56 protein-coding genes and 1 tRNA gene are annotated in these 55,989 nt (G+C 62.3%); 24 read left to right on the top strand and 33 right to left on the bottom strand.

Annotation, left to right across the window (positions count from 1 at the left end):
- The 3 genes from FKB36_RS12275 to FKB36_RS12285 all read right to left on the bottom strand — a co-directional run.
- A partial coding sequence (locus tag FKB36_RS12275) for a CARDB domain-containing protein (protein WP_315901840.1) occupies positions 1-681 on the bottom strand: 681 nt, incomplete at its 3' end.
- Between the two features lie 480 nt (positions 682-1,161).
- On the bottom strand, positions 1,162-2,316 hold the full coding sequence (locus tag FKB36_RS12280) for a cofactor-independent phosphoglycerate mutase (RefSeq protein ID WP_261598385.1): 1,155 nt from the start codon (positions 2,314-2,316) through the stop codon (positions 1,162-1,164).
- Between the two features lie 30 nt (positions 2,317-2,346).
- Positions 2,347-3,279 carry an NAD-dependent epimerase/dehydratase family protein gene (locus FKB36_RS12285; protein WP_390895717.1) on the bottom strand — a complete coding sequence of 311 codons (933 nt, stop codon included), beginning with the start codon at positions 3,277-3,279 and terminating at the stop codon, positions 2,347-2,349.
- Positions 3,280-3,598: 319 nt separating this feature from the next.
- Between FKB36_RS12285 and FKB36_RS12290 the strand changes: the two genes are divergently transcribed.
- The 7 genes from FKB36_RS12290 to FKB36_RS12320 all read left to right on the top strand — a co-directional run bounded on the left by FKB36_RS12290 (position 3,599) and on the right by FKB36_RS12320 (position 9,139).
- Positions 3,599-4,471, top strand: a complete 873-nt coding sequence (locus FKB36_RS12290) for a DUF368 domain-containing protein (protein ID WP_261598386.1) — start codon at positions 3,599-3,601, stop codon at positions 4,469-4,471.
- Between the two features lie 67 nt (positions 4,472-4,538).
- Positions 4,539-5,411: a methanogenesis marker 12 protein gene (locus FKB36_RS12295; RefSeq protein ID WP_261598387.1), complete on the top strand. Its 873-nt coding sequence runs from the start codon at positions 4,539-4,541 to the stop codon at positions 5,409-5,411.
- A 98-nt stretch (positions 5,412-5,509) separates the two neighbouring features.
- Positions 5,510-6,127 (top strand): 6-phospho-3-hexuloisomerase, encoded by a 618-nt coding sequence (gene hxlB / locus FKB36_RS12300; protein ID WP_261598388.1) that lies wholly within the window; start codon positions 5,510-5,512, stop codon positions 6,125-6,127.
- A gap of 143 nt (positions 6,128-6,270) precedes the next feature.
- Complete coding sequence (locus tag FKB36_RS12305; RefSeq protein ID WP_261598389.1) at positions 6,271-6,816, top strand: pyruvate ferredoxin oxidoreductase subunit gamma; 546 nt, start codon at positions 6,271-6,273, stop codon at positions 6,814-6,816.
- Positions 6,816-7,076: a 4Fe-4S binding protein gene (locus FKB36_RS12310; RefSeq protein ID WP_261598390.1), complete on the top strand. Its 261-nt coding sequence runs from the start codon at positions 6,816-6,818 to the stop codon at positions 7,074-7,076. Before FKB36_RS12305 ends, FKB36_RS12310 begins: the two co-directional genes overlap by 1 nt.
- Positions 7,076-8,230: a transketolase C-terminal domain-containing protein gene (locus FKB36_RS12315; RefSeq protein WP_261598391.1), complete on the top strand. Its 1,155-nt coding sequence runs from the start codon at positions 7,076-7,078 to the stop codon at positions 8,228-8,230. Before FKB36_RS12310 ends, FKB36_RS12315 begins: the two co-directional genes overlap by 1 nt.
- Entirely contained in the window at positions 8,231-9,139 is a 909-nt protein-coding gene (locus FKB36_RS12320; RefSeq protein WP_261598392.1) for a thiamine pyrophosphate-dependent enzyme, read from the top strand.
- Here the strand turns inward: FKB36_RS12320 and FKB36_RS12325 are convergent.
- The 15 genes from FKB36_RS12325 to FKB36_RS12395 all read right to left on the bottom strand — a co-directional run bounded on the left by FKB36_RS12325 (position 9,114) and on the right by FKB36_RS12395 (position 20,940).
- Positions 9,114-9,689, bottom strand: a complete 576-nt coding sequence (locus FKB36_RS12325) for a LysE family translocator (RefSeq protein ID WP_261598393.1) — start codon at positions 9,687-9,689, stop codon at positions 9,114-9,116. The genes FKB36_RS12320 and FKB36_RS12325 overlap by 26 nt on opposite strands.
- Positions 9,686-10,297 (bottom strand): DUF5803 family protein, encoded by a 612-nt coding sequence (locus tag FKB36_RS12330; protein ID WP_261598394.1) that lies wholly within the window; start codon positions 10,295-10,297, stop codon positions 9,686-9,688. The genes FKB36_RS12325 and FKB36_RS12330 overlap by 4 nt, the downstream gene beginning before the upstream one ends.
- Positions 10,237-11,442: a threonine synthase gene (gene thrC, locus FKB36_RS12335; protein WP_261598395.1), complete on the bottom strand. Its 1,206-nt coding sequence runs from the start codon at positions 11,440-11,442 to the stop codon at positions 10,237-10,239. The genes FKB36_RS12330 and thrC overlap by 61 nt, the downstream gene beginning before the upstream one ends.
- Positions 11,443-11,503: 61 nt before the next feature.
- Entirely contained in the window at positions 11,504-12,247 is a 744-nt protein-coding gene (locus FKB36_RS12340) for a metal-dependent hydrolase (RefSeq protein WP_261598396.1), read from the bottom strand.
- Between the two features lie 9 nt (positions 12,248-12,256).
- Entirely contained in the window at positions 12,257-13,054 is a 798-nt protein-coding gene (locus tag FKB36_RS12345; protein ID WP_261598397.1) for a nitrilase-related carbon-nitrogen hydrolase, read from the bottom strand.
- Positions 13,051-13,257 (bottom strand): hypothetical protein, encoded by a 207-nt coding sequence (locus FKB36_RS12350; RefSeq protein ID WP_261598398.1) that lies wholly within the window; start codon positions 13,255-13,257, stop codon positions 13,051-13,053. Before FKB36_RS12350 ends, FKB36_RS12345 begins: the two co-directional genes overlap by 4 nt.
- Positions 13,254-13,925 (bottom strand): MarC family protein, encoded by a 672-nt coding sequence (locus FKB36_RS12355; protein WP_261598399.1) that lies wholly within the window; start codon positions 13,923-13,925, stop codon positions 13,254-13,256. The genes FKB36_RS12350 and FKB36_RS12355 overlap by 4 nt, the downstream gene beginning before the upstream one ends.
- A gap of 696 nt (positions 13,926-14,621) precedes the next feature.
- A complete protein-coding gene (gene ndk / locus FKB36_RS12360; protein ID WP_261598400.1) occupies positions 14,622-15,071 on the bottom strand; it encodes a nucleoside-diphosphate kinase in 450 nt (149 codons plus the stop codon).
- Between the two features lie 5 nt (positions 15,072-15,076).
- Positions 15,077-15,268: a 50S ribosomal protein L24e gene (locus FKB36_RS12365; protein WP_261598401.1), complete on the bottom strand. Its 192-nt coding sequence runs from the start codon at positions 15,266-15,268 to the stop codon at positions 15,077-15,079.
- A 2-nt stretch (positions 15,269-15,270) separates the two neighbouring features.
- On the bottom strand, positions 15,271-15,480 hold the full coding sequence (locus FKB36_RS12370) for a 30S ribosomal protein S28e (RefSeq protein WP_011843564.1): 210 nt from the start codon (positions 15,478-15,480) through the stop codon (positions 15,271-15,273).
- A gap of 10 nt (positions 15,481-15,490) precedes the next feature.
- Positions 15,491-15,859, bottom strand: a complete 369-nt coding sequence (gene rpl7ae, locus FKB36_RS12375; RefSeq protein ID WP_261598402.1) for a 50S ribosomal protein L7Ae — start codon at positions 15,857-15,859, stop codon at positions 15,491-15,493.
- Positions 15,860-16,041: 182 nt separating this feature from the next.
- Complete coding sequence (locus FKB36_RS12380; RefSeq protein WP_261598403.1) at positions 16,042-18,042, bottom strand: DUF2298 domain-containing protein; 2,001 nt, start codon at positions 18,040-18,042, stop codon at positions 16,042-16,044.
- A complete protein-coding gene (locus FKB36_RS12385; protein ID WP_261598404.1) occupies positions 18,032-19,012 on the bottom strand; it encodes a lysylphosphatidylglycerol synthase transmembrane domain-containing protein in 981 nt (326 codons plus the stop codon). Before FKB36_RS12385 ends, FKB36_RS12380 begins: the two co-directional genes overlap by 11 nt.
- Positions 18,996-19,715, bottom strand: a complete 720-nt coding sequence (locus FKB36_RS12390; protein ID WP_261598405.1) for a dolichyl-phosphate beta-glucosyltransferase — start codon at positions 19,713-19,715, stop codon at positions 18,996-18,998. The genes FKB36_RS12385 and FKB36_RS12390 overlap by 17 nt, the downstream gene beginning before the upstream one ends.
- The gene (locus FKB36_RS12395; protein ID WP_261598406.1) at positions 19,708-20,940 is read right to left on the bottom strand and encodes an NAD(P)/FAD-dependent oxidoreductase; all 1,233 of its coding nucleotides are present in this window, start codon (positions 20,938-20,940) and stop codon (positions 19,708-19,710) included. The genes FKB36_RS12390 and FKB36_RS12395 overlap by 8 nt, the downstream gene beginning before the upstream one ends.
- 111 nt (positions 20,941-21,051) lie before the next feature.
- Here FKB36_RS12395 and FKB36_RS12400 point away from each other — a divergent pair, with 111 nt between their 5' ends.
- Both FKB36_RS12400 and FKB36_RS12405 read left to right on the top strand, forming a co-directional pair.
- Positions 21,052-22,218 (top strand): tubulin/FtsZ family protein, encoded by a 1,167-nt coding sequence (locus FKB36_RS12400; RefSeq protein WP_261598407.1) that lies wholly within the window; start codon positions 21,052-21,054, stop codon positions 22,216-22,218.
- Between the two features lie 9 nt (positions 22,219-22,227).
- Positions 22,228-23,313 (top strand): hypothetical protein, encoded by a 1,086-nt coding sequence (locus tag FKB36_RS12405; protein ID WP_261598408.1) that lies wholly within the window; start codon positions 22,228-22,230, stop codon positions 23,311-23,313.
- A gap of 950 nt (positions 23,314-24,263) precedes the next feature.
- On the opposite strand, the gene FKB36_RS12410 is transcribed toward FKB36_RS12405, so the two are convergent.
- From FKB36_RS12410 to tuf, 3 genes are read right to left on the bottom strand one after another with little or no spacing between them, the layout of a single operon-like run.
- Positions 24,264-25,946, bottom strand: coding sequence for a flippase activity-associated protein Agl23 (locus FKB36_RS12410; RefSeq protein ID WP_261598409.1), 1,683 nt, complete (start codon positions 25,944-25,946; stop codon positions 24,264-24,266).
- A gap of 12 nt (positions 25,947-25,958) precedes the next feature.
- Positions 25,959-26,267 (bottom strand): 30S ribosomal protein S10, encoded by a 309-nt coding sequence (gene rpsJ / locus FKB36_RS12415; protein WP_011843573.1) that lies wholly within the window; start codon positions 26,265-26,267, stop codon positions 25,959-25,961.
- Positions 26,268-26,297: 30 nt separating this feature from the next.
- Positions 26,298-27,575 carry a translation elongation factor EF-1 subunit alpha gene (gene tuf, locus FKB36_RS12420; protein ID WP_261598410.1) on the bottom strand — a complete coding sequence of 426 codons (1,278 nt, stop codon included), beginning with the start codon at positions 27,573-27,575 and terminating at the stop codon, positions 26,298-26,300.
- A gap of 177 nt (positions 27,576-27,752) precedes the next feature.
- On the opposite strand from tuf, the gene FKB36_RS12425 reads away from it, so the two are divergent.
- Entirely contained in the window at positions 27,753-28,055 is a 303-nt protein-coding gene (locus tag FKB36_RS12425; protein WP_261598411.1) for a hypothetical protein, read from the top strand.
- Between the two features lie 76 nt (positions 28,056-28,131).
- On the opposite strand, the gene FKB36_RS12430 is transcribed toward FKB36_RS12425, so the two are convergent.
- The 3 genes from FKB36_RS12430 to FKB36_RS12440 are packed head-to-tail and all read right to left on the bottom strand — an operon-like array spanning position 28,132 to position 30,201.
- The gene (locus FKB36_RS12430; RefSeq protein WP_261598412.1) at positions 28,132-29,013 is read right to left on the bottom strand and encodes a 4Fe-4S binding protein; all 882 of its coding nucleotides are present in this window, start codon (positions 29,011-29,013) and stop codon (positions 28,132-28,134) included.
- 37 nt (positions 29,014-29,050) lie between these two features.
- Positions 29,051-29,761 carry an adenosylcobinamide-GDP ribazoletransferase gene (cobS, locus tag FKB36_RS12435; RefSeq protein ID WP_261598413.1) on the bottom strand — a complete coding sequence of 237 codons (711 nt, stop codon included), beginning with the start codon at positions 29,759-29,761 and terminating at the stop codon, positions 29,051-29,053.
- Positions 29,758-30,201, bottom strand: coding sequence for a phosphatidylglycerophosphatase A (locus tag FKB36_RS12440; protein WP_261598414.1), 444 nt, complete (start codon positions 30,199-30,201; stop codon positions 29,758-29,760). Before FKB36_RS12440 ends, cobS begins: the two co-directional genes overlap by 4 nt.
- Positions 30,202-30,341: 140 nt before the next feature.
- Here FKB36_RS12440 and cobT point away from each other — a divergent pair, with 140 nt between their 5' ends.
- From cobT to FKB36_RS12475, 7 genes are all read left to right on the top strand, one after another.
- Positions 30,342-31,358 (top strand): nicotinate mononucleotide-dependent phosphoribosyltransferase CobT, encoded by a 1,017-nt coding sequence (cobT, locus tag FKB36_RS12445; protein WP_261598415.1) that lies wholly within the window; start codon positions 30,342-30,344, stop codon positions 31,356-31,358.
- A gap of 39 nt (positions 31,359-31,397) precedes the next feature.
- The gene (locus tag FKB36_RS12450) at positions 31,398-31,952 is read left to right on the top strand and encodes a GMP synthase subunit A (RefSeq protein WP_261598416.1); all 555 of its coding nucleotides are present in this window, start codon (positions 31,398-31,400) and stop codon (positions 31,950-31,952) included.
- Positions 31,940-32,482: a YkgJ family cysteine cluster protein gene (locus FKB36_RS12455; protein ID WP_261598417.1), complete on the top strand. Its 543-nt coding sequence runs from the start codon at positions 31,940-31,942 to the stop codon at positions 32,480-32,482. Before FKB36_RS12450 ends, FKB36_RS12455 begins: the two co-directional genes overlap by 13 nt.
- Complete coding sequence (locus FKB36_RS12460; RefSeq protein ID WP_261598418.1) at positions 32,475-33,674, top strand: TraB/GumN family protein; 1,200 nt, start codon at positions 32,475-32,477, stop codon at positions 33,672-33,674. The genes FKB36_RS12455 and FKB36_RS12460 overlap by 8 nt, the downstream gene beginning before the upstream one ends.
- Before the next feature lie 76 nt (positions 33,675-33,750).
- Positions 33,751-34,278, top strand: a complete 528-nt coding sequence (locus FKB36_RS12465; RefSeq protein ID WP_261598419.1) for a nitroreductase family protein — start codon at positions 33,751-33,753, stop codon at positions 34,276-34,278.
- A 271-nt stretch (positions 34,279-34,549) separates the two neighbouring features.
- Positions 34,550-35,743, top strand: coding sequence for an ammonium transporter (locus tag FKB36_RS12470; RefSeq protein WP_261598420.1), 1,194 nt, complete (start codon positions 34,550-34,552; stop codon positions 35,741-35,743).
- 10 nt (positions 35,744-35,753) lie between these two features.
- A complete protein-coding gene (locus tag FKB36_RS12475; protein WP_261598421.1) occupies positions 35,754-36,092 on the top strand; it encodes a P-II family nitrogen regulator in 339 nt (112 codons plus the stop codon).
- A 510-nt stretch (positions 36,093-36,602) separates the two neighbouring features.
- Here the strand turns inward: FKB36_RS12475 and FKB36_RS12480 are convergent.
- Entirely contained in the window at positions 36,603-37,565 is a 963-nt protein-coding gene (locus FKB36_RS12480; protein WP_261598422.1) for a TIGR03557 family F420-dependent LLM class oxidoreductase, read from the bottom strand.
- A 102-nt stretch (positions 37,566-37,667) separates the two neighbouring features.
- Between FKB36_RS12480 and hxlA the strand changes: the two genes are divergently transcribed.
- Complete coding sequence (gene hxlA / locus FKB36_RS12485) at positions 37,668-38,957, top strand: 3-hexulose-6-phosphate synthase (RefSeq protein WP_261598423.1); 1,290 nt, start codon at positions 37,668-37,670, stop codon at positions 38,955-38,957.
- Positions 38,958-39,007: 50 nt separating this feature from the next.
- Here hxlA and FKB36_RS12490 read toward each other — a convergent pair whose 3' ends face one another.
- From FKB36_RS12490 to FKB36_RS12500, 3 genes are read right to left on the bottom strand one after another with little or no spacing between them, the layout of a single operon-like run.
- Complete coding sequence (locus FKB36_RS12490) at positions 39,008-39,439, bottom strand: ACT domain-containing protein (RefSeq protein ID WP_261598424.1); 432 nt, start codon at positions 39,437-39,439, stop codon at positions 39,008-39,010.
- Positions 39,439-40,740: a phenylacetate--CoA ligase family protein gene (locus tag FKB36_RS12495; protein WP_261598425.1), complete on the bottom strand. Its 1,302-nt coding sequence runs from the start codon at positions 40,738-40,740 to the stop codon at positions 39,439-39,441. The genes FKB36_RS12490 and FKB36_RS12495 overlap by 1 nt, the downstream gene beginning before the upstream one ends.
- Positions 40,740-42,029 carry a phenylacetate--CoA ligase family protein gene (locus FKB36_RS12500; protein ID WP_261598426.1) on the bottom strand — a complete coding sequence of 430 codons (1,290 nt, stop codon included), beginning with the start codon at positions 42,027-42,029 and terminating at the stop codon, positions 40,740-40,742. Before FKB36_RS12500 ends, FKB36_RS12495 begins: the two co-directional genes overlap by 1 nt.
- Positions 42,030-42,381: 352 nt before the next feature.
- On the opposite strand from FKB36_RS12500, the gene cas1 reads away from it, so the two are divergent.
- Positions 42,382-43,317 carry a CRISPR-associated endonuclease Cas1 gene (cas1, locus tag FKB36_RS12505; RefSeq protein ID WP_261598427.1) on the top strand — a complete coding sequence of 312 codons (936 nt, stop codon included), beginning with the start codon at positions 42,382-42,384 and terminating at the stop codon, positions 43,315-43,317.
- Here the strand turns inward: cas1 and FKB36_RS12510 are convergent.
- From FKB36_RS12510 to FKB36_RS12530, 5 genes are all read right to left on the bottom strand, one after another.
- Positions 43,299-43,586, bottom strand: a complete 288-nt coding sequence (locus tag FKB36_RS12510) for an acylphosphatase (protein WP_261598428.1) — start codon at positions 43,584-43,586, stop codon at positions 43,299-43,301. The two genes, cas1 and FKB36_RS12510, sit on opposite strands and share 19 nt — an antisense overlap.
- Positions 43,583-47,149 carry a hypothetical protein gene (locus FKB36_RS12515; protein ID WP_261598429.1) on the bottom strand — a complete coding sequence of 1,189 codons (3,567 nt, stop codon included), beginning with the start codon at positions 47,147-47,149 and terminating at the stop codon, positions 43,583-43,585. The genes FKB36_RS12510 and FKB36_RS12515 overlap by 4 nt, the downstream gene beginning before the upstream one ends.
- A gap of 256 nt (positions 47,150-47,405) precedes the next feature.
- Entirely contained in the window at positions 47,406-48,764 is a 1,359-nt protein-coding gene (glmM, locus tag FKB36_RS12520) for a phosphoglucosamine mutase (RefSeq protein ID WP_261598430.1), read from the bottom strand.
- Between the two features lie 4 nt (positions 48,765-48,768).
- Positions 48,769-49,524, bottom strand: coding sequence for a molybdopterin-guanine dinucleotide biosynthesis protein B (gene mobB / locus FKB36_RS12525; protein ID WP_261598431.1), 756 nt, complete (start codon positions 49,522-49,524; stop codon positions 48,769-48,771).
- Positions 49,521-50,108, bottom strand: a complete 588-nt coding sequence (locus FKB36_RS12530) for a DUF5806 family protein (RefSeq protein WP_261598432.1) — start codon at positions 50,106-50,108, stop codon at positions 49,521-49,523. The genes mobB and FKB36_RS12530 overlap by 4 nt, the downstream gene beginning before the upstream one ends.
- Positions 50,109-51,513: 1,405 nt before the next feature.
- Between FKB36_RS12530 and xerA the strand changes: the two genes are divergently transcribed.
- The 5 genes from xerA (at position 51,514) to FKB36_RS12555 (ending at position 55,817) form a co-directional block, all read left to right on the top strand.
- The gene (xerA, locus tag FKB36_RS12535) at positions 51,514-52,428 is read left to right on the top strand and encodes a site-specific tyrosine recombinase/integron integrase (protein ID WP_261598433.1); all 915 of its coding nucleotides are present in this window, start codon (positions 51,514-51,516) and stop codon (positions 52,426-52,428) included.
- 186 nt (positions 52,429-52,614) lie between these two features.
- Positions 52,615-53,550: an SDR family oxidoreductase gene (locus FKB36_RS12540; RefSeq protein WP_261598434.1), complete on the top strand. Its 936-nt coding sequence runs from the start codon at positions 52,615-52,617 to the stop codon at positions 53,548-53,550.
- A 112-nt stretch (positions 53,551-53,662) separates the two neighbouring features.
- Positions 53,663-54,106, top strand: a complete 444-nt coding sequence (locus FKB36_RS12545) for a tetratricopeptide repeat protein (RefSeq protein WP_261598435.1) — start codon at positions 53,663-53,665, stop codon at positions 54,104-54,106.
- A gap of 160 nt (positions 54,107-54,266) precedes the next feature.
- Positions 54,267-55,619, top strand: a complete 1,353-nt coding sequence (locus FKB36_RS12550; protein ID WP_261598436.1) for a mannose-1-phosphate guanylyltransferase/mannose-6-phosphate isomerase — start codon at positions 54,267-54,269, stop codon at positions 55,617-55,619.
- A gap of 125 nt (positions 55,620-55,744) precedes the next feature.
- Positions 55,745-55,817 (top strand) — tRNA-Gln (locus FKB36_RS12555).
- Positions 55,818-55,989 lie beyond the last annotated feature (172 nt).

A 55,989-nucleotide genomic window follows, 5' to 3' on the forward strand; every position in this document is an offset into this window, starting at 1 on the left:
CACGTTGTTGTTCTCGTTGCTCTCCGCCATGCGGTCAACGTCGTCGACCGTCGCGGTGACGGTATGCGTGCCCGCGGCCGCAGTCCAGGTTGCACCGGCGGCACCGCCGTTCGCGGTCACCGTAACCCATTCACCCGGGCCGATCGGCGCCACGTGATTGTCTGACCATACCGCGGAGCCGAGATTCCCGTCCGTTGTGAAGGCCACGCCGTGGATTACGCCGGCCTGCGTTGCACCGGTGCCCTGGTTCTTGATCGTCGCCTGCATCGTGATTGCGTCACCCGGTGCCGGGCTTGCCGGCGCCCAGGAGATCTCGGTCACGACGAGGTCGGGTGTTCCCGGCGTCGGTGTTGCAGTGGGTGTCGGTGTGGGCGTCGGGGCAGGATTGGATACCCTGATCTCAATGGGGCTCTGCAGGGCATATGTCCCCGCCTGAAGAACTATGATACCATCCCCGACGGCCTTCACTGCGGCCTGGACGACCTCGCCGTCATCGGTCCCCGCGGTTCCGCTGTCGATCACCTGGCCTGTGCTGTCTTCTGCGATGATTGTCGTGCCGTCGGTGTACACGACGATGTCGTAGGTACCCTCCGTTGGCATCTCACTTTGCGCAGCCTGTACCGGTGCAGCAACTGCGAGCACCAGGCAGAGGACTATCGCAAGAAATAGGGGTCTCTTCATACGTAATCTCCTAGAGCCTCCCCGGGAGGACCCCTTTTGGCCTCCCGGCAAGCAGGTGAGGGTGGAACCCTCAAAATTAATTTATTGCAATGACATATATACTAATTGGTTTTTGAAAATCTCGAAATTCTGTTAAATATTGTCATTGATAATTATATTTGCTTGGATTTCCATTAAGTCTGATTAAAATGTTTTTGCATCAATGGGTATAATTATATATATGATAGTTATTTTGAGGCTCAGCCCTTGCTCTAGAGGATGATGACATGGTGCGGTCTCCTGCGGGGATGCAAGCGTGGATGCCGGGGTTAAAAATGTTCCTTGCGGGATCCGTACCTTCTATGCGTGCCATGTTCTCTGGTTGTAACCGGCGGGCAGGCGCAACGCCGCGTGACGCCGCCGACGGCCTGCACCAGGGTGGTGATGGTGACGGAGACTACAAAATGGGAGTGCCAAATGTTCCGGCCCCGTCGGGGGGGCTCACGGCGAAAAGAGCAGGGAGAGGAGTTCCGGGGCCTCTATGAGCCCAAACGACCCTTTCGGCGCCTCGCGCTCGGAGAACGCGGAGACATCATCCCTCCCCTTCCCGAGCACCGCGAACGGCACCGGCTCCGCGGTGTGGGTCTTGATTCGTATCGGCGTCGGGTGGTCGGGGAGGACCGCGACGGTCGTCTCCGGGCGGTCGAGGACGATCCCGATCGCCTCGTCGAGCCGCTCGATCGCCCGCACCTTCTCCTCCACGCTCCCCATGTGTCCGGCCTCGTCGGGGGCCTCGACATGCATGTAGACGAAGTCGAGACGATCGAGGGCTTCCACCGCGTACCGGGCTTTCGCCTCGTAGTCGGTGTCGATGAACCCGGTGGCGCCGGGGACACGGATCACCTCCATCCCGGCGAGGCGGGCGATGCCGGATAGAAGGTCCACCGCGGAGATCACGCCGCCGGCAAGGCCGTACTTCTCGCGGAAAGGTGCGATGGAAGGCTTCTTCCCGCCGCTCCACGGCCAGATATCGGTTGCCGGGGTCTTCCCCTCCCGCTCGCGGCGCCGGTTCACGGGGTGGTCAACAAAGACCTCCCGTGCCCGCTCCATGCAGTCGAGGAGGAGTTCGGCGTCGTCTCCGCGCGGGAGGTATCCAGCCACCGGCTGACCGACGATGTCATGGGGCGGGGTGGTGACGGCGCCGCGCGCCCGGGAAACGACCATCAGGTTCCGGTAGCTGACCCCCGGGTGAACCTGGACGCTGCCGAGCCGGGCGTCAAGGTCGCGGAGGAGCTCGGCGCCTTCGGCGCTCGATATGTGCCCGGCGTTGAAGTCCTCCATCACGCCGTCGCGGATCGCGACCAGGTTGCACCGGTAGGCCATCTCGCCGTCCCGGAGGGAGACCCCCATGCTGGCCGCCTCGAGCGGCCCCCTCCCGGTATAGGAGGTCCGGGGGTCATAGCCAAGGATGGAGAGGTTCGCGACGTCGCTCCCCGGCTCGAACCCTGCGGGCACTGTCCGTAGCATCCCGCACCGGCCCTCGCGGGCGATCCTGTCCATATTCGGTATCTCTGCGTACTCGAGGGGCGTCCTGCCCCCCAGTTCGGCAAGCGGCTCGTCCGCCATGCCGTCCCCGAGAATGATGATGTACTTCATGCGAACCCTGTGCAGTGATCCGGGGCGACGTCACCCGAGCATGGCGCGGACCGCTGTCCGGACGCTTTCTTCCGAAGTTGTCCCGCACCGCCACCCGAGACCCTTGAGTTTCTCGACCGAGAGCTGCATCTTCGGCACGTCGCCGACCCAGCCGCGCGCTCCGCCGGTGAAGCGGTAGCGGACGCCGGAGAGACCCATCTCCTCCGTGACGATATCGGCGATCCGGACAACGTCGATCCAGTCCTCGGAACCGATGTTGAAGGTGTTCACCGGGTCGTGGGAGTGCTCGATCCCGAACTGCACGGCACGGACGCACTCCCCGACCTCCAGGTAGGATTTTGTCTGCCTGCCGTCGCCGAGGATCTCGAGTTCCTGCGGGTTCTCGTGAAGTTTTCGGATGAAGTCGGTGATGACCCCGTGCCCGCTCCGCTCGCCGATGATGTTTGCGAACCGGTAAACCCAGGACGTCATCTCAAACGAGTGGCAGTACGACGATATGAGCGCCTCGCAGGCAAGTTTCGTCGCACCGTAGACGGATATCGGTTCGAGCGGCGTGTAGGTCTCCGGCGTGGGGATGACGGCGGCATCGCCGTAGACGGTCGAGGTCGAGGTGAAGACCAGTTCCGGCACGCCATGCGCCCGCATCGCCTCGAGCACCCGGTGCGTCGCGACGATGTTGTTCCTGATCTGGGAGTCCGGGGTCACGGCGCTCTGCCGGACGTCGGGGTCCGCGGCGAGATGGTAGACCCGGTCTGCGCCGGAAAACTGCTCCTGCCACCCATCGTCGAGCAGGTTCTGCCTGACAAGGGTGACCCGCCCGCCTGCCGCGTGGGGCGCAAGGTTCCTCTCGGTGCCCGCACTGCAGTCATCGATGACCAGCACGTCGTCTCCCGCCGCTACCAGGGCATCGACGACGTGCGAGCCGATGAAACCGGCACCGCCCGTTACGATACAGAACATCATAGATTAGTATCTCTCCGACGCTATAGGGTTACTGGATGGGCACCGCTCCGGGTCTCCTCTAAAGAGGTGGTGATCTCTCACCTCTCCGCGGCCCCGCTCTCTGTGGCGATCTCCTGCGACGGAGGGAAAAGTTAATACCTGCATGGGGGCTATTTTACAGATCGGCACCTGGGATTGAGCCATATTCTTCATGGGTGCTGTTGACGGAGATCGATCAAGGAGCAGTCGAAGTGAGGGCGGTATGCATCTGTTACAGGGCCGGCATCAACGTTCCGGCGTCCTCTGGGTGCCGCGATGAAGTCCGCGGGGGAGCCGGACGATGAGTCCGCGTCCGGATCTCCGGGAATACGCCGGGATCTATCTGCGCGGCCTCGTGATGGGGGCCGTGGACGTCATCCCCGGCGTCTCGGGGGGGACGATCGCTCTCATCACCGGGATCTATGAACGGCTGATCGGAGCCATCGGCAGCATCGACCCCGCCTCGATAAAACACCTCGTACGGGGCGATTTTGCGTCTCTTTGCTCAGACATCGAGAAGATCGATCTTCCGTTCCTCGTCGTCCTTCTCGCCGGTATCGGTACCGCCTTCCTCCTGATGTCCGGGGTGATCCTCACCCTCCTCACCGAGCATACGGTAGCGACCTACTCCTTCTTCCTCGGCCTGATCATCGCCTCTGCGGTCGCTATATTCCTTGAGATCCGCTCCCCGAACGTGGTCACCGTCGCCTACCTCGTCGTTGGGGCCATCGCCGGTTACCTCATCGGGAGCCTCGGGCAGTTCGATCTCGGCCATTCCCTCCCGGTCATCTTCCTCACCGGGATGGTGGCGCTCTGCGCCATGATCCTCCCCGGGATATCGGGAGCCTACATAACCCTCGTCCTCAACCAGTACGAGTTCATGCTCGCGGCGCTCCGGGCCTTCTCCCTTCCCGAGATCGTCGCCTACGCCACCGGAGGTGTTGTGGGCCTCCTCCTCTTCACGAAGGCTCTCAAGTACCTCCTCGCGACCCACCACGCGGCGATGCTCGCCCTGCTCACCGGCCTGATGCTCGGCTCGTCGAGGACGCTCTGGGAGACGGGGTCCGCGGCCGGGGATATGGTTGCAGGCGGCTGGGTCTTCTTCATCATCGGCCTCGCCGTCGTCGGCGCGTTCGAGTACGCGAAGAGGCGTTACCAGGCCGGCACGGCCTGATCCTGGCCTTCTTTTATGGGGCGATCCGAAACCTTACTTCCACCTGGGAGGCAACGAGGTACCTATCATGTTCATCGGCATCGACCACGGCACCACTGCGATGCGCTTCTCAAGCGGAGAGGAGGAGTTCAAGATCTCCCGCGAAGAAGCCAGGCAGTTCTCGGCCGGCGACCTTGCTCGCCTTACTTCTCTCGACGAGATCGAGGGTATCGCCGTCTGCTACTCGATGGGCGACGGCATCTCGGCCGTCACCGATATCAGGAAGGTCCGGGACCGCGGCGTCGTCTCCCGGGAGGGCGCCGGCAAGCACATCGGCGGCGGCACCAGGGTCTACGACGAGATCCTCTCAAGCGGTCTTCCCGCCGTCGTCATCCCCGGGCTGCACCGTGGATCCCCGACCGATCCGCGGTTCAAGGCCTACTCCCACCAGGCGAGCCCCGAGAAGATCGGGATCCTGTATGAGGTCTCACGCGACCTCGGGGACGACGTCGTGGTCTGCGACGCGAGTTCGAACACCGTCACCCTCCTTCTGACCGCCGGAAGGATCGCCGGCGCGTTCGATGCCTGCGTCTTCGCGCCCGGCACCCGGCACGGTGCCCTCGACGTGGACGCCATCCGCCGGATCGACCGGGGCGAGTCGACGGCAAACGACGCTTTCCTCCACGCGGGTGTGGACCATACCATGCCTCCTGATCTCAGGGTGGAGACGATGGCCATGTTTGCCGCGATGGAGTGTGCCTCGATGCTCCTCCTCAATCCCGGCGCGAACGTCGCCCTCGCCGGCTCCATGGCGCCCGCCATCGCGCTGCGGGTGGAGGAACTCCTCTCCCGTGACATAACCGTCTACGACGAGTGGTGTGCGGCCCGGGGACTCGCCCGGATCGCCCGCGACGTCTTCACCGGGGCAACCGATATCCTCGGGCTCGCGGTTGAGCGGTAATCCGTGCCGGGATTGCAAAGATAGAGCCTCCCGTTTCCTACTCTTTTAAGTGACGCGGGGTAGTATACTGGACTGTGAAGAGTGGAGAGGCCGGAACTATGCAGCCAGAATGCCCCAGTATCGCCGAACTCATGCTCCTGATGACGTCGCGCCTCGAAGAGACGGCGCGCATGGTGGATCAGGCGAATTCCGGCCGATTCCTCGAAGAGATCCTCAGTGCAAAACGGATTTACCTCGCCGGGGCCGGCCGCTCCGGCCTTGTCGCACGGGCGTTTGCCCAGCGGCTGATGCATCTCGGGTTCGAGAGTTACGTCATCGGGGAGACGATCACGCCCGCGTTCGGCCCGGAAGATGTGCTCGTCGCGTTCTCGGGTTCGGGAGAGACCCGGTCGGTCGTGGACGCATGCGAGACCGCCCGGGAGATCGGGGGGAAGATCTGTCTCGTCACCTCGACTGCCGACTCGCGTATCGGCCGCATGGCCGATTGCGTCGTCGAGATCGGGAACAACCGGCTCAAAGATGCGGATATCCCGCAGGACTTCGAGATCCGCCAGCTCACCGGACAGTACCGATCGGTCTCCGGGTCGTTCGCCCCGCTCGGGACACTCTTCGAGACCGTAGCGCTGGTCTTTTCGGACGCGATCGTCTCGGCCCTCATGGAAGTGCGGCACTGCACCGCCGAGGATCTCAGAAGCCGCCTCGCAAACGTTCAGTGAGCGAGAGTCTCCGGCTTTCGCACCCTCTCCTCATGGCGCCGGCAAAAATTATCTCCTCTTGGGGGCAACAGGTGTTCCGGCCCGCCCTGTTGAGTGCCGGGTATTTATATTATTAATCATTAAGATTTAAAGGGGGTTTTTGTTTGAGAGAGTTACGCATTCACGGCAGGGGTGGTCAGGGTTCCGTGACCGCCGCCGAACTCATTGCTTACGCTGCATTCGAGGGAGGTGTCTTTTCCCAGGCATTCCCGGCCTTCGGCGTGGAACGCCGGGGCGCCCCGGTTCAGGCGTTCGTCCGGTTCAGTGACGAGAAGATCCGGCTGCGCAGCCAGGTATACGAGCCGGACTACATCATTGTGCAGGACCCGACCCTGATCGGGGATGTGGACGTCTTCAACGGCATGACTGCAGGCGGTATCGCCATCATCAACACCGAGAAGCCCGACTTCGATGCCCTGGTCCCGGAGGGCGTGAAGATCTACGCCGTCGATGCGACTACCATCGCGCTCGAAGAACTGGGCGTGCCCATCACCAATACAACCCTGATGGGTGCGTTCGCGGCAGCCACCGGCGAGATCAAACTTGATGCGCTCGAACATGCACTGCGCAGACGGTTCTCCGGGAGCATGGCCGACAAGAACGTCAGGGCGGCGGAACGTGCGTACAACCTGGTCGGGGGTGCCGTATAATGGCGCTGCGAGTCGGTTGCGTCGCACCGCCGGGGAAGGCGCTTGACAACAAGACGGGCGCCTGGCGGGTCTTCAAACCGGTCTTTGATCCCGAGACGTGCTCGAGGTGTGGCATGTGCGCCACGGTCTGTCCGGAAGGGTGCGTCCGCGAGACGGAGGAGGGCACGTTCGAGCCCGACCTCGACTACTGCAAGGGCTGCGGGATCTGCGCGGAAGTCTGTCCGAAGGACAGTATCCGGATGGAGAAGGAGGAGAAATAATGCTGGAATTTATGGAAGGGTCGCATGCGGTGGCCGAGATCGTGAAACGGTGCCGCCCGCAGGTGATCTCGGCCTACCCGATCACGCCGCAGACGCACATCGTCGAGGATCTTGCCCAGATGGTGGCGAACTGTGAGATCGATGCCGAATACATCACGGTCGAGAGCGAGTTCTCGGCCCTCTCCGCCTGTCTCGGCGCGAGCGCGGCGGGTTCCCGGGTCTACTCGGCAACGACGTCCCAGGGGCTTGCCCTGATGTTCGAGGTCTGCTTCAACGCTGCCGGGATGCGCCAGCCGATCGTGATGACGATCGCGAACCGCTCCCTCGGTGCGCCGCTCTCGATCTGGAACGATCAGCAGGACTCGATATCCCTGCGCGACTCCGGGTGGCTGCAGTTCTACGCGCAGGACAACCAGGAGACTGTCGATCTCCACATGATCGCCTATAAGGTCTGTGAAGACCACGACATCCTCCTCCCCGCATTCGTCTGTTTCGACGGGTTCATCCTCTCGCACACCTACGAGCCGGTCTCCCTCCCCATGCAGGAGGAGGCGGATGCCTATCTGCCGGCTTTTAACCCCTACCAGCGGCTGGACGCGGCAGCGCCGTTGAGTTTCGGGATGTATGCGACGCCCGAGTACTACACCGAGTTCCGCTACGAGATCAATCAGGCGCAGTATCGCGCAAAAGAGGCGTTTGTCAGGGCCGGGCGCGAGTTCGGCGAGCAGTTCGGGAGGGACTACTCCGGGCTCGTCGAAGGCTACCGGCTCGATGACGCCGATATCGCGCTTGTCGCGATGGGCTCCATCTGCGGCACCGCAAAGGACGCCATCGACGAGATGCGCGCGGCCGGACGGAAGGTGGGACTCCTGAACATCCGCGTCTTCCGGCCCTTCCCCGGCCCCGAGATCGCGGATGCCTTGAAGGGTGTCTCGAAGGTGGCGGTGCTCGACAAGAATATATCGCTCGGCAGCGGCGGGGCGGTCGGCACCGAGGTGAAGGCGGCGCTCCAGGGTTCGGGCATATCCGTGTACGACTACATCATCGCCCTCGGCGGGCGTGATGTGAGGAAGAGGGACATCGCCGCGGTCGTCGACCTCGCCGAGAAGGGAGAAGGAGATATGTTTTATGGACTACGGACGGAGGTGCTCTGAATGGCTGAGGTAGAGAAAGGATGCGAACTCTTCTCGGCAGGGCACCGGGCGTGCGGAGGGTGCGGCCCGGCGCTTGCGGCCCGACTCCTCCTCAAGGCGACCGGCGAGAACGTCATCATCTCCGCCGCCACGGGGTGCATGGAGGTCTTCTCCACGCCCTACCCGGAGACCGCGTGGGGGGTCCCCTGGATCCACTCGCTCTTCGAGAACTGTGCAGCGGTTGCATCGGGCATCGAGGCATCGCTGAAGCGGCAGGGGCGAAAGGAGAAGGTCGTCTGCATCGGCGGCGACGGTGCCACGCTCGATATCGGGGTGCTCTGCATCAGCGGCGCCTTCGAGCGCGGCCACGACATCACCTACATCTGCTACGACAACGAGGCCTACATGAACACGGGCATCCAGCGGTCGGGTGCGACGCCGTATGGTGCGAGCACCACGACGAGCCCTGCGGGGAAGTGTTCGCGGGGGAACCCCCTTCCGAAGAAGGACATGCCTCGTATCCTCGCCGCTCACGGCGCGCCCTACGTCGCGACCGCCTCGATCGCCTACCCGAACGACTTCGTCCAGAAGGTCGAGCGGGCGATCAACACCCCCGGCCCCTGCTACATCCAGGTGCATGCTCCCTGCTGCACGGGATGGGGCTTTGAGTCCGGCGAGACGCTTAACATGGCCAAACTCGCCATCGAGACCGGTCTCTGGGTGAACTACGAGATGGTCGACGGCGAGGTTGTGAAGGCAAAGAAGGTACGGCGGAGACCCGTCGAGGAGTACCTCCAGAAGCAGAAGCGTTTCCGGCACCTCTTCAAGCCCGCACGGCAGGACGACGTGATCGCGCAGATTCAGGCGATCGCCGATGCGAACGCCGAGCGGTTCGGCATCGACATCAAGAAAAAAGAATCGTCAGAATAAAGTACAGCCCGAAGAGAATCATGGCGAGTCCGCTCGCCTGCACAACTTTTTTGTAATGGGTTCCGAGGACGTTTGCTCCCCGTGAGACTGCAACGGCGAGGAGCCCGAGGAAGACGATGTCCGCACCGATGTGCCCGACGTAGAACTCGAGAAACGCCGGGTGGAGCGCGAGGAATCCGACGCCGAACGTGAGCCACCAGACCCACCAGTAGGGGTTGCCGAGTGTGCATGCGAGCCCGAGGACAACCGGCGCCCGGGTCTCCTCCTTCACAGCGACGCTCTCTCCCGCCTGGAGGAGCTGCACGGCGCCGAACGCGATCAGGACGCCCGAGCCGAGGAGGGCGACGAGGTTGATCTGCGGGATGTCGCGCACGCCGAAGGCTATGGCCGCAACCATTGCGGCCTCGGGGATGCCGTGCCCCGCGATCAGCCCTGCGACGAACCGCCCGGCCGGCCGCGCTCCGAGGCCGAGAACCGAAGCGGTCATGGGACCGGGCGAGGCGGCTCCGGAGAACCCGATCAGGAACGATGCGGCGACGATCTCGATCATCCGTCCCGTCTCCGCGAGATGAGGATGGGGAGGATCAGGACGAGCGCGACCGCGAGCCATACGGTGCCGAAGGTGGTGAGCAGGATCACCCGCTCCGGTGTGTAGAAGCGGGCCTCGACGACGGCTATCCTCTCCCAGGCGATCTCCGTGGTGCCGTTCGGTCCGGTGGAGATCTCGGCGCCGGGGCTGACCATGCCGATGAGCGGGTTTCTGACGTCAAAGCCCTCAGGCAGGTCGACGGTCACGGCATACGGCGTATCGAAGGCCACGACAAGGTGGTTATCCCTCACGGGCGCCCGGTAGGTGATCGTGTAGTTCCCCTCCGGGAAGGTGATGACGCCCCTTCCCTCTTCCCGGTACTCGACCGGGCCCGCTGGCCCGAGCACCTCGAGTTCCTCGACCTGGAGCGGGACCCGTTCCCCGAGCATCCCCGGCATCCAGAACCTGTGCTCGCTCCCCGTGACCGCGATCGAGGCCTCGTAGGCGGTGCCGTCGGGGAGCACCCGGACGACGGCCTCCTGTGCCGCCGCCGGGGCAGCGATCAGGATCAGCGCAAGGCAGAGAGCAGCGAGGGCAGGTCCGCGTCGATCTCTATGGGGGGCTCGCATTGTCGCACCACTGTTTCGGGATCTTTCAAGAGATGCCCGGTCACCACGCAGACAATCCGCTCATCCCTGTCGATCAGGCCGAGTTCGGCAAGTTTTCGTATTCCGGCGACCGAGGCCGCCGAGGCGGGTTCTACCCCGATCCCCTCTTTGCGCGCGAGATCGCGCTGCATAGAAAGGATCTCCTCGTCGGTCACGGATGCCGCCGTCCCGCCGGTCGCCCGGATGGCGACGAGTGCCTTCTCTGCGTTCACCGGGGCGCCGATCCGTATCGCGGTCGCGATGGTCTCGGGCGCGGCCTCCGGGGCCAGCACCTCGAGGTTCTGCTCTATCGCCTTCACCACCGGCTGGGAGCCGGCAGCCTGGATGCCGGTCATCATCGGCAGCCGGTCGATGAACCCGAGAGATTCGAGTTCCCGGAGCCCCTTGTAAACCGCGGAGATGTTGCCCGCGTTTCCGACGGGAAGGACTATCCGGTCGGGCACCTCTCCACCGAGCTGGTCGATCGCCTCGAACCCGATCGTCTTCTGTCCCTCCAGCCGGTAGGGGTTGACCGAGTTCAGGAGATAGAGGCCGTGGGTGATGCAGAGTTCGTGTACCATCTCGAGCGCTTTATCAAAGTTGCCACGGATGGATATGACCCGGGCGCCGTGCATCAGCGCCTGGGCGACCTTTCCGAGCGCCACCTTTCCTGCGGGCAGGAGAACGACGCAGGGGACGCCGGCCTTCGCCGCGTAGGCGGCAAGGCTCGCGGAGGTGTTCCCGGTGCTTGCACAGGCGACGCTCGTCATCCCGAGTTCGCGGGCCATGCTGACGCCCACGGTCATCCCGCGGTCCTTGAACGAACCGGTCGGGTTCATCCCCTCGTGTTTTGCGTAGAGTTCGGAGAGACCCAGCTCTTTGCCGATCTTCTTCAAGTGGTAGAGGGGGGTGCCTCCTTCCTGGAGGGAGACCGGTTCGCCCCGAACCGGGAGGAGTTCGCGGTAGCGCCAGACCGAGAGGGGGCGCCGGTTCCATTCGTTTCGTGAGACGTCGATGCCGTCCATGTCGTATTCGACGGTCAGCAGGTGTCCGCAGCGGTTGCACGTATAGATGATCTGGTCCGGTGAGTAGGTTGCACCACAATGAACGCAGACAAGACGGTACATAGAAAATCGTTGATCGCGCGGATACGTATAGATATGCTCTATTGGTTCGGGAAGGTTCGTCTCACCCCCGCCGCTCGGGCCGGACGCGGGAGACGAGCATGAAGAGGAGCCAGAGGGCGGGAGCGGCGACGAGCGCGAGGCATCCGAGTTCCTCAGCCGTCATGGCGGTCACGAACGGCGCGACGGCGAACCCTGCCGCTGCTACGACCAGCGCGATGGTGAAGGCTGCAGGGCGCACCTCAAGGAGTCCTTCGGCCCGGACACGGCCGGCCGCTCGCCGCCGGGAGAAGGGGTAGAGCCAGGCGACCCCGGCCGGGGTGCAGGTGTCCTCGACGAGGTGGAGGATGCACCCTGCAAAGAACGCGCACCCAAACGCGGGGAGGAGCGTGAGAGGCCGCCCTAACCAGGTGAGGATGAGGGCCAGATATCCGGAGAGAACGAGGGATGTCAGCGCGACGCCCGAGAACGAGTGGAGCAGCCCGCGGTGCCTGTGCCGGTAACTCTTCCGGAGGAGGAGCATGAAGACGAGGGAGATCGGGTAGTAGATGAGATACCTGATGGTATAGCCGAAGATCGGGAGCACCACGGCAAAACCGTTTACGACCTGTCCTCTCTTCCCTTTCGCGCCGGCAATTCTGCCGTTGAATATCGCTGCATCGACGGCGTCTGCGTCCGGGGCAAGCGATCCGACGAAGACGCCGAAGAAGATGACGGCGATCGCGGCCGGGTCGATGGCGGTGGCCCCGGGAGCGAGAAGGAGCGCTGTCGTGGCGAGACTGAGCGATACATGCTGGTTACCCCGCATCAGAAATCTCTAAAATTTAGAGAGCAGACGGTGATAAAGGTCACTTCTGCGGTCTGAAAGTGAAGGGATGCTGGACCGGGCATCATAAACCGCTACAGGATCGACCTCGACGGTGAGGGCCTCTTCTCCGGCCCCGCACCGGCCGATGATGGTGCCGTCCGGATCGGCGGCGAGCGACCCCCCGCACCAGGGCGCGCCCGGCCGGCCGGCCGTGTTGATCCCGGCCACATAGTAGCGGTTCTCAAGAGCCCGTGCGAGGATCAGGGTCTCCCAGTGAGAGAGCCGGGAGCAGGGCCATGCCGCCGGGACCAGCATGCACTCCGCGCCGGCGAGAGCGTAGATGCGGAAGAGTTCCGGGAACCGCAGATCGTAGCAGACGGCAATCCCGAACTTCGTCCCGTCGACGGTGAACGTGGCGATGCGATCGCCTGCGGTGTAGTGCCGGTCCTCCGCCTCGGGGGAGAAGAGATGGATCTTCGCGTAGGCGGCGAGGAGTTCCCCATCTTCACCGAGCACCACGACGGTGTTTTTCGGACGTCTCTCTCGCCCCGCTTCGACGACCGATCCTGCGACCGCGATGCCGTTCTCCTCTGCTATCCGCGAAAACGCAGCCGTGAGCGGGCCGTCCAGGGGCTCGCCGGAGCCTGAGGGGACTTTTGGGATCCATCCGGTCACGAACTGCTCGGGAAAACAGATGAGCGATGCTCCCGCCGCCGCGGCATCGGCGGCCATCCGGTCGGCCGCCTCAAGCCTCTCAAGAGTGCTGCCACGGCCGCCTCCAACCTGCGCAAGTGTTATCTTCGTCATTCTTGAGACGGGTTAATCTCCCGGCCCTTGTCGGAGAAGATGAGCATGGCGGCGCCGATGACGATGAGAACGGCGAGCGCCACCATGACGTACGGGGCGAACGGGATAACGACAGCGAACATCTGCGCCGCGATCAGGATCCCGCCTGCAATGATGCAGGTGCTGATCAGGGCGGCTCCGGGAAGCGTAAGGTTGTGGGTCATGCAGTACCTCCGGTGAGTATGGGGAAGGCGGTTTTGATGCCGATGAGGATAAACTGGACTGCGATTGCGACGAGGAGCATCCCCATCAGTCGGTTGGCGGCGCGGTACTCCCGCTGGCCGATGCGCCGGACGATGACGTCGGCGTTCCGCATCATGTAATAGGTGAGCCCGATGGCCGTAACGGCCGCGAGCGGCACGATGGCGAGTGCGGCGATGTTCATGTTCATCGCACCGTTTGTGGCCATCGCCTCGTTCATCAGCACGATCACGGAGGTGATGGCACCGGGCCCCGCTATCATCGGGATCGCGAGCGGCATGACGGCGATATCGTCCGCGTCCTGTCCTTCGTACTTCTCGGTAGCCGTCATCTTCGTCCGGGAAGTCTTGGCGTAGATCATGTCCATACCTATGCCGAAGAGGAGGACGCCGCCTGCGATGCGGAACGCCTCGATGGAGATACCGAAGAGTTGCAGGATCCAACCGCCTGCAAAGGTGAAGAGCAGCAGGGTGACCAGGGCGAACCAGGTTGCGTCGCGGGCGACCTTGAGTTTGGCCGCCTGGTCCATCGTGCCGGTGAGGGAGACGAAGATCAGGGTGGCTGCGAGAGGGTTCACTACGATGAGGATCGAAGAGAAACTCAGCAACGCAAAACTCAGGAGATCCACCATTTATAGTCTGATATTCGGGAGGTTTGATATTAGCACTTGTGGTTTGGGGGGAGGAAGGGCGATTCGTTGCTCCGGAAATCCTCTTTTGTGAAGGATTTTTCCAGCGAAGGGGGGCGGTGGTGCTGGGTTATTCCTGTGCGGGCCCTTTTCGTGGTCCGGGATGTTTGCGGCGTGGCTGGGGGGTGGGGTTATACAATGAGGAAAGCCTGGCACAGCAGACTGTGGGGCTATCGCCACGCACTGCCCCCGCCCCCCTTGGGGCGGGGGAGGAGGCCGGAGGCCGGGCGGGGTGGGGGCGAAGGGAATCTCAGGACGACTTTTGTGTGGTAGAGACAGGGGAGGGGGCACGCCCCCTCCCCGCGAGCCGCCACCCCCAATGGCGATACCCCCTTGAAATCCGTGCCAGGTGCAACCGAAGAAAATTGTCAGGTGCGCAGGCCACCACGGTCTACCGCACGGGGTCTTTCCTCACATCGGCTACTTTGTCGCAACCGCATACCCAAAACTCTTCACAGCGTGGTAATTATCGTTGGACGTCCATTTGTGCCGTACACAACTCCAGCAACCCGACACTGTGCGGCCAAAGGCCCGGACTATATCCCGTAAGCCGCGCAAAAGCAAAATCCCCCCACACCGCTACGCAACAAAAGTTCAAGAAAAAGAAACGACTCCGCCGGAATCCGGCGGTTTCCCCGTTCACTCGTAGAGGACGGGCTCGTCGATCCGGGAGTAGCCGATCAGTTCGCCCGGTGCGAAGTGGATGCCGAGTTCGCGGGCGGCGCTCTCGGGGGAGTCGGATGCGTGGATCACGTTCCGCCCGATATCGAGCGCGAAATCGCCGCGGATAGAGCCCGGTGCAGCCTCTGCGGGGTTGGTGGCGCCGACCATCATGCGGACGACCGCGGCGGCACCCTTCCCCTCCCAGGCCATCAGGAAGCAGGGTCCGCTCATGATGTAGGCCTTAAGGCCGGGGAAGAAGGGCTTCTCCTTGTGTTCACGGTACTGCTCGACGACCCGCTCCTCGGGGAGGCGTTCGAGTTTCGCCCCGACGAGTTTGAGGCCCTTCGCCTCGAACCGGGAGACGATCTCCCCGACGAGTCCGCGCTGGACGCCGTCGGGCTTGACCATCACGAAGGTGCGGTCCATCGGGATCACTCTTTACCGCGGGCTTTCCGTCCGGCCGCGGTCCACTCGACGCGGCGCGGCACCCGGCCGAGCCTGTAGTTGTTCTGACACTTGGCGCTGCAGAAGTAGTAGATGGTTCCGTCTTTCTTGACGAACATCTTGCCGGTTCCGGGTTCCAGAGCCTCTCCACAGAAAGTGCAGATGTATCTGTCGACCATGGTTACCGCCTCGAGAGTTTCTTCGCCTCACGCTCGGTCTCGAGCAGCGAAAGGATGTCTCCCTCCCTGATCGGGCCCACCGTGTTGCGGGTGATGATCCGCCCCTTGTTCGGGCCATCGAGAACCCGGCACTTCACCTGCTGGGCTTCGCCATGCATCCCGGTCATGCCGATGATCTCGATAACTTCTGCGGGCGTTCCGTCGTTTGCCATAATTTACCCCTCACGCTCTCAGTGCAGCAATCTGCTTCGCGATCTCATCGACGAGGTCCTTCGCCTTGCCGGACTTGACGATCGCGGCGGCTGCCGAGCCGACCTCGAGGCCGCTCGCAGAGCCGATATCGTTCTGCTTGCTGATATAGACGAACGGGATCTGCTTCTCCTCGCAGAGCAGCGGCAGATGCATCACAATTTCTTCTGGCTCAACGTCTGATCCGATGAGAACCAGCTGGGCAATGTTGCGCTCAACTGCTTTCGTTGCCTCGTTCGACCCCTTCTTCACCTTGCCGGTATCTCTTGCGATCTCAAGGGCTTCAAGGGCCTTATTCTGGATCTCTTCCGGAATCTCGAATTTTACGTATGCCTTTGCCATAACTCACCTCTTTCGGGTGCAGCTCTCTGCTGCTCCGTCATCATTCATCAGTAGCGTAGCTGATCGAATGCGCTGTATTATGTCAATAAGAGGAGGGATAAATGTTTGTCATTCCCCCTCCGGAGAGGGGGTGGAGTTCCGCAGTTTTCGCGCTGGCCCGCATGGACGTGGTCGCAAGCTGATCATGCGGGGATCTGGTAGATCTGGACTCCTTCTCTGTCGTAAATGAGTTCGAGCGCATCTGTGGGGATCGAGACGGTGTAGCGCTCGCGCTCTGCCGCACCTACGTAGAGCAGGGTGGCGTTGTATGCCCGCGCAAGGTCGACGGTCCGGGTGGGCTGCTCGTATATCGCCCGCACATCGGCGCTCCGCTCGCCGATACGCCCCTCGTCGCCCCGCCACATGTACTCGTGGAAGGGCATCCCGACGACGGCCGGGATACCGGTGAATGAGGAGACCCTTGAGTAGTAGGTGTAGTCGCCGCCCTCCGCCTCGATGATGACGTGGTCGCCGGGAAGACCCCGGAGGAACGCGATCGCCGCTGCGTCGCCCGGGTGCGAGCCATAGAGGTATGCCGCGCCGTCGAGGGTGCGGCTCCCGTAGCCGAAATCGACGTTGATCGCGAAGGGCGCGACGAGAAGCAGAACGGCGGCCAGTGCCGGGAGCGCCTTCTCCATCCTCTCCGGGATCCGCCGGTCGATCCCGGTGCCCCGGAGCCACTCCCCGAGGACCACGAGGCTCGCCGTCCCCATCAGGAACCACGCGGGAAGATAGAACTTGAAGACCGTGTTCATCCGGAAGTAGGTCTCCCCCATGTTGTCCACGAGATAGATGAGTTCGGTGACGAGGACGATCGTGAGCCCGAGGATGGCAAGCGTGTCTGTGGCCGAGAACCGGCGGCGGGCGAGGAGGTAGACCAGCGGGACGGCGGCGATGGCCGCCGCCGGGTAGCCGGCGAGCACGAACGGCACCGCGGCGAGGAGGAGGTAGGGGCGCCTCCGGATATCCGGGGCGCAGTAGGCGACCAGCACCGCGAGGAAGAACCCGTGAACCAGCAGAAACTCCACCGGTGCGGAGGGCACGGGGACGGTTCCGACTCCCGCGACGCCGGGGCTGTTGAGCTGCAGGTAGAACGGGAGGTAGGTCAGGATCGCGAGCGGCGGCACTGTTGCAAGCACCATCCAGGAGTTCCGGCTGTCCGGCCGGAGGTTCCCGTAGCGCCACCATATCAGGAGGCCGAAGACCAGCGTGACCGGGGCATAGACCAGCACGTCCCAGGAGTTGAACCCGGGCATCGACCCGAGGGAGAGAGCGGCAAGCCCGCAGAGGATTGCCCTCCCCCGCATGGAGAGTTCTCCCCACCGCAGGTAGGCGAAGACCAGGAGAAAGAGCAGGAATCCCTGGTTGAAGAAACTCATGACGTGTGGGTGCACGTCGCCCCAGAGCATCGAGAAGATGGGGTACTCGTTGATGGTGTTCTCGATCGTCCGGGTACTCCCCCAGAGGACATCGAACCAGGCGTCCCCGATGAGGATGTGATAGAAGGCTGAGGGGTTCGGGAGGAAGAGCGCAACCACCGGGAGCCACCGGTGGCGGTCGAGGAGGAGGTGTCCGAGGGCGTAGAGCGAGACGACGGAGAGGCCGAGCACCGTCGGGAGGATGAGGTTGAACGTGACCGTCGAAGGCACGCCGGATACAAGCCCGAGCGCCCCGCCCGTCCAGTAGCCGAGGTAGTAATAGACGTCCAGCGTCCCCCCCGCGTACCAGGGGTCGAGCGGCGGGACGGCGGGCATCCGCATGATCGAGGCGAGGATCGCGTGGTCCATGAACTTCTCGGCGTAGGAGATGGTCGGGTTGATCCAGCGCACCTCGAGCATGAAGAGGAAGGGGAGCAGGAAGGCGAGATCCCAGGTGAGCGCCGACCGCAGCCGCTCCCTCGTGAAGAACCCCCGTGCACCTGCGTACGCGATCGCGGCTGCGAACGGCAGAAGGGCGAGGACGATCGGAAGGCCCGAGAGGCCCAGGTACCACGTGCCGAGCGTGAAGAGGAGGACCGATGCCGGGTAGGCGGCCGCCGCCGCGAGGCTCCCGAGGGTGCGGTCGAGCGCCGGCCAGACGGCGAGATGGAGCATCTTGACGACCGCGAGCCAGAACAGCACGGGAATGACGAACTCAATCGCCAAACGTATCCTCCGTCTTGATCTCCCTGTTGAACGCTCGCTTCAAGAGGTCCATCGACCAGTCGCCGAAGTAGTAGATCGACCCGACGCCACCGACGAGCGTGACCAGGTTCTTGATCAGGTGGTCGATGACCGCGATCAGCGTCGCCGTGACCGCCGGGGTTCCCGCGAGCCCAAACGTCAGGGCGAGTGCGAGTTCGTAGGTGCCCACTCCACCTGGGGTGATCGGAACGGCCTTGACGAGGTTGCCGATGACGATCGCGAGGACGACGATGCCGAAGGGAACCGGGACCTGGAACATCAGGACGACCGCGTAGCAGACCAGCACGTCGACGAGCCATATCAGGAGCGATGAGCCGCTGAGCACGCCGAGGGCCCGGGGATTGAGGGAGGCCCGCTTCACTTCGTCGAGCATCCGCTGGACGGCGACGACGATCCGGTTCTCGGACTTCATCCGGCCCGACCAGAGGAGCACGGCGAAGAAGACGACTCCTGCAGCGAGGGGGACGATAATGACCGTAAGGAACCAGTCGGGGACGTCGAGAACGGCGAGGACGAACGGGAGTGCGACGGCCCCGAGCACCGCGATCATCAGAATATCGAAGACGCGCTCGACAACGAGTGACGAGAACCCCTGCGAGTAGGTGGCGTCATCCTCGTGCTTTAAGATGAGCATCCGCACGAGATCGCCGAGACGCGCGGGAACGATGAGGTTCGCCGTCTGGGAGATGAAGATGCAGGCGGTCGCAAAGCCGAGACTCTTCCTGATGTCAAGCCCCTGCAGGATGAACCGGTACCGGTACCCCCGGAGAACCCAGGCAACAACGCAGATCCCGACGGCGGCAAAGAGGAAGGGTATTACGGCGTGCTCAAGCGTCAGCAGGAGGTCGTCCCATACGCGGTAGAGCATGTAGGCGACGATCCCGACCGCGATCAGGGTAGGGATGACGACCGCGCTAACTTTTTTCCACATGGAGCCGCCACCAGAGACGAAGTATCGCCGATCCCATATCAACTACGTCGTTCCTCCGTACCGTCGTCCCCTCGCCCTGCCGCCATTGCACGGGGAACTCGCGTATCCGGTAACCGTTCTTCTGCGCCCGAACCAGCACCTCGGTGTCCCAGAACCAGTGATCTGCGGTCACCGACGGGAGCAGGGAGAGAATACGGTCGCGCCGGAACGCCTTGAACCCGCACTGGTGATCGCGGAGCGAACTCCCGAGGATCGTCCGGACAAGCGTGTTGTAACCGCGGCTTGCGATCTCCCGCCCGCCGCTCCGTACGATGGTGCTCTCGGGGAGGAGGCGGGAGCCGGTTGCGATGTCGTGGCCATCGCGGATGGTATCGATCAGCTCGGGGAGATGCCGCATGTCGGTCGCAAGATCCACGTCGTAGTAGCAGACTATCGATCCCGAGGCTGCGGTAAACGCGCGGTTGAGCGCCCGCCCCCGTCCGAGCCGCTCGTCGGAGTGGAGCAGGCGGACCCGGGGGTCTTTTCCCTCACACTCCCTGACGAACTCCGTGCTCCCGTCGGTACTCCCGTCCTCGGCGACGATGAGTTCGAACCCTCCCGGGGCGATCACCTCCAGGGTATCAAGCGACCGTGGTATGGCGGCCCTGAGTGCCTTAAGATCGTTATAGACCGGAAGGACGGCGCTCACCTCGATCTCACGCATCCGGGTACCTCGCGAGAACCCTCTTTGCCACTTCCTGCCCGGCAACGACCGAACCGTTCATGCTCCGCTCCGGGTAATTCGGGGGGCTGAACATCCCGGCGAGGAAGAGTCCGTGCTCTTCGTAGTCGGGCAGGCGCTTCCTGAGCCCTGTTGTGTAGACCGGGCCGGCATACGGGTCGACCGCGAGCCGGTGCCAGTGCACCTCGTCCTCGCCGACAGAGAACCGGCGGCAGAAGTCGGCAAGCATCGACTGCTCGAACCCCTCCGGGAGCCGGCCCGTGAAGTAGGATGCAAGGTAGACGATATGCTCGCCGTACCACTCGAATGGGGCGAAGTTGGTGTGCGAGACCACCGCACCGTAAGGAGCCGCATCCTTCATGTTCAGCCAGTATACCCCGTCGGTCACGTCCCGGTCGAGCGCGAGGGTCATGCAGGCGGCGCCCTGGTAGGGTATTTTGGCGATATCGAGACCGGAAAGGTCGGCGGTCACCTGGGGGGGGAGCGTCGATACGACGGCATCGTATGGTTTCCCGTTGACGATCCAGCCGCTCCCTTCCCGCCGGATCTCCTCGACGGGAGTGTCCGGCACGATCGAGGCCCCCCGTCGCACCGCCTCTTCCTCGAGCCGTGCTATGAAGTGCCGGAATCCCCCTTTCAGGTATCCGAGGCGCTCGCCCCCGGCACCCCGGTCGGATCGGATGGCGATGCGGGATATGAGCCAGGCCGCGGAGACCTCGCCACGGCGCTCCCCGAACTTGCTCTTTAAGAGCGGTTCGAAGAACGAAGCATAGATCCCGGAGCCGAGGTTGTCCAGGATGAACTCCTCCGCGGTGATCTCGTCGAGCGCCGAGACGTCGAGCCGCCGGGAACGCAGGGTCAGCAGGCCGAGACGGGCCTTATCCATGAACGTGAGATGGGGGTAGCGCAGGATCTCGGTCAGGGTGGTGAGCGGGTGGATGGTTCCGTCGACGTAATAGCCGGTGGATCCTCGAAGCCATACCAGCCGATCGGCTACCTGCAGCGTATCGAAGAGATCGAGCAGGGCGGCATCGCCCGCAAAACAATGATGGTAATACTCCTCGATCCAGTAATCGCCGATCCGGTACGAACCGAGGCATCCGCCCGGAACGGGCCTTCGCTCAAAGAGATCTACCTGGTGTCTCCCGGCAAGTTCGAGAGCCGAGACCAGACCGGACAGACCTCCCCCCACAACGCAGATCTTCATCCTTCACCCCTATGTATGAAAATTATAAGAATCCTGGGTTATAATGTATGCATGGTCTTTATACATAAGCGTGGATATAATTAATTAGTCATTATGAGGGTGTGAAGCTGAATGAGGGTCTTCTTCATAGGATTCGGTCAGGCTGGGGGCAAAATTGTCGATATGTTCATTGAACAGGACAAACGAATGCAGACCCAGAATTTCAGGGGGATCGCCGTAAATACGGCGCGTACCGACCTGATGGGACTGAAGAATATCGAACTTAAAGATCGGCTCCTGATCGGCCAGACCGTGGTGAAAGGGCATGGTGTCGGGACCGACAATGTGACCGGTGCGCGGGTGACTGCCGATGAGATCGATGCCATCATCAACGCCATTGATTCGAGGGGGACGCACGATGTCGATGCTTTCGTCATCATCGCCGGCCTCGGCGGCGGAACCGGCTCAGGGGGTTCGCCGGTACTCGCCCGCCACTTGAAGCGCATCTACCGGGAACCGGTCTACGCGATCGGCATCCTGCCCGCCCCCGAAGAAGGCCGACTCTACTCCTACAACGCAGCGCGTTCCCTGAGCACCCTGGTGAACGAGGCGGATAATACCTTCATCTTCGACAACAGTGCCTGGAAGAATGAAGGAGAGAGCGTCAAGGATGCCTACAACCGGCTGAACGACGAGATTGTCCGCCGGTTCGGCGTGCTCTTCCGTGCAGGCGAGGTCGGCAAGGCCGGTATCGGCGAGATGGTCGTGGACTCGAGCGAGGTCATCAACACTCTCCGGGGTGGCGGCATCAGCTCTGTTGGATACGCCATCAGCGAGAAGATCAGCCCCCGTACGAAGCAGAGCCAGGGGCTCCTCTCCGGTCTGGTGCGCAAGAAGGAGAAGACCGAGGAGGTCCTGACCGGGGAGGACAAGTCGGCGAAGATCATCGCTCTTGTTCGGCGTGCCATGCTCGGGCGCCTCACCCTGCCGTGCGACTACTCGACGGCCGAGCGCGGTCTTGTCCTCCTCGCGGGCCCGTCGGATGAGATGGACCGGAAGGGCGTCGAGAAGTCGAAGAGCTGGGTGGAGGAGAACATCGCCGGCGTCGAGGTGCGTGGCGGGGATTACCCGGTGCAGAGCGACTACATCGCCGCGGTGGTGGTTCTTGCGACGATCGGGAACGCTCCCCGGATCACCGAACTCCTCGAGATTGCAAAGGCGACGAAGGAAGATGTCCTCAAGTCCAAGGAAAAACGCTCGACCATGTTCGATGACGGCATAGAACCGCTGTTCGAGTGAGGAGACGTTATGAAGGCAAACATCAGCAGATGGTTCATTCTCCTGCTGGCACTGGTCTGTGTCGCGCAGGCGGTATCGGCGTTCGACGTCAAGACCGAGAAGGTCGATCCCGCAAGCGGTGCGCTTGAGCCCGGTCAGCAGGTGAACGCGCGCTATGTGCTCACCTACGACATGGATGAGCGTAACCAGAACGACGAGTCGTTCGAGTTCAGCACCGGACTATCGAACCCCGTCTGGGACTTCATTATCTACCGCGACGGGGTCGCTATCTACACCACTAAGAAGACCGGGTACTACCCGGTCCTGACGGAGTTTGAGCTCGCCTATGGTGACGGTAATATCGAACTTGATGCCCAGGTGCGCGGCGTTGTCCCCTCAAGCGCGAGCAGCAAGATCCTGATCACCAAGATCGATCACCTGCGGGATAAGGATGTGAAGGACACTCACTCCGTGACCCGCGACGTCGTGAACTCGGCCCAGATCGAGGGTTCTCTTGCCGCCCAGCAGCAGCGCCTCAAAGACCTGAAGGCCGATCTCGATGAGAAATCCGCACAGGGCGTGGATGTCGCCGCTGCCCAGGCCAGGTACAACGCTGCGAGCCAGGCGCTCACCAGCGCTGCATCGGCAGGCCCGTCGCAGGCTGCGAGCTACATCGCCACCGCGAAGAAAGATATAGATGAGGGGATTGCGCTCCTCGATAAGGCATGGGCCGAGAAAGCGGTCGCCGACACCGGTGCGGCAATCGAGTCCCTCGATGGGATGATCACTTACTTCGTCGAGAACCGCTCCATGGGTGCCGACCCGCAGGTGGTCGCCATCATGACCAAGCGCGAGAGCGCCGTCCAGTTCTACTCCCAGTCACAGGACAACCTGAACGGCAAGAACTACCCGCTGGCGCGCTCGAAGGCAACTGACGGTCTGAATAAGGCGAACGAGGCTTTGACCGATGCGACCGCGCTCAAGGAGAGGATCGGCGAAGGGTTCAACATCGGCGGCAATCTCCTCCTCTACATCGGCATTGGGGTCGTCATCGTCCTTATCGTCGCAGGCGTCGTGATATACCGGAAGAAGACTGGATGGGATGAGCTCGGATAACCCTGGCCCCTCACTCTTTTTCGCACCTCCCCCCGGTTTCCCCATTTTTTGATCAGGTTTCTTTGGCCGATGCTTGCACATTCGGGTTGACTTCCGGTGCGCGTTCGATTGTTGCTGGGGAGGTCGCTCGAAAATGCCTCTGCCGGGAGGGGCAGCCACTGAAGACCTTCGGTCTTCTCAAACTCTGTGTCCGGTCACATCTCCCTGGTCTCCACTCGAAACTCTTCGAGTTTCGGCCGGACTGAGGGCGTGTAGATGTCCGGAGTTTGAGCACCGTCAGGTATGAAGGCAGGAACTTGAGAAACTTGGGGCTTGTTGAAAACCTCTCAGGAGAGTCATTGATTGCATTTCAGACACGGATTCCGAGGGGATATCGCCATGACTGCCCCCGCCCCCTTGGGGCGGGGGTTGACGAGGAGTGTTAACACAGTGAGTTTGAGCATCAATGGTATGAGTTGGAGACAGGGGAGGGGGGCACGCCCCCCTCCCCGTCAGCCCCTCCCCCAATGGCGATATCCCCACAGTCCACTGCACCGTGATATTTCTCCTATTTTGACTGCTCTGTTTGTCACAAAGCGAAGGCCTTTGGCCTTCTCTAACTCCTGTCGTTCTGACAGTCGCACCTCGCACCTACGGTGCTCGAACTCCGGCCCTTTGGCCCGTTCCGGCTTGCGCCTAGGGTGCTCCGACGACGCTCCCAGGAGCGTCGTCTTTCGCATGAGTTGACGGTGGAGGCATTAACGAAGTCCCACGCAGACTTCGCATCTTCGTGCCTTCATGTGACCAACCTGTCTACGGATGGCGACGAAATCTCACGCGAACCGCGAAGAAGAGTGGAGGGCATCAGCAGGGTGGGGTACACCCCAAATCTACACCTGTGGTGACTGTTGGGGCCTGCACCATCAGTGATGACGGTGCAACCTCCCGGGCTGCGAACGGCCTTGCGAGTGTCAGGCAGCCGCCCCCGCGGGGACCCTCGAGAAGATCTCAAGGTTTCTGCTCCCCATCTTCCCGTCCCGCAGGAAGTAGTACTCGAGCAGCCTGTCTTTGTTCTCCTCGTAGGAGAACCAGTAGTTCAGCCGGTAGGTCTCTTTCACGTAGCCGTCGAGAGCCGGGTAGGTATCGGCGTCGTGGGTGATCACGACGTCGAAATCTCCTCCGTATATCGTCGACTCGCTCACCTTCTGGCTGTAGTAGGCAAGCTTCGAGGCGTTCTCACCCCGGTAATACCACGGTAGCGGCCAGTAGTTGTCGGTCGCGATCGCCACCTTATCCGCGGCATCGATCTTTGCGAAGACCTCCCGCAGATCTTCGGAGTTCTGCACCTGCACGATGGGTTCGTTGATGTCCGCCGGGGTGAACGCCACGTGAAACGTCATGGCGATCAGGAAGATGCTTGCCGCGACGGCGATGACCGCCTTCTTCGTCGTCATCATATAGACCGCGACGAAGATCATCGGCAGGAGCTGGTGGAGGATCAGCCAGGGCACCTTCTCGCCGATGTAAGCGTAGACCGCCATCGAGAGGAGCATCCAGAAGATGGCGAATCGCATGAACTCCTTCTGTCGGTCGATCGGCCGGATCTCTCCCTCACCCGAGAGGATCTCGCGGAGCCGGTCCTTCCATCCCGGCGTCTGCCGGGCAGGGGGGGCTGTAACCGCTGGAGGCTCCTCGTCTACACTTTCAGCCCCTTCTGTCGTCTCAAGCCTCTCCCCGTGCCCTTCTCTCTTCTCTCTCCACCGGGAGACGGCACCGGGGATGTCGATGAACTGCAGGAACCCGACGATAGCAAGGATCAGGATCGGCAACTCATAGAGGATGAAGAGCAGGATGTAGAAATACGGTGGCCCTCCGAGGCGCTGCATCTGGTGCATTGATGTCCAGTGCTCGATGGCCCGGAGCCACCAGGTTGTGATCAACTCCGGGTGGGCGCCGAACGACGAGTAGAAGGCCGCCATGATCCCGAACGCAACAAGGGCACCGAGCGCGAGATCCCGGATCCAGTGGGCCGGGAGCCGGACCTTCCTGGCCCAGACCGCGTAAAGGAGGTACGCCCCGAAGATCAGGACGATGATCGGCATGTTCTCCATCGTGGATATCCCGAGGCCGATCACCGTCCCGGCGAGGAGTGCATACCGCATCTGCCCTCGCTCGAAGTAATACAGGAGAGCGACGAGGAGCACCATCGTGAAGAAGATGATGAAGGGATCGTCCCGGAGGAACCGCGAGAAGTAGACCATGTTCGGCGATACGGCAAGGAAAAGCGCCGCTACCAGGGTCTGCTTCTTGTCGAGATATCCGAGTTTGTAGATCGGATAGACCAGCAGGACGAGCAGGGTGCCGAGCAACGCCGGGACGAGCCTTCCTACGAGATCCGAGTCGCCGAGGAGCGCAAACATCCCGGCCGTGACGTAATACCGTAGCGGCCCGTGGTACATGGGGTCGTAGATGTAGGCTCCCTCGGTCAGGAGTTTGTATGAGAACCACGCGTGGATGGCCTCGTCGTGGTGATAGAGTTTCAGATCTAGAAAGTAAAAACGAAGAATAATTGTGACCAGAAGTATGAGGAGAAAAAGCCCCTCGAGTGAGAGTAGTCGTTCACGGACTCCTGCCGCGAACACGGCGGCCTTCACGCCGCACCCACCTCAGCTCTCCAGCACAATCTCAATGCCGATGTCTTTTGGAACCTGAATGCGCATCAACTGGCGCAGCGCACGCTCGTCGGCATCGATGTCGATGAGCCTCTTGTGCACCCGCATCTGCCAGCGGTCCCAGGTTGCGGTACCTTCGCCGTCAGGGCTCTTCCTGGTGGGGACCACGAGTTTCTTCGTGGGCAGCGGGATAGGACCTGCCAGATTGACGCCGGTACGCTCTGCTATCTCTTTGATCCTGTCACAGACCATCTCGATTTTCTCGAAATCGGTTCCGGAAAGACGTATTCTGGCCTTCTGCATGTTAACCACCAAAAAATTATAGGTATCGTCTTATCTCATCTGCTTGGGTGTGATGTCCATGCACACGCCTGCCGCAATGGTGGATCCCATATCACGGACAGCGAACCGGCCGAGCTGCGGGATCTCCTTGACCTTCTCGATGACCATGGCCTGGGTCGGCTTGATCTTGACGATCGCGGCATCGCCGGTCTTGAGGAACGTGGGGTTCTCTTCCTTGACCTGGCCGGTGCGGGGGTCGAGTTTCTTCATGAGTTCGATGAAGGTGCACGCGATCTGGGCGGTGTGGCAGTGGAAGACCGGGGTGTAGCCGACGGTCAGGGCGCTGGGGTGGTGGAGCACGACGACCTGTGCGATGAACTCGTCAGCGACGGTCGGCGGCACATCGGCGGGACCGCAGACGTCACCGCGGCGGATGTCACCCTTGCCGATACCGCGGACGTTGAACCCGACGTTGTCGCCGGGGAGTGCCTGCGGGATCTCTTCGTGGTGCATCTCGATGGACTTGATCTCACCCTCTTTGTTCGCGGGCATGAAGCTGACCTTCATTCCCTTCTTCATGATGCCGGTCTCGACACGCCCGACGGGGACGGTTCCGATACCGGAGATGGAGTAGACGTCCTGGATGGGGAGACGCATGGGGAGGGTCGTGGGCTTCTCGGGTTCAGTGAGCGCGTTGAGTGCGTCGAGCACTGCGGGTCCCTTGTACCAGGGGGTGTTTGCGCTGGGCTTCGCGATGTTGTCGCCGACGAACGAGCTCATCGGGATGAAGTTGATGGAATCAGGCTTGTAGCCGACCATCTTGAGCAGCTGGGAGAGCTGTTCCTTGACCTCGTTGAAGCGCTTCTCGTCGTACTTGACGACGTCCATCTTGTTGACGCCGATGATCAGCTGGTTGATGCCGAGCGTACGGGAGAGGAAGACGTGCTCCTTGGTCTGCTCCATCACGCCGTCGGGTGCGGCGACGACCAGCAGCGCGGCGTCTGCCTGGGACGCGCCCGTGATCATGTTCTTGACGAAGTCACGGTGACCGGGGCAGTCCACGACGGTGAAGTAGTACTTATCGGTGTCGAACCGCTTGTGGGCGATATCGATGGTGATACCACGCTCACGCTCTTCCTTGAGGCTGTCCATCACCCAGGCGAACTCGAACGAGCCCTTACCCTTGGTCTCTGCCTCCTTCCTGTACGTCTCGATGATGTGGGGCGGTACGGCTCCGGTCTCAAAGAGCAACCGACCGACGGTGGTAGACTTCCCGTGGTCGATGTGTCCGATAACTGCTAAATTCATGTGGGGCTTCTCAGCTGCCATAGTTTGTATCCTCCACTCAATAGGCGTGTCAGCTCGAACAGCCTGCTTATGCGAGTATCTTATACGTAGGACGTCTTCCATATAAAGCATTTCCATGCGCGCCAGTAGCGCGCACGCCTCAAAAACCCTTGGTAATCGACAGAATCTTATTCTCGGGAAATCTACGTTCCTCTTACCATGAAGATACTTGAGTTTCACCGTGACGGTTCAGGTGACCGGGTAAAGGTGGCGTGCGCAGATCGCGAGGTCTCGGTCCACTCCCACTGCGGCTACTGCAAACACTGTGCGGGTGTCCGTGTGGGCAAACGGACGATCCCGACACCGCAGCGCCAGGCATTTGCCGGTCTTTCGCAGGGTGGAAGTCCGGACGAGAACCTGCTCAACGCAGCCATGATGTTCAACACCCTTGTCCGGGACGGCACCGCTATCGAGTGCGACGACGACGCAGGCGAAGGGTTCGCTTCAATGTACCGCCGGTAGACCCCGGTGCCGGTTCTTCACCGGGGCGACCGTCGGCCTGTAGCCGCCTCCGGCGCCGGCGCGCCGGGCGATCCCTTCACTGCTCAGTTTCCGGGCATTTCGGCCCGAACTCTTTTCGGATCTCTTCTGCGAACTTTTCGTACCCGATCTCGTCCATCTGGTCCGCGAGGAGCCGGCCGCTCCATGCGGTGCGGTAGATCCAGTAGACGATGCGATCAACGACCTCGACGACCTCTTCTTCCGTCTCGACGGTGACGAGTTCTCTTCCCGCAGCGGGGGCGGCCCCGCGCCGGCCGCCGACCATGATCTGGTAGTGGGCGTACTCGGACTTCAGGAGGTGGTAGGGACAGGAGTGGACGCATATGCCGCACTGGACGCATCTGCTATCGTCGAGAACCGACGCGCCGTTCTTCAGCGCTATGGCACACTGCTTGCAGTACTCCACGCAGGTGCCGCATCCCGTACAGAGTCCCGGGACACGCAACGGCCGGATCCTGCCGATGATCCCGATGTCGTTGAGGAGCGGGCTGTTGCACATGTAGGTGCAGCTGGATATGGCGATCCGGAGCCGTATCGGGAGTTCTTTCCCGAAGACCCGCTCATCGATCTTCCGGGCAAGGTCGATCGTCTCGCAGTTGGCGTACTTGCACCGTTCCGTGCCCGGACAGGCCATGATGTTGACGACTTCGTTCTGTTCCGCCCCGATCGGCGTCCCGTTCTCTTTGAGGGCTTTCGCGATCTTTCCAAAATTATCGGGGTCCACATGTGGGATCTCCACCGTCTGGCGCATGGTGAGGTGGAGCGACCCGTCACCGTACTTCTCGCTGATCTTTGCGAGTTGCCTGGTCTGTGCCGCAGAGAGCACTCCTGCCGGAATCCGCAGCCGTACCGTCGCATAGTCTGCGTTCCGCTCGGTGATGATCCCTCCCCGGGCGTGGAGGTTACGGTCCTGTATCATTCTACAGTAGTAGCGGGTGCCGGGATAAAAAAGGTGATTATAGAAGGGCGAGGAGAAGGATGATCCCTGTCCGGACGATCTCGTTCGTCGCGCCGACGACGTCGCCGTTGACGCCGCCAAAGAGCCGCCGGGAGAGGGCGAGCATCAGCGCGGCGATGATCGCCGTGGCCGCGAGCGCGAGCGCGATGTGCATCTTCGGTACCGGCAGCAGGAAGAGCGGCAGCGCGAGCAGCGAGGCCGGGAGAAGGAACCACGGTTTTGCAAACCCATGAAGGTAAGAGTGGATCCCTTCCCGGAACGGCGCGCCGAGCGTGGTGAGCCAGGACATCGCGACCTTTGCCGAGACCTCGGCGATGAGGATGGCCGCCGGGAGGTATATGACTGTTTGTAGTCCGGCGAACGCAAGGAGTGTGACGACGATCCCCGCCGCGACCGCCCCTGCGCCGGTCGTCCGGTCGGTCATGGCCGCGACCCGCTTCTCCCGGCTCCCGTGGGCCATAAGCCCGTCGCCGAAGTCCAGCAGGCCGTCGAAGTGGTTGCACCCGGAGAGGAGGAGCACCACGGCGAGGGCGACGGCCGCACCCACTACGGGGGATGCTATCCAGCAGGTGATGCTGGCCGCTATCCCGCCGATGACATATCCGGCGAGTGGATAGAGGTAGGAACGGCGGGCAAAGTGTTCGAACTCGACAGGTCTCCCGAGGGGGAGGGAGGTGCAGAACTGCAGGAGAGCGAGGACGGACTTCACACCGATCCCATCGACTCGCTGTAGAGGCGCGACGTGCAGCCCGCGATCAGCCCGGCGACGGCGTCGTCGAGGAACGGCCCGAGTTCTTTCAGGATCCCCGGTTTCTTCTGGTCGTACCGGGTGAACTCAAACCGCGCATAGGTCCCACCGATCACCTCGGCGATGGCCATCCCGATGATCTCGTCGGAGAGGAGGAAGACCGGATCGTCGGCGATCTCGGAGTCTCTTCGCTTTACGTAGAGTTCGTCCTCGAGCAGGAGGGCGCCGAGGAGGAGCGATGAAATGTTTGGGTCCTCCAGTGCCTTCCCGATCTTTGCGTCAAGCCTGCGCGCGGCCTCATCCGCACCTATTCCGTGGGGAACGTAGAGTTCCATCGCGGCAGCGACGATATCCCCCCTTTCGATGCCCTTCTCTTCCAGTCTGCGCTCTATCTCGAACATTATTCATGTATTAGGGTAGGGGGGTATTTTGGGGTTTTGGAATTAACGACGCTTCACCACGCCCGGCCACTGGGCGCCCCCTGCCTCCCGCATCCTCCGACGGCAATCTCTTCTATCCTGCGGTGCCTACCCTGTACACAATGTCTACCCCGTTCCTCTCACAAGACCCCGGGATCAGGCCGAAGCGCCCGATGCTGGCGCTCGTCCTGGCGAACACGATGCTCTCCACCGTTCCCGGCATATCGGGTGCAGGGCCGACCCCTGAAAAGACCCTGCTCACGCCGAACCTGGACGCGGAGCTCGTCACGACCGGCGCGATCACGAGTGTCGCGGCCCGGCCGAACACCCCGACGGGGTGCCCGACGCCGGCATCCATAACCCGGTCGATGGTGGAACTGACCGGGCTAGCCCCCGTTATCATCAACGCAGGGCTCGCCCATGCCCCCACCGTCCCCTGCATCGACGTCTACGGGAGCCCCGGCGGCGACCCGAGGACGGAGGACGCGGTGCCGCAGGCGGCCGTCCTCTTCGAGCGGGGCGAGATGGTCGGGAGGCTTCTTTCGCAGTACAGCGATCTCCTGATGCTCGGGGAATGCGTCCCTGGCGGCACCACCACCGCCCTCTGTGTTCTCCGGGCGCTCGGATACGACGCCTCGGTCAGCAGCGCGTTTGCAAAGAACCCTCTTGGGCTGAAAGACGCCGTCTGCCGGGAAGCGCTTGCCCGGATCGACGCGACGGGTGCGCGCGAACCTCTCGATATCCTGCGTGCTGCGGGTGACCCCATGATGCCGGTCGCTGCAGGGATCGCGAGCACCTATGCCGGAGAGATCCTCTTCGCGGGCGGAACCCAGATGCTCTCCGTTGCGGCCGTCCTGAAAGCGCTCGGTAAACGGGTGCCGCACCTCGCGACGACGGTCTACGTCAGGGACGATCCCACGGCCGGATTCGTCCGGTCGGTCGCCGATCTCGGCACCACCGCATACTACGTCGACCCGAACTTCGGCGAGATCGGTCACGTCGGGCTCGCCCGCTACTGCATCGGCGAGGTCAAGGAGGGGATGGGAGCCGGCGGGGCGCTGACGCTCGCCTACCTCATGGGTCACGAGCCCGAAGAGATCTCCCGGAAAGTCTTCGATTTCGTCAGGAAGTACTCCTGAGGGAAGGGCTATTTACCCTTTTACATCCATCTATAAGCAATGCTTCCACTCTATGTGGTCAACAATCATGGGCAGTTCAATCACCTGATCCTCCGGACGCTCCGTGACATGGAGATCGAAGCCACGATGATCTCGAATGAGGCGCCGCCGGCCGAGGTCGCCCGGGGCTGCCGGGGAATCATCCTCGGCGGCGGCCCGACCCTTGCGCGTGCCGGCGTCGCCTCTGCCTACCTTGATCTCGGTCTCCCCGTCCTCGGGATCTGTCTTGGGCTGCACATCATGGCGACGGCCCGCGGCGGTGCGATCCGCCGGGGTGCGAGCGGCGGATTCGGTGCGGTCGAGGTCGAGAACCTCGCACAGAATCCCCTCCTCCAGGGCTACCCTGACCGGATGCAGGTATGGGCATCGCACGCGGACGAGGTCTCGGTCGTGCCGGAAGGGTTTGTCCGGCTCGCAGAATCGTCCATCTGCAGCGTGGAAGCGATCGCATCCCTCGATGAACACCTCTACGGCATCCAGTGGCACCCTGAGGTCAGCCATACCGTCAACGGGCGGCTTCTCTTTGAGAATTTTGACAGGATATGCTCGGAATAGATGACGTTGCGGCTCAACTCGGGTCGATTGGATTTTGCTGCCGGGGGTGCGGCGGCTGCTGCCGACGGGTCGCGGAGGACTCGAACCTCGTGCTGGTGAGTCCTGCCGAGGTCCGGGCAATCATGGCAGCGACCGGCATGGCCTGGAACGAGGTTGCCGAGCCCTATCCCGACTTCATCGGTGCCGATGGCGGCGCCGAGTACACTCTCGCATGGTGCCTCAGGCGAACGGCCGATGCCTGTCTCTTCCTCCGGGACGGGCGGTGCTCAATCTATGCTCACCGTCCCTGGATCTGCCGCACCTATCCGTTCATGCTGGTGGACGACGACCTCGTGGCATCGGAGTGCCCCGGTCTCGGTGCGCCGCTCTCCCCCTGCGATGCGCGCGATGCGGCGGCCGACCTCTGCAGGCGGCAGGCTGCCGAGGCGATGGAAGAGGCCGGTATCCGCGCCGTCTTCCCGGGAGCGCTGGTGCCGCCGGGAGAGCGCGCCGTGATCGACAGCGAGGGCGTGAAGGTGCTCCATGACTGAGATCCGTCTCGTCGGGACGGCTCATGTCTCGCAGAAGAGCGTCGAGGAGGTCCGATCCGCCATCGAGGAGTTCCAGCCCGATATCGTCGGGGTCGAGCTCGACCGGGGGCGGCTTATATCGCTCACTCAGGAGACGGCCGAACCCTCGGTGACGGAGATCCTGAAAGGCGGGAACTTCGGCCAGCTCCTCGTTCAGTGGGTGCTCACCTACATCCAGCAGCGGATCGGCGCAGAGGTCGGTGTGAAGCCCGGTGCCGAGATGCTTGTTGCCATCGAGGAGGCCGAAGCGCACCAGAAGCCCGTGGCGCTCATCGACCGGGATATCCGGATCACGCTTGCCCGGTTCTGGGGTAAGATGGGCATCTGGGAGAAGATCAAACTCATCGGCGCCCTGATCTACTCGCTTGTGAGTGTAGAGGGTGAGAAGATCGATGTCGACGAGTTCACGAACCAGGATGTCGTGAGCGCCGCGATGGAGGAGTTCCGAAAGTTCTCCCCCCAGGGCGCGCAGGCCCTGATCGATGAACGGGATGCATATCTCGCTCACCAGGTTCTGATGCTCGCCGGTCGGTATGAGCGGGTGCTCGCGGTCGTCGGCGCCGGGCATATCCAGGGGGTGCAACGCTACCTGGACGCGCCGGAGACGCTGCCGCCGCTCACGGCCCTGACCGCCGAGGTGAAGAAGGGCCTGCCGTGGGCGAAGATCCTCGGGGCCGCCGTCACCCTCCTCTTCCTCCTCCTGATAGCCGCGATAGCCTTCTCGGGCGTGGGGCTCGACGTCCTGCTGGCCGCTCTCTTCTACTGGATCGTGATCAACGGCGTCTTGAGCGCCGTATTCACGCTTGCAGCCGGCGGGCACCCTCTCTCGGCCGCCACGGCGTTTGCGGTCTCCTGGCTGACGTCGCTCAACCCGCTGCTTGCGGCGGGATGGTTCGCCGCCATCGTCGAGGCGAAGATACGGAAACCCACGACGGGGGAGTTCCGGCAGATCATCGAGGCGGAGACGTTCGCGGAGATGCGGCGGATCCCGCTCTTTCGGGTGGTGCTGGTTGCAGCCCTCGCGAACGTCGGGAGCACGCTCGGGACGATCGCCTACTTCCTGTTCATCTTCCCGATCCTCGGGGTCGATCCGATGGTGGTCATCAGCGACGGCTTCTCGAACATGCTCCAGATGATGCTGGGCCTCTTCTAAGCCGGTCTCTCTGCCGGAGCCCTCCCATCCTCCGTTTCCCCAAGGTATTTAGGCCGGGAGTGCCCATCATCGTTGCATGAGTTCGATTGGTGGAACGGTCAATCTCGGTGTCACCGTGATACGGAGCAGGCATAGCGTACGGAAGTACAAGGAGAAGCCCATCGAGGAGAAGACCATCAAGGATGCACTGGACTGCGCGCGCCTTGCTCCGACCGCGCGAAACGAGCAGCCCTGGCTCTTCGGGACGATCCAGAGCCGCGAGACGCTTCAGGCGATCGCCGACCTCGCCGATAACGGCAAGTTCATCGCCGATGCACCCATCTGCTTCGCCGTCTTCGGGAAGCGGGACGCGAAGTACTACCTCGAAGACTGCTGTGCGGCGACGATGCAGCTCATCCTCGCGCTCCAGGCCTGGGGCGTTGGGTCCTGCTGGGTCGCGGGGGAGAAGAAGGATTACGCCGAAGATGTCCGGAAACTTCTCAATGTTCCGGAGGAGTACGCGCTCGTATCGCTCGTGCCCGCAGGATATCCCGAGGAGCTCCAGATAAAAACGAAGAAGGCCATCGACGAGGTCGCGTTCTTCGAGCGCTACGAGGAAGAGTAGGCGGATACGTCCGCACACCTTTTTTTCTATCCCGGCGATATTCCACACGTTTTTCTCAGGTGTCGCTCTGCTCTGCCGTGCGGTGGGGGCGGGCGGGGGGAGGCCTGGTGAGGATCTCCCCTGCTCGTCGCATCGCCCGGTGGGGTTCGTGCCTGCAGGTGTGTCGGTTCTTCCACGTCGCGCGCACCCTTTAGTAAAATTTATATTAGATGGAAGGAAAATTCCTTCCGATGAGTGCTGAGAACGGTGTGGTTGAGCCAGGGGTTGGAGTATGATCGACTCCGGCGCTACGGCGTTTATCCTGGTCTGTACGGCTATGGTCATGCTGATGACTCCGGGAGTGGGGCTCTTCTACGGCGGGCTCGTTCGGCGGAAGAACCTCATCTCCATGATCGCGCTCTCTTTCATCGCGTTTTCTCTCGTCAGCATCCAGTGGATCGTCTGCGGCTACAGCCTCTCGTTCGGGCCCGATATCCTGGGGCTGGTCGGAGGTCTCGAGCATGCCTTCCTGCAGGGCATCGGGATGGATGGCGACGGCATTCCGGATCTACTCTTTGTGGCTTTCCAGATGGTCTTTGCAGGCCTCACGCTTGCGATCGTGACATCCGGGGTTGCGGAACGGATCAAGATCAGTTCGTTCCTCATCTTCGGCCTGCTCTGGACGACGCTGGTCTACGATCCGCTTGCCCACTGGGCGTGGGGTGGCGGATGGGCCGCACAACTCGGCGCGCTCGACTTTGCCGGCGGCACGGTTGTCCACATCAGCTCCGGGTTCTCCGCGCTCGCGCTTGCGCTCGTCATCGGGAAGCGTCTCGGCTTCGGCGGCCACGGCATGGAGCCGAACAACATCCCGCTGGCTCTCCTCGGCGGGGCGCTCCTCTGGTTCGGGTGGTTCGGGTTCAACGCCGGAAGCGCTCTCGCCGCCGACGGCCTTGCGGCAAACGCTTTCATCGTGACGAACATCTCTGCCGCTTCCGGGGCGCTTGCCTGGCTCTGCGCGGCCTGGATTCGCGGCAGACCGGGCTCGATCGGAATGATCAGCGGTGCCATAGCCGGCCTTGTCGCCATCACTCCGGCGGCTGGGTTCGTCGGACCCATGGCCGCGATCGCGATCGGTGCCGGTGCAGGCCTCTTCTGCTACGGCGCGCTGGTCTTCCGCGTCCGGAAAGGTCTTGACGAGAGCCTCGATGCGTGGGCAATCCACGGCATGGGCGGGATATTCGGGGCTCTCGCGACCGGGGTCTTTGCGGTCGCGGCAATCGGGGGCGTAGACGGTCTGCTCTACGGGAACCCGGGCCAGATCTTCATCCAGCTCGTGGATGTGGGCGTGGTCGTGGCTTACTCGTTCGGCGTGACCTACGTCATCGCGAGGGTCGTCGACGCGGCGATGGGGCTCCGGGTCACTGAGGACGAAGAGTATGTCGGACTGGACATCGCCCAGCACGGCGAGTCCGTGCGGGTGTGAGGTGGTGCGGATGAAGATGGTCTGTGCAGTCATCAGGCCGGAGATGTTCGGCTCCGTTAAGGCAGCACTTGAAGCGGACGGCGTCTACGGCATGACCGTGACCGAGGTCATGGGACGGGGGGCGCAACGGGGCATCGCCCTCAAGTTCAGGGGGAAGGTGATGCCGGTCGAGCTCATCCCGAAGGTGAAGATCGAGATGGTCGTCAGCGATGCCGATGTCGAGAAGGTCATCGGCATCATCCGGGCGAACGGCCGGACCGGCAAACCCGGCGACGGCAGGATATTTGTCCTGTCGGTCGAGAGCATCTACCGGGTGCGGACGGATCAGGAGGAGGCGGAGGAAGCGTAACTCTTTTTGGGCTGTATTTGGTGTTTTTCCCGGGGGTGGTTGGTGGAGACAGATGTTTGGCCTCTGAACATTCAATTTGCTGCCACTCGCGCTTGCGGTGCTTCAACCCCTGCCTTGGAAGACCTTCTGTCTTCGCATGCTCTGGTTCTGCGAACCCTCGCATGTTTCGGCAGTCGTTACTTGCAACCTTCAGTACACTTATTCCTGTAGTTCGTGATCGCACAACCCGTGCACGGCTTTCCAGTGGATATCGCCACGCGGGGAGGGGCTGACGGGGAGGGGGAGCATCCCCCTCCCCTGTCTCCGCCTAATAATGGGATTCCCATCGCCCCCCCACCACCCGCGCTTCGCGCTCCTCCCGCCCCCAGGGGGGCGGGCAGTGCGTGGCGATGCTCCCACAGTCCACTGTACCGGGTCTTGCACCGTTCAGAGGGGTGTGATTTGCCACGACCCGCGTAGGATGGCTTCCGCCATCTGCTGTTTGTAATCCCCTGGTCCTCCCTGCTGGTGTCACTTCGTGAGATGCGGCAGAACCTCCTTCGTATAAAACTCCATGAACTCCTGCTGCTGGTGCCCGATCTGGTGGATGCAGACGTGGTCGAATCCCTTCTTGGCGCTCTCCTCGATCTTTTTGATGTAGGGCTCCGGATCGGGGCCGCAGACGACGTGCTCCGCCACGTCCTCCATCGTCACCATCTTCGCTACCTGCTCGTAGTGGGTCGGCGTGGGGAGGAGCCTGTTGAGTTCCCCGGTGTTTGCGGGGATCGGCCACTGCTCGTATGCGGTCATCCGCCCCGTCTCCTCGGTATCTGCCCAGCAGACCGAGATCTCGATGTATGCCGGTTTATCTCCGCCCCCGGAGTCCCGGAAGATGATGAGGTTCTTCTCCGCGTCGCTCCCTGCGTTGATGAACCCCCCGCCGACCCGCGCGGCCATGGACGCGCTGATAGGCCCTTCCGACGCGATGTAGATCGGGGGGAGCTCTTCCGGGAGCGAGAAGACCTGTGCGTTCTCGAGCGTGTAGAAGGCGCCGTAATAGTCCTGCATCCCGCCCTTCCAGAGCAGCCGGATCACCTCCACCGCCTCCTCGAGCATCTCGATCCGGATCGGCGCCGCCGGCCAGGGATCGCCGAAGATGTGCTCGTTGAGGCTCTCTCCCGACCCGAGGCCGAGGGCAAACCGTCCCGGCATCATCATGGCGGCGGTTGCGGCGGCCTGGGCGATGATCCCGGGGTGTATCCGCACCGTCGGGCAGGTGACGCCCGTCACCAGCGGGAGCGTTGCCGTCACCTGCGAGATACCGCCGATCACGCCCCAGACGAACGGGCTCTGCCCCTGCGTGCTCGTCCAGGGGTGGTAGTGGTCCGATATCATGGCAAACGCAAAGCCGGCATCTTCCGCCTGGCGGGCGTTGCAGACGAGTTCCCGGGGGCCATGCTCCTCGCATGCCAGTTTATAGCCGATCTCGACCATCCATCATCACATCCATCTCGCCGGCTACCTCCCGCATCTCATGGCATATAGGTTTCCCCGGCCCGGCACCAGATAAATAGAACCCTCGCTATACTGTACTGCATGGCAACGCCTACTCTCCAGGTGGCGCTCGATCTCCTCGAGCTCGATCGTGCGGTTGAGATCGCAGGTGAAGCAGTCCGTGGCGGTGCGGACTGGATTGAGGTCGGGACACCCCTGATCAAGAGCGAGGGGATGCAGGCTGTGAGGGTGCTCCGGGAACGGTTCCCCGGCCACGAGATCGTCGCGGATATGAAGATCGCCGATACCGGCGCCATCGAGGTCGAGATGGCGGCAAAGTCCGGAGCCGGGATCGTCTGCATCCTCGCCGATGCCGACGACACCGTGATCGTCGAGGCGGTGCGCTCCGCCCGCAAGTACGGCGTCCGTCTCATGGCCGATCTCATCAACGTCGCCGATCCCGTCTCCCGCTCGCGGGAACTTGCAGCGCTCGGCGTCGATTACATCAACGCCCATGTGGGCATCGACCAGCAGATGATCGGGAGGTCGTCGCTCGATCTCCTCCGGCGCCTCGCAGGAGAGGTGGGCACGCCCGTCGCCGTTGCGGGCGGGCTCGACGCAGAGACCGCGTCCGAGGCGGTCGCCGCCGGTGCCTCGGTCGTCATTGTTGGGGGCAACATCGTCAAGGCCGCCGACGTTACCGGGGCGGCACGGCGTGTCAGGGAGGCGATCGACCGGCCCGAGATCCGGCCGCGGGAGGAGGAGAGCCGGGACGCGGTTATCCGCCGCCTCTTCGAGGGGGTCTCCGCACCGAACGTCACCGATGCCATGCACCGGAAGGGCGCTATGGCGGGCATCGTCTCCCTCAGCGGGAGAGTCAGGGCGGTCGGCCCGGCGGTGACCGTCCGGACTGTTGCCGGGGACTGGGCAAAACCCGTCGAGGCGATCGACGTCGCCGGACCGGGCGACGTCCTTGTCATCAGTAACGACGGGAGGACGGACGTCGCGCCGTGGGGGGAACTCGCCACCCACTCCGCGAAGAACCGTGGGGTCAGCGGCATCGTGATCGACGGAGCCGCCCGGGACGTCGACGATATCCGGGCGATGGGGTTTCCTGTCTTCGCCACGGCGACTGTCCCGAACGCCGGCGACCCGAAGGGTCTCGGAGAGATCAACACCGAGATCACCTGCTGCGGGCAGGAGGTGCGGCCGGGAGACTGGATCGTCGCCGACGAGAGCGGGGTCGTGGTGGTCCCCCGGGAGCGGGCCTATGAGGTTGCCCGGCGCGCGATGGAGGTCCGAAAGACCGAGGAGCGGATCCGCGAGGAGATCCGGCGCGGAAAGACGCTCTCAGAGGTCTCGGAACTCTTGAAATGGGAGAGGCGGCACTGACCGCCGTGTCGCGCGGGTCAAAATGGTGAGAGTCCGGGAGTGTCCCTGGATTAACGGAAAAGGGATGCTTTGAGGAGTTCCCCGCCGCGGCCGAGGATCTTCTGGACGGCATCCTCGGCCTGGTCTACACGCAGGATCAGGACCGCCGCGTCCTTCCCTGAGTAGGCGTAGGCATACTCGATGTTGATCCCGGCATCCCCGAGGATCGATGCGATATCCGAGAGGCCGCCCGGTTCATCGCGCATCTTCACGCCGATGACGTCGGTGAACGAGACTCTGAACCCGAGATCGGTCAGCGTCCGGTGGGCGTCTTCCGGCCGATCGACGAGTGCGCGAACGACGCCGAACCCGTCGGCCTCGGCAATACTGAACGCGAATATATTGATCTTCGCCTCCCGGAGCGCCCCGGCGATCGCTGCGAGGCGTCCGGGGCGATTCTCCGAGAAGATCGAGATCTGCTTGATGATATACGATTTTTCCATTACAATGACCTCCTGTCAACAACTTTCTTCGACTTGCCTTCGAACCGTGGAAGAGTCCCCGGTTCGACCAGTTCGACGTCCACGCCCACGTTCAGCGAGCTCCGCAGGCGGTGTTCCACGACCTTCTTGATCACCATCAGTTCGGTGATCTTGTCGGAGAACGCCTCTTCGCTCACCTCCACCCGCACGAGCATGGAATCGAGCGCACCTTTGCGGTCGACGACGATCTGGAAATGTCTGCCGACCTGGGGGATCTCGAGCAGCGCGTGCTCCACCTGCGACGGGAAGACGTTGATGCCCCGGACGATCAGCATGTCGTCGACCCGTCCCTGGATCCGGTTTATGCGCGGGTGGGTCCGGCCGCAGGCGCAGGGGCTCTCCTCGATGGCGGTGAGGTCGCCGATCCGGTACCTGACCATGGGCAGCGCCTCTTTCTGCAGCATGGTGATGGTCAGCTCGCCCTGTTCGCCGGGCGCGAGCACCTCGCCGGTCGCGGGATCCACGACCTCGACGAGCGCGAGGTCGCCCCATATGTGGACGCCCCGCTGCTCGGCGCACTCGGTGAACATCGGCCCGGAGAGTTCGCTCGTCCCGTATATGTCGTAGGCGCGGATCCCGAGCCAGTCCTCGATCCGGCTCCGCATCTGCTCCGACCAGGGCTCGGCGCCGAGGAAACCGATCCGCAGTTCGGTATCGTTCTTGATCGAGACGCCCATCTTCTCCGCCACCTCCCCCATGTGGAGGAGGTAGGAGGGGGTGCAGGCGATGGCGGTGACGTGGAGGTCCTGCATCAGTTCGATCTGCCGCTCGGTATTCCCGACGCTCGTCGGAAGGACGGTTGCGCCGACACGCTCGGCGCCGTAGTGGGCGCCAAGGCCGCCGGTGAAGAGGCCGTAGCCGTAACTCACCTGGATGACGTCGCCCCGCCCAAGACCGCAGGAGGAGAAGCCCCGCGCCAGGGACTCGCTCCAGTTCTCGATATCCCGCTCCGTGTAGCCGACGACCGTCGGCTTCCCCGTCGTCCCGGAAGAGACGTGGTACCTGACCAGTTCATTCCGCTCGGCGGTGAAGATCCTGTCCGGGTAGCCGTCCCGCAGGTCGTTCTTGTACATGAACGGGAGTTTCGCGACATCCTCAAGCGTCCTGATATCGTCGGGGTGAACCTGATGCTCCTTCATCCGGCGCCGGTAGAAGTCGTTGAAGCTGTAGAGCCGATATATCAGGGACTTGACGAGTTTGAACTGGAGACGCCGCATCTCGTCGAGCGGCATCTCTTCCGCCCGCGGGTTCCACGAGGCCATCAGATCGCTCCCCGCCGGTCGATGACCCGTTTCGCCTTCCCCTCGAACCGGGGGAGCGTTCCCGGCTCGACCAGGGTCACCGCGGTCCGAAGGCCGAGCACGTTGTGGAGTTCGCCGGAGATCTTCTTCTGCATACGGGCGAGGTCCTGCAGTTCGCCGGAGAACCCCGCCCTGCTCATCTCTACCTCGATGGTCATCTCATCCAGATGTTTGACGCGATCGATATATACCATGAACTGCTCCCCGACCTCCGGGAGAGCACGCAGCACGTGCTCGATCTGCGACGGGAAGACGTTGATCCCCCGGATGACCATCATGTCGTCGCTCCGGCCGGTGATTCGCTCGATCTTCTGCCCGCGCCCGCAAGCGCATCCATCCTCTATCAGCCGGGTCACGTCGCCGGTGCGGTAGCGGATGAGCGGCAGGGCCTCCTTGACGAGCGGGGTGATGACGAGTTCGCCCCGTTCGCCGGGGTCGAGCCGCTCGCCCGTCTTCGGGTCGATGATCTCCGCAAGGTAGCAGTCGTGCCAGAGGTGGAGGCCGTCCCTCTCCGGGCACTCGAACGCCACACCGGGGCCGTACATCTCCGAGAGCCCGTAACTGTCGTATGCCTTCACGCCGAGGCGCCGCTCGAGTTCTGCCCGCGTGTTCTCCGACCAGGGTTCGGCCCCGAATATCCCGGTCTTGAGGGTATCCAGGGTCTTTCCCATCGACTCGGCCACCTCGGCGAGGTGGAGGGCGTAACTCGGGGTGCAGTGGATCGCGGTCACCCCAAAGTCCTCGATCATCTCGATCTGGCGACGGGTGTTTCCGGTCGCGCTCGGGAGCACGGTCGCCCCGATCTTCTCGGCGCCGTAATGGAACCCGAGCCCCCCGGTGAAGAGGCCGTAGTTGACCGCGTTCTGAAAGATGTCGTCTTCTCCAAGGCCGATCATCGTCAAATTCCGTGCGATCAACTCCGACCAGTTATCCAGATCCTGCCGGGTGTAGCCGACGACGGTCGGTTTCCCCGTCGTGCCGGAGGTGGTGTGGAGCCGGGCAATCTCTTTCATGGGTACCGCAAAGAGGCCGAACGGATATCCGGCCTGGAGCTCCTTCTTGTAGGTGAAGGGGAGTTTCTCCACGTCGTCGAGCGTCCTGATGTCGTCCGGCGAGATGCCCGCTTCCTTGAATTTTCTCTGGTACAGCCCTACTTTCTGTGCCTGAGCGAGCGACCATTTCAGCCGCTTCAGTTGCAGATCCGCGAGTTCGTCAGGCCGGATCGTCTCCATCTCTCTATTCCAGAACATATGTATCCCATCGGTTTTTTCGCCGGGTGGCGAGATCGTGCCTCATCCCGGCTATACTGCCCGGTATTGGTTGCGGTACTCTCCCGCACCGCCGGACATACTACTTTTATGTGGGTGGGCGGTGCGGAAAAGGTTTGTCAAAGCGTGGCATGGTATGCCGTGACAGTCCCCGGCCCGCCCCCCTCTCCCGGAGCGTCTCCGGGTCAGCCCCTGAACGACCCTCGCCGGATGACGGCGGCAGGCGACTGGTTGATCTGCCTGCCCTCTCCTGGTACTGAGTATTCCCTGTATCAGGGAGATTCGATGCATTAATCACCAAAAACAGCCCAATGTTCATTTCCAGAGTGATCAGATGGCAGCGACGGAATCCTGGCTCCCCGTCTTCGGCTACGGGGGGCACATCAAGGCGACGACACAGGAACTCATCATCGCGCGCGGAAGCGACATCCGGCGCTACCCCATCCAGGCGGTGAAGCACCTCCTGATCGTCGGCGGGCATACCCTGCACACCTCGGCGGTGACGAACCTCCTCAAAGCCGGCGCTGCCATCACCATCTTCGACATCGACGGCACACCCGTCGGATACCTCTACCCTTATGGTTACCGGCCGGACGAGGCGGTGCGCCTCGCCCAGGAGCGGGCCGGCCCTCACCGGTTCGCTCAGCCGCTCGCCCGGGCAGCCCTCCAGGCGAGGCTTCTCCTCCTTGAGGAACTCTACGATCAGACCGGGCACGATATCTTCTACGCCGGCGAGCTCGACTTCCTCCACCAGGCCCGGGAGGAGCTCTCGGTCTCGGTCACGATGGAGAATCTGCGGCGTCTCTCCCGCCTGACCGCCGATATGTACTACGAGATCCTCTCCCGCACACTCCCGCCGGAGCTCGGGTTCCGCCGCAGGACGGGCCGCCCTTACCTTGACCCCGTCAATGCAATGTTTGCGCTCGGGTATGCGATGCTGTACGGCAACTGCTGCGTCTCGGTGATCGGTGCCCACCTCGATCCCGATCTCGGCATGCTCCATGAAGGGGCAGGGAGTTTCGTCCACGACCTCATCGAACCCCAGAAACCTTCGATGGTGGACCGTGCCGTCATCCGGTTTGCCCGCGAAGAGATCTCAAGTGGAGATTACGAGTGCGGTGAAAAGAGGTGCTATCTTGGCGCGGATCTCTCGGCCCGGTTGACCGCGGCGCTCCGCGACTCCATCGACCAGGCCCGCATCGATGCGCAGGTGCGTATCGCGCGGGACGCGCTCCTTGCGAACGCCGAGTTTCACGTGTTATACTGGTAACTGCCCCGCTGGATGGTGAACTCGGGGTAGGCGGCGTGCGGGATCTCCTGCTGGACGATCTCCCTGATGACGACCCGGGGGCACCCGTACAGCATGGAGACGAACTTGTCGAGAATGACCGGGTCGGCGGTTGCGGTGATGAGCACCTGCCCGTCGGGGAGGTTCATCGCCTCGCCGCCGACGCCGAGGTTGGTGGCGATCCTCTTGATGCACGCGCGGAACCCAACGCCCTGCACCCTCCCCGTGACCCGGATCTCGATCGTCTTCACAGCCAGTGCTCCTGGACGATCCGCATGGACATGTCCAGCTCGTCGTATACTTCATCCCGGATCGCCGAGTCGCGGATGTTGAGCGCCTCGCTCACGGCCAGATCAAGGATCTCCCTCGTACGGTCTTCGTAACGTTCCGCATAGATCCGGCACGCTATATCGCCGAGCACGAACGCCCGCCGCGAGAGCGGCCTGATGATCCGGGCCTCCTCGAGAGCACAGAGCAGCATCCTGTCTGCAACCTCCTGCTGCCCTGCGTTCCTGGAGATGAGGTAGAGTTCGGTGTAGTAGGTCGCCCGCTTCGCCCGATCAGGCGCCGCATGGATCGCCCGATCGAGCGTGACCATGTCCTTTGTGGTGTAATCGCCTCTCCGGATCTTGTCCCGGCAGTCCAGGATCCTGGCATACACGGTGTTCCTCCATGCCGGGGGCATCTCCTGTTCGAGCTGGACAGTCAGGTTGTACCGGATCCTGTCGTCATCGATTGCAGAGACGATACCGGCGGCGCGCTCCCGGGCAGCCGGTTTCCCGCTCGCCCGGTAGTACGAGAAGAGCATCTGTGCCATCCGCTGCTGTGTCATGGCGGTGATGAACGGGATCTGGATGTAACCGGCAGTCTGCTCCATGCCGTTCAACAGTTCGTCGATCTCCTCCTCGTCACCGTATGACTCGGCGTACTGCGCCACATCAAAGAGCATCGAGAGCCGGACGTAGGGAGAGGGGATGTTCACGACGGTGCGACACATCGACGAGAGGATATCTTTCCTCTGCGCAGGCTCGCTGACCATGTCGAAGACCGCCGCAAGCGCGTCCACGTACTCGACCGGGTCACCGATCCTGCCGACCTGTTCAATCGCCCACTCGACGTCATTCTCCTGCCGGTTTACGGCACTGAGGTTTCTTGCAGCATAGATCAGGTTCTTCCTGACGAACGCCTCCCGCTCGCCCCCTGCGGCGTCAAGCGTCTTCTGCGCCTCGAGAAGGTAGTCTCTGGCCGCATCGTGATCGATCCCGGCCATGAGACCGGCGAGGTCGGCGAGCATGATCGTGCGGACGGATGGATCGGAGAGGTCGCCGATGGTCTCGTGGAGCCTCCGGATGATCGTCTCGGCCCGCTTGACGTTATCGAGGGCCGAGTAGGCGCTCACGACCCGGTACATCCCGGTGTAGCGCGCATAGACGTCGCTGGTCTGTTCGAGGAGCCGATACATCAGTTCGAGCACCGGCTCTGCTGCCGCCCCTCCTTCGATCCCTTCGAGCAGGTAAGCCGTCACCTCATACGGATCGGCAGAGTCGAACTCTTTCGTGTAGTCGGTGAAGAACGTGAGGATCCGCTGGATCATGGCGGTCCTCTCGTATTCGCCGTCGATCTCCAGGGAGAAGAGCGACATGGGTGCCACAAGGGTCGGGCTCGCGTAGACCTGCGTGTACTCGAGCATGATATCGACGTAACTCGCTATCTTGATCGATATCTCCTCGCGCGGGGTGCTGGTCTTGAGGAGGTCGAGCGCGATCTCAAACGGCTCCATCATGCCGTCGAAGATCTGCGCCTCCCCCCGGGAGAGGTGGTCCGCCACCTGCAGGCTCCCGACCCGGACGTAGCCTTCTACGAGGGGATCGGCAAGTTGCCGCTGCAGGGACGGGTCGACGATCTGTGAGAGGATCTGGCCCGCCTCGTCCAGCGCCTGAAGCGAGAGCTGTTCGATCCCGTACATGATCAGGCCGTGGACGACCTTGCCCATCGCAAAGAGGCAGTAGTCCCGCTCTAAGAGGGACGTGGAGAGAACCCGCATCCCGTGGAGCAGGTCGAGGTCGCCATCCTCAACGGCGAGCACGGCAGCCTGGTCCACGATGCCCCCCATCGCCTCTGCCCGTGTCCGCTGGTCCACGATCTCGCAGGTGAGTCCGGTCGCGTGCCGGAGGAGATCCCGGTCTTTCCGGGCGACGCCGACCCGTGCCATCTCGACTGCGATGGTCGAGATGGCCTGCTCGCGGAGTTCCTGGTTGCCGATCTGGCTCACCAGGTCCACGAGAGCCGATGGGTCTTTCTGGCGGACGAATCCACGCTCGATCAGGATGGTGCTGGACTCGAGAAGCAGGGTGTCCTGCGTGCGGTGCGAGCCCGCGAGTTCCTTTATGGCCGGTATGTGCCTGACGACCTCGTCAAAGTCGTACTCCTTGCAGAAGTCGGTCACCGCCTGGTGAACCAGCGAATCGGCGATCTCGATCTCCAGTGTGGCGAGGATGTTCTCGCGGACGAGTCCGATCTCGTCGCGCCGGACCCCCTCTTTGATCAGGCGGACACTGGTGTCGAAAAACTGAGCGTTGATCCTCTGTGCACTGCTGCTGGCCTTCTTCATGACCTCGATCGCGTGGTAGAAGTCGCCCATGCGTGAGAGTGCGTCGGTTATCTGCCGGTAGAGCTGGCCCGCTTTCATGGGATCGCAGGACTCGTCGATCAGCGGTGTGATGTCGAGGAGGATGGTCGGGTTGCCGCTCTTCTCGACGACCGCGATCCCGGAGAGGACGATCTCTTCGATGGGAAGCTGTCCTTCTCCCTCGCGGCGGGCGTTGAACTCGAACGCCTTCTCGAGGAACCAGCGCTCCCCGCTCCGTTCGGCTTTCTTCAGGAGTTCGAGGACGAGGGTCTGGCCTGCCCATGGCTTCTCATCGTCGATACTGAGCAGTCTGGCGTATACCTGTTTTTTGTCTCGCTGGCGGTCGAGGAGGTGCTCGGTCAGGATCGCGAGAATCTCCGTAAGCCGCTCTTCGGGGATATCCGGGAGAGAGTCGAGGATATGTTCGATATCGGAGACCTCCTTCTTCAGGGAGGATTTCCAGGCAGCGTCCACGATGTCGGCGATTGAGTTGGTGCGCCGGATCTTCTGGTTGATCTCGGCAGCGCTTGAAAGCCCGGCGGTCACGAGGTTGATATCGCCCGCCTCGATGCCGGCCCCGGCGATCGCCCGTGCCACGTCGGCGTGGAGTTGCGACTGCCGCGATATGTCGCCGATCTCGGGGAGCATCTGGAGAGCATACTGCATGATCTCGGTGTTCCGGTGCTTCTGCCCGTACCGGATGAAGAGGGGGATAATCTCGGAGAGGATCGCCGAGCGGTATTTGCGGATGCTGATCTTATCGAAGGCCTCTCCCGCTTTTTCGATGTAATGGATGTCGCCGGTCTCTACTCCGGCCTCGACGAGGCCACGGGAGATCCGGGCGAGGATATCTGATTGGTGGCTCTTGCGATCGAGTTTATCGACCAGCGTGAATATCGCGGAGAACCACGCTTCATCCTTCTTCTCGGTATAGATAGCAGCAGCACGATTGGCGAGTTCGAATATCTCTTCTCTGCTCGGTTCGATGACCTGGCTCAAGAGTTCCGGCTGGCCTTCGCTGAACGCCGCTTCGACCAGAGCGGCATTCATCTGGTCGTAGAGCGATCTCTTCTCCTTCCTCGTCTGGGTCTCCGATATGTCCGAAGCCACCTTTTCAAGCTCACGCAGATCGCCTGAAGAGATAGCGGAGTTGATCTTCTGTTTTATCTGCAGTTTTCCATCCATTTTGATCAGCACCCCCCCGTGGGTTCTGCATCATGGATATCCATCATCAGATATATAGGTTGCCCCCCTCTCACAAAAATGTTTTTCAATGGATTTTGAGGGTTCCTCTAAAATATCAGGGATGAGGCGGGGGATAGCAGTCATCCCGGGCATCCCGTGAGAAACTGCTTCATGGAGGGGTCGGCCCCGGAGTGGGGGCGGTGGGTTCTCGGGCCTGCCTGCCCGGTGGTGCCGCTGCTCTAACCCTGCTTCGGTTCTAACGACCCGTTGCAACCTTCATGATCTCGTGGTACATGGCGTCCGCGACGGCCGGATCCTTAGCCTCGATCATGACCCGGATCATTGGTTCCGTGCCCGATGCCCGCACCAGCGCCCAGACGTTCTCCCTGATTATCTTGATGCCGTCGATCTTCTCGATGGTCTCTCCTGCAAACGCCTCTTCGACGGCGCGGACGAGCGCTGCCGGGTCGGCGGTGTGGTGCTTCTCCTTAACCAGGTGGTATGCGGGGAGTTCGTCGACGATATCCGAGAGTTTCCTGCCCTTATGGCTCGCGAGCACCGCCACCATCATGGCGGCGGTCATGCCCCCGTCCCGGCAGAACTGGTGATCGGGATAGATCAGGCCGCCGTTCCCTTCGCCGCCAAACGAGACCTTTCTGCCCTCGCCGATCAGCCCGAGCATCCTCCTCGCGACGTAGATGCTCCCGACGGGCGTATAGTCGACGGTGCAGTCGTGTTTCTCCGCGATATCCCGTATCAGCCGGGAGGTGGCGACCGGGGTGACGACGAGCCCGCCGCCGTTCCTCGCACAGATATAATCCTCGATGAGACCGAACTCGTAGTTCTCTTCTATATAGCGTCCTATGGTATCGACGAAGACCGCCCGGTCGGCGTCGCCATCGTGCGCCACCCCGAAGTTGGCGCCCGTGGCGAGGACCATCTCCGAGAGGGGCTGCAATCCTTCGGCGGTCGGCTCAGGCATCCGGCCCGGGAAGGTGCCGTCGAGCCGGGCGTTGATGGTATGGACCCGGCACCCCATCCTGGAGAGGATGATCGGGGTGGTGAGCGCCGCAGGCCCGGAGCCGGGGTCGACGACGACGGTCATGCCCGCGCCGATGCCCGCCGGGAAGTGTCCTACGATGGCCTCGATGTATTCCTCGAGCCGGTCGGGTGCAACGCTCTCGCTGCCGACGCCGTCCCAGTCGGCCACGTCGAACTCCTCGTTAAAGTACCGGCCTTCGAGCTGGACGATCTCCTCATCGGCCATCTCGGTGCCGTCGGCCTCGATGATCTTCACGCCGTTATACTCGGGCGGGTTGTGGGACGCGGTGATCATCGCGCCGCCGTCAAACCGATTTGTCTTGATGATGTACTGCAGGGCCGGGGTAGGAAGGATGCCCATGTCCACCACGTCGCACCCGGTCATCAGGAGCCCGGCCTTGAGGGCGTGGGTCAGGGCTTCGCCGGACGTCCGCGTATCTCTGCCGACCGCGATGCGGCCTCTTCTCATCGATCCGAGCGCGGCGCCAATCTTGAGGACGAGGGCCGGCGTCATCGTCTCTCCGATCACGCCCCGCACGCCGTTCGTCCCAAACATCTGTTTCTCGTTTCCCATTCGGTCACTTCTCCACGTCGTGTAGTTCCCGTTTCAGCCGGTCGATGGCGTTCGCAGCGGCGGCGAACGCCTCCTGCCTGTGCTCTGCAAGTATAGCAAGATATGTTATATCCTCTCCGGCATAGAGCCTCCCTTTCCGGTGGTAAAACCGGGCACCGATGATTCCCGGGACGGTCTCCATCTCTTTTCGGATGCTCTCCGTAACGTCATCGACGGTCTCATCAAAGTCCATGTATTCCGTCCGGTCGTCACCCGACCACTCCCTGACGATTCCGTTGAACGTGAGGACCGCCCCGGCGTGCGAGACACCGCATTCGCGCTTCAGTTCCCTGACCAGCCCCTCGACGGTATAGTAGTCCTCGAACCGGTCGAGTGCGGCGACCGTCTCCTCGACTGAGGGGTTCCGGAGGACGATGTTCTCGCTCGGAAGGTCGCCTATCACGATCCGCGGGAACATTCTCGACTTGAACCCCTCGAGTATAGCGTATTCGGTCCCGGCGTTGCAGAGGACATCCAGGGTGGAGTCGAGATCGCTCTCGCGCCTGACGATGACCGACTTCTTTTCATCGACACCGCCGGATATAGCAGCATATGATTCATGGTATATGGTGGTGTCCTTTCCGGGCTCGAGCGAAAAGCCGTGGTGCCCGAGATGTTTGACTGCGCCGACGGTTCCGTGTTCGGAGAGCGCCCCGATCAGGCTCTTTATGAACGTGGTCTTCCCGGCGTTCGAGCGGCCGACGATCTGTATGATCTTCATGGTTCCCCGTCTTCTCCCTCTTCGGTCTGCATCTCCCGGCTGCCCGCTTCCTGCGCCTCTTCTCCCTGGCTCCCTTCCTGGCCGGGCCGGGCCTTCAGGATGACCGAAGCCGCCTCGGCCACCCCCCGCATCACCTCGGTGATCCGGTCCTCGACGTCGATCTCGTCGTCGAGGTTCAGGCTCGTCCCTTCCACCTCCAGGAGGAACCGGGCGACCTCGCTCGCTTCAAAGAGGATCTCGTCGAGTTCCTCTGCGGTGAAAAAACCGCACATTGCTCCGTAGAAGAATGTGGCTCCTGCTTTCTTCACCTTCTTCTTGAACGAGCTCCTTGCCTGGTTGACTGCCTGCGGGGAGTAGGAGTCGACCATGAACGGGCAGAGTTCGGGGAGGTTCTCGCCGATGAACGTCATCTCTGAGCCGCTGGTGGTCTTGAAGTCTGCGCAGAGGCGGGCTATCGCCCACTCACGGGCGGTGATGTGGGTGTGTTTGCGCAGGAACTGGTTGACCCGCTGGTAGGTGGCGCCGTCCACCTTCTTGAACTTCTGGTATTTGTTCGGGTCTTTGATGCTGTCTGGTCCTTCCATTTTATCTACCTCTTGTTGGTTTTGCTATTTCAATAAGGCTGGTCGAGCGGTGGTGCTTCGGGAGAAGCCGGGTGCGCCGCAGGGATCGGTTGCTCTGCAGGCTACCGGCGTCATAATTGCCCCGGTTAATTATATAGCATCATATGGTTTATGCCTGTCCTTTTGTTCCCGGTGCGGGGCGGTATGATCCGCTCATCTGGGGCGGTGTATTGCACTATCCGGGCACAATACTCGGCGGGTATCGCTCCCGGATACTCCGGGGCCCGTCTGCGGCCGTTGGGATTCGATGCTTCCAGGGTCACTCGGGCTCTGGTGTGCCGCAACTTCCGGGGGTCTCCGGACTCAGTATTTGAGGTCATCCCAAAAAGATCTCCGAACCTTCGGTATACCCTAATCGGAGCCCTTAATTCCTGGGTATCTGCCATCTGAGCCACGTCCTGAGCCGGGGATGAAACGGCTTCCCATTGGGTATCGCCACGCGGGGAGGGTCCGGGGGGGTGTCCCCCTCCCGGTAACAGCATTTTGGGACAACTTCTTTCGCTAAGACGGTTGAGGTAATCTTTGAGGGGGTCAAGCCCATCGACCTCTCTTCGCGTTCTCCCGCGTGAGATAATGGGTAAAGGTGGCACTATGCTCTCACGCGAAGATCGCGTTGCCGCGAAGTCCGGGTGCTGCCGATCTTGTTGTAGGTCGCTATGCGAGGCTGCATGGGTCGATTGCAAGGGCTGTTATGTGCGAAGTACTGGTACTGGGCGCTCTCCTTCGGGGCGGCCGCCGGGAATCCGGCACCCACACATCGGACTTTTGGGCCACGATCGCGCTCGCCCCTATGGGTGAGGTTGTCTCCCGGGCCGATCGGGCGTTTATTCGCACCTGTGAGGGTCATTTATATATGGGCCGGAGGTGTGGGCTGCGTGGCACCTATGCTGCTCCCGGATCGTTCACTTTCATCCCGCGCGGTATGGGGTTCATATACCTGAAAGGGGATGTATTCTGTAGGGTTTGCCACCCGCCCACCGGGGATGGGCAGCCCCGCATACCTCCGAACTCCGATATCGATTGCATCACCGAATACTCTTTTTTTACGGATTCGGGTGAAGCCGGTCCCTTTTTTAATGCTCTGGCGCATTTTTTGAGTGATCTCAGGGGTGCGGCGTCGTCTGCTGCGGCTGCGGTTCTGACGGGTTATTCTCTTCTCCGGGCTCTCCTGCCTGTGTATCCGGTGCCCGGTTAGGTTCTTCCGTTGGGTCGCCCCCCTGTAGCGGCTCTTTCGGCGCAGATAGGTGCGGTTGGGGATCGGGAGCTTCTCTCCCGCCGGACGGGGTTTTTGGGTGATTGCAATTTATTGCGGGGAATAGGCATTTACCGCAATCTTGATATGCTCCGTTATTTAATGTATTGTACAATGGAAAATGCCTGTTTCTCGGAATGGCTGGATCGCTTCAGTAGTTACCTCCGGATGCGGAACTACTCGCCCCGGACCATCGAAAAATACCTGCAGACCATCCGGCGTTTCGCCCGGTACGCCTGGCTCCGGCAGAACTCGGACGGGGTCTCGTTCGATGAGGCTGTGTTCGAGAACGCTCCGCTGGATGCGGACGTCAATGTCTCGACGGCCCTCGTCACCGATTTCTTCTCCTATCTTACGGAGAAGCAGGATTACAAGCCCAAAACTCTCCATCGGATGATCTCGACGCTCTCCTCGTTCTACCGGTATCTCTACGTGCAGGGGGTCGTGGTCGCCGACCCGATGATCGGGGTGGAGCGGCCCCGGATCAAGAATCAGGAACTGAAATACCTCAAACACAGCCAGGTGGTCCGCCTGCTCAACACCATCGAGAGCGAGCGCGACCGGCTGATCGTCCGCCTGATCTACGCAACAGGTGTCCGTGTTTCGGAACTCTGCGCGATGTGCGTCGAAGATATCGATTTCGAGGAGCAGACGATACGAGTTAAGGGGAAAGGCGATAAGATAAGGACGGTATTCGTCGACGACAAGACGCTTGAAGAGATCAACCGGTTTATCGGCAACAAGATCGAGGGGCCGCTCTTTCTGGGCCAGCAGGGCAATCATATCTCCCCGCGGACCGTCCAGCACCTCTTCAAGGAAAACGCTCCATCCGGGATTACGCCGCATAAAATCCGCCATTCTTACGCGAGCGAGCTCTATCGGCGGTCAAAGAACCTCCGTGTCGTGCAGGAGAACCTGGGGCACTCCTCCATCAAGACGACCGAGATCTACCTGCATACCGATATCGACGAGCGTAAACGCGTCTATCAGCAGTATTTCCCGCTCTCGAACGGAAAAAAGGAGGAGTGATCCGGCCCGGCGGACGATCCAAATAAACTGTATGATGCTATATGGGTGGCGGCCGACGTGGCACTCCATGGCGCAGGCGTGCGGGGGTATCCGCGGAGAACCTCCCCGTCTCTCCCGAAAGGGCACTCCCCTCCTTTCCCCCTCTCCCGGCAACGCTCAAATTACTGAAGCGCCTACCCTACTCACATGCGCTACATCGTCACGGGCGGGGCAGGGTTCATTGGGTCCAACCTCGCAGAGCAGCTGGTGCGCGACGGTCACGAAGTCGTAATCTTCGACGACCTCTCCGCCGGGCGGCGGGAAAACATCGAGCATCTCCTGATTCACCCCCGGGTGTCGTTCTTCGAGGGGAGCGTCACCGACCTTGCCCTGCTCATCGACGCCTGCGCCGGGGCGGACGGTATCTTCCACCAGGCGGCCGTCGCTTCTGTTCCCCGGTCTGTGGCAAACCCCCTGGAGACGAACGAAGTGAACGTGGCCGGAACCCTGAACGTCCTCTGGGCGGCAAAAGAGTGCGGCGTCCCGACGGTCGTGGCGGCATCCACCTCTGCGATCTACGGCGACGATCCGGTCTTCCCAAAAATCGAGACGATGGCGCCGGGGCCGCTCTCCCCCTATGCGGCCTCGAAACTCGCAGGCGAATACTACGGGAGCGTTTTCGCCGACCTCTACGGTGTCCGGACGGTATTCTTGCGCTACTTCAATGTCTTCGGCCCCCGGCAGGACCCGAACTCCGAGTATGCGGCGGTGATCCCGAAGTTCATCACCCGCCTGCTCGAGGATAAGTCGCCAATCATCTACGGCGATGGGGAGCAGACCCGCGACTTCATCTCTGTCGCCGACGTGGCGCGGGCGAACATCCTGGCGATGGAGGGCGATGCCTCCGGTGTCTTCAACATCGCCGGGGGCAGCCGGATCAGCCTGAACCACCTTGCGTCCATTCTCATGGAGATCACCGGCATACACCGCCGGCCGATATACGAACCGCCGCGGGCGGGGGACGTGCGCGATTCGCTCGCCGACATATCCCGGGCAGGTGAGGCCTTCGGGTTCTCTCCACGCTCCACGCTTGAAGCGGGGCTCCGCGAAACCGTGGCGTGGTTCAGGGACGCTGATCGGTAACCGCTCCTGTGAGAACCCGTCGGTCGATCCGGGGTCGCTACGCTCCCGGGCACGGGAGGTGCAGGAACCTATATATTGTTACTCCACAGTAAAGGGGGCGAGGTGAAGACGTATGCCCCAATTGGTTACACCGGAGACGCCCCGTAAGGGCAATGGCAGAGATACGTCACGGGCGTACAGCCACGTCGCCACGGAGGGTCCGCATGACCCGGCCGCCCTGAACAACCGGGGTGTGGCGCTTGAGAGGCAGGGACGCTACGAAGAAGCGCTCGCTGCATTCAGTGCGGCAATACTCTGCGACAACGATGATGTCTATGCCTGGAACAACCGGGCGGTGATCCTCGCCCGGCTCGATCGCCCCCAGGAAGCGGCCCTTGCGTGCAGGCAGGCGCTCACGATCGACCGGTCGTGCATCTTCGCTCTGGTGACATACGGCATGGTGCTCGGGAGGCTCGGGGACTACCGTGAGGCGGAACACGCCCTTGCGGTCGCAGAAGACCTCGACCCGCAGGCCCGGGCGCTGTACCCCGGGAACTCGACGATGACACGGGCTTGATCGAGCAGGAACACTCTTTTTTTCCGGGGTCCGGAGCCCGATATATTCCCGGGCGCGATACGGTCCGCCAGGTTCGTCCGAACTCCTGGAGAACCTTACGCTTTTATCCTCCCTGCTGCATAACGTACACAATCGAGTGCCTCCGGCACGGAGTCATCCCATGAAGACGCTCATACTTGCAGGCGGGAGCGGCACCCGCCTCTTCCCCCTCTCACGGGAACACTATCCGAAACAGTTCATCCCGCTCGTCGACGACGAGTCTCTCTTCCAGAAGACCGTGAAGAGGTCGCTCCTCTTCTCCTCGCCCCAGGAGATCGCCATCGTCACCAACACCGACCACAAGTTCCTGGTCAGAGACCAGCTCGCCGCCATCGGGTGCGACTGCCGTGTCCTCGTGGAGCCGGTGGGCAGGAACACCCTGCCGGCGATCTACTACGGCGTCCGCGAGATCGCCCGGGAGGACGGGCCGGAGACGGTCGCGGTTCTCCCCTCGGATCACCTGATCACCGCGACGGGGCAGTTCCGCGACGCATTCCGCCGGGCGGAGCGGCTTACCAAGGACTACCTGGTGGTCTTCGGGGTGCGGCCGACCTTGCCCCACACCGGATACGGCTATATCCGCCCCGGCGAGCCTCTCGCGGACGGCTCGCTCGTGGACGCCTTCGTCGAGAAGCCGGACCTCTCCACCGCAGAGCGGTATGTCGCCGACGGCTACCTCTGGAACTCCGGGATGTTCTGTTTCGACGCCGGCCTCTTCCTCTCCGAGTGCGAGGCGTGCGCGCCGGAGGTGGCCCGGGCGTTCGATCTCCCCGTAGGGGAGGCCTACGGCGCAACCCCCGCTCTCTCCATTGACTACGGGATCATGGAGAAGACGCGGCGGGCGGCGGTCGTGCCGCTTGAGTGCGACTGGAGCGATGTGGGAAATTTCGACGCGCTTTATGCCGCTCTCCCAAAGAACGGTAACGGTAACGCGGTCAGGGGCGAGCATATCGGGATCGACTCCTCCGAAAACCTGATCATCGCCGACCGCCTGGTCGCCACCGTCGGGGTCCACGATCTTGCCATCGTCGAGACGAAGGACGCGATCCTGGTTGCCGATCGGGACGAGGCCCAGCGTGTGGGCGAGATCGCAAAGGCTCTCCGCGAGAAGGGGGACTCACGTGCGCTCTTCCACACGCAGGTCCACCGGCCCTGGGGGTCCTACACGAACCTGGAGGAGGGGCAGTCATACAAGATCAAGCGGGTCACCGTTCCCCCGAAACGGCGCCTCTCCCTCCAGATGCACCACCACCGTTCCGAGCACTGGGTGGTCGTCACCGGGTGCGCCGAGGTGACGATCGGCGATGCGACCTACCTTCTGCGGAACGGCGAGTCCACGTTCGTCCCGGCGGGGACCATCCACCGGCTCGCGAACCCCGGCCTCCTGCCGCTCGAACTGATCGAGGTGCAGATCGGGGAGTATACCGGCGAGGACGACATCGTCCGGTACGAGGACGACTTCGAGCGAGCGTGAGCGGCCCGGGGCCGGTCCCCTTCCTCACCCCTTCTGCCTGCGAGCAAACCGATATAATCCCGCGGTACATAAAATATAGGAGCCGATGCCTGCAGTATCGGCGGTTCGAGTTCGTTTCTCTCGGCACCCCCGTAGTGTAGTGGTCAATCATGCAGGACTTTGGATCCGGCGACGGCGGTTCGAATCCGCCCGGGGGTATCGGGTGCGGAGTTTAAATCCATGAGGTCGCCCCAAAAAGATCTCCTGACCTTCAGGATACCCTAATCGGAGCGCTTAATCCCTAAGAGTCTGCCATCTGGACTATATTCTAGGTATTGATGGTGAAACGGCTTCCCATTGGGTATCGCCACTCGGGGGAGGGTCCGGGAGG

Source organism: Methanoculleus formosensis, assembly GCF_025384765.1.
In the GTDB taxonomy this organism is placed as follows: Archaea; Halobacteriota; Methanomicrobia; order Methanomicrobiales; family Methanoculleaceae; genus Methanoculleus; species Methanoculleus formosensis.

Coding starts and splice junctions, on each gene's coding strand:
- hxlB (WP_261598388.1), top strand. CDS start 5,510: ATGCAGCCAGAATGCCCCAGTATCGCCGAACTCATGCTCCTGATGACG.
- FKB36_RS12475 (WP_261598421.1), top strand. CDS start 35,754: ATGAAGATGGTCTGTGCAGTCATCAGGCCGGAGATGTTCGGCTCCGTT.
- FKB36_RS12390 (WP_261598405.1), bottom strand. CDS start 19,715: ATGCGTGAGATCGAGGTGAGCGCCGTCCTTCCGGTCTATAACGATCTT.
- FKB36_RS12455 (WP_261598417.1), top strand. CDS start 31,940: ATGCTCGGAATAGATGACGTTGCGGCTCAACTCGGGTCGATTGGATTT.
- hxlA (WP_261598423.1), top strand. CDS start 37,668: ATGGCAACGCCTACTCTCCAGGTGGCGCTCGATCTCCTCGAGCTCGAT.
- rpl7ae (WP_261598402.1), bottom strand. CDS start 15,859: ATGGCAAAGGCATACGTAAAATTCGAGATTCCGGAAGAGATCCAGAAT.
- FKB36_RS12345 (WP_261598397.1), bottom strand. CDS start 13,054: ATGACGAAGATAACACTTGCGCAGGTTGGAGGCGGCCGTGGCAGCACT.
- FKB36_RS12460 (WP_261598418.1), top strand. CDS start 32,475: ATGACTGAGATCCGTCTCGTCGGGACGGCTCATGTCTCGCAGAAGAGC.
- ndk (WP_261598400.1), bottom strand. CDS start 15,071: ATGGACCGCACCTTCGTGATGGTCAAGCCCGACGGCGTCCAGCGCGGA.
- cobT (WP_261598415.1), top strand. CDS start 30,342: ATGTCTACCCCGTTCCTCTCACAAGACCCCGGGATCAGGCCGAAGCGC.
- FKB36_RS12330 (WP_261598394.1), bottom strand. CDS start 10,297: ATGCGAGCCCCCCATAGAGATCGACGCGGACCTGCCCTCGCTGCTCTC.
- rpsJ (WP_011843573.1), bottom strand. CDS start 26,267: ATGCAGAAGGCCAGAATACGTCTTTCCGGAACCGATTTCGAGAAAATC.
- FKB36_RS12440 (WP_261598414.1), bottom strand. CDS start 30,201: ATGTTCGAGATAGAGCGCAGACTGGAAGAGAAGGGCATCGAAAGGGGG.
- FKB36_RS12350 (WP_261598398.1), bottom strand. CDS start 13,257: ATGACCCACAACCTTACGCTTCCCGGAGCCGCCCTGATCAGCACCTGC.
- FKB36_RS12425 (WP_261598411.1), top strand. CDS start 27,753: ATGAAGATACTTGAGTTTCACCGTGACGGTTCAGGTGACCGGGTAAAG.
- xerA (WP_261598433.1), top strand. CDS start 51,514: ATGGAAAATGCCTGTTTCTCGGAATGGCTGGATCGCTTCAGTAGTTAC.
- FKB36_RS12340 (WP_261598396.1), bottom strand. CDS start 12,247: ATGCGGGGTAACCAGCATGTATCGCTCAGTCTCGCCACGACAGCGCTC.
- FKB36_RS12530 (WP_261598432.1), bottom strand. CDS start 50,108: ATGGAAGGACCAGACAGCATCAAAGACCCGAACAAATACCAGAAGTTC.
- FKB36_RS12495 (WP_261598425.1), bottom strand. CDS start 40,740: ATGGCCTCGTGGAACCCGCGGGCGGAAGAGATGCCGCTCGACGAGATG.
- FKB36_RS12320 (WP_261598392.1), top strand. CDS start 8,231: ATGGCTGAGGTAGAGAAAGGATGCGAACTCTTCTCGGCAGGGCACCGG.
- FKB36_RS12365 (WP_261598401.1), bottom strand. CDS start 15,268: ATGGTCGACAGATACATCTGCACTTTCTGTGGAGAGGCTCTGGAACCC.
- glmM (WP_261598430.1), bottom strand. CDS start 48,764: ATGGGAAACGAGAAACAGATGTTTGGGACGAACGGCGTGCGGGGCGTG.
- thrC (WP_261598395.1), bottom strand. CDS start 11,442: ATGTACCGTCTTGTCTGCGTTCATTGTGGTGCAACCTACTCACCGGAC.
- tuf (WP_261598410.1), bottom strand. CDS start 27,575: ATGGCAGCTGAGAAGCCCCACATGAATTTAGCAGTTATCGGACACATC.
- FKB36_RS12465 (WP_261598419.1), top strand. CDS start 33,751: ATGAGTTCGATTGGTGGAACGGTCAATCTCGGTGTCACCGTGATACGG.
- FKB36_RS12355 (WP_261598399.1), bottom strand. CDS start 13,925: ATGGTGGATCTCCTGAGTTTTGCGTTGCTGAGTTTCTCTTCGATCCTC.
- FKB36_RS12310 (WP_261598390.1), top strand. CDS start 6,816: ATGGCGCTGCGAGTCGGTTGCGTCGCACCGCCGGGGAAGGCGCTTGAC.
- FKB36_RS12295 (WP_261598387.1), top strand. CDS start 4,539: ATGTTCATCGGCATCGACCACGGCACCACTGCGATGCGCTTCTCAAGC.
- FKB36_RS12540 (WP_261598434.1), top strand. CDS start 52,615: ATGCGCTACATCGTCACGGGCGGGGCAGGGTTCATTGGGTCCAACCTC.
- FKB36_RS12480 (WP_261598422.1), bottom strand. CDS start 37,565: ATGGTCGAGATCGGCTATAAACTGGCATGCGAGGAGCATGGCCCCCGG.
- FKB36_RS12285 (WP_390895717.1), bottom strand. CDS start 3,279: ATGATGTTCTGTATCGTAACGGGCGGTGCCGGTTTCATCGGCTCGCAC.
- FKB36_RS12290 (WP_261598386.1), top strand. CDS start 3,599: ATGAGTCCGCGTCCGGATCTCCGGGAATACGCCGGGATCTATCTGCGC.
- FKB36_RS12500 (WP_261598426.1), bottom strand. CDS start 42,029: ATGTTCTGGAATAGAGAGATGGAGACGATCCGGCCTGACGAACTCGCG.
- FKB36_RS12430 (WP_261598412.1), bottom strand. CDS start 29,013: ATGATACAGGACCGTAACCTCCACGCCCGGGGAGGGATCATCACCGAG.
- FKB36_RS12515 (WP_261598429.1), bottom strand. CDS start 47,149: ATGGATGGAAAACTGCAGATAAAACAGAAGATCAACTCCGCTATCTCT.
- mobB (WP_261598431.1), bottom strand. CDS start 49,524: ATGAAGATCATACAGATCGTCGGCCGCTCGAACGCCGGGAAGACCACG.
- FKB36_RS12545 (WP_261598435.1), top strand. CDS start 53,663: ATGCCCCAATTGGTTACACCGGAGACGCCCCGTAAGGGCAATGGCAGA.
- FKB36_RS12450 (WP_261598416.1), top strand. CDS start 31,398: ATGCTTCCACTCTATGTGGTCAACAATCATGGGCAGTTCAATCACCTG.
- FKB36_RS12325 (WP_261598393.1), bottom strand. CDS start 9,689: ATGATCGAGATCGTCGCCGCATCGTTCCTGATCGGGTTCTCCGGAGCC.
- FKB36_RS12315 (WP_261598391.1), top strand. CDS start 7,076: ATGCTGGAATTTATGGAAGGGTCGCATGCGGTGGCCGAGATCGTGAAA.
- FKB36_RS12280 (WP_261598385.1), bottom strand. CDS start 2,316: ATGAAGTACATCATCATTCTCGGGGACGGCATGGCGGACGAGCCGCTT.
- FKB36_RS12405 (WP_261598408.1), top strand. CDS start 22,228: ATGAAGGCAAACATCAGCAGATGGTTCATTCTCCTGCTGGCACTGGTC.
- FKB36_RS12400 (WP_261598407.1), top strand. CDS start 21,052: ATGAGGGTCTTCTTCATAGGATTCGGTCAGGCTGGGGGCAAAATTGTC.
- FKB36_RS12395 (WP_261598406.1), bottom strand. CDS start 20,940: ATGAAGATCTGCGTTGTGGGGGGAGGTCTGTCCGGTCTGGTCTCGGCT.
- FKB36_RS12550 (WP_261598436.1), top strand. CDS start 54,267: ATGAAGACGCTCATACTTGCAGGCGGGAGCGGCACCCGCCTCTTCCCC.
- FKB36_RS12385 (WP_261598404.1), bottom strand. CDS start 19,012: ATGTGGAAAAAAGTTAGCGCGGTCGTCATCCCTACCCTGATCGCGGTC.
- FKB36_RS12490 (WP_261598424.1), bottom strand. CDS start 39,439: ATGGAAAAATCGTATATCATCAAGCAGATCTCGATCTTCTCGGAGAAT.
- FKB36_RS12370 (WP_011843564.1), bottom strand. CDS start 15,480: ATGGCAAACGACGGAACGCCCGCAGAAGTTATCGAGATCATCGGCATG.
- FKB36_RS12470 (WP_261598420.1), top strand. CDS start 34,550: ATGATCGACTCCGGCGCTACGGCGTTTATCCTGGTCTGTACGGCTATG.
- cas1 (WP_261598427.1), top strand. CDS start 42,382: ATGGCAGCGACGGAATCCTGGCTCCCCGTCTTCGGCTACGGGGGGCAC.